We start from the raw sequence: 55,344 nt of genomic DNA on the forward strand, positions 1-55,344 counted from the left end.
AGTGGTCCAGACCGACCAATGTTTTGATCATCATCATAGACAACTAATAAAATTTCATCAGAATTTATAAGAATTGGATTTTCCATAATTTTTCCTCCCTAACGCCTCTTGGCGATTGTTTGTGCGTGGTTTATGGAATATATATAATACGCATAATGCATACTTGTCAACAATAAAATATGCGTTATGTGTATTTTATTTTTAACGGTATAAAAATCTTGTAAGAAGATTTTTTCTAAATGACGATTCTCATGAAAGGGGAAGGTGAATGGTTATGAAAACAATAAAAAGTGATATAGAATTAGATAATAAAATAATGCATCTGGTTTCTACATTTAGTAATGAAAGAAAAAAAGCTTTTATTTTTTTTCTTCTGCATGCAGGCGATTTAAAAGGTGAAGAATTGTTTCTTTATCTGGTTGAGTTGTTTTTTGCAGTAGATTAATAATTTGCTCATCAACAGTTTGTTTTGTGGCAGGAATTGGAAAGGAGGGGCCTTCTCCCTCTCCAGTTAATAACCATCCTTCACTAATTCTAAATGCTTTTGCATATTTCGCAGATGCCCGTGATATTCCTCTTAATCCTTGTTCGTGCTGTATATAGCTAGAGTAGTTCCAGCCAAAATATCTAGCTGCTTCTTTAGCACTTCTAAAACCACGCGCTAAACGCGCTTTTATTAATCTAGCAGATTGGTCTATCGTGTTACTAAGCATTTTTATCTCCTTAATATATTCATATTGCATATAATTGGTATGCATTTCGACTTGACTTTTAAGTACTCATAATGCATATTATTTTTTATGGGAAAAATAGCAGTAAAACAGTTACGTAAAAATCTGAATTTAACTCTGAAAGAAATGGCAGCACGGTTAGGCGTCAACAAGTCAACAGTATGGCGTTGGGAAAAATATGGTGTTCCTTCAAGAGGAGCCGTTGCATATCTTCTCGAAGCGTTATGGAATGAACAATCTCCTCCAACGCCTTCTTTTGTCAAGGGTTCCACTGTTTGCATGAAGCCATGTGAACAAAATGAAATGACGAAGCTTCAATATGAAGAAAAGAATGAACATCAACAGCATCATTCACACTCTTAAACAGGCAAAAATAAAGAGATCAAATAAATAGATTACGCGTCACCATGCGCACGCATAAATACGCAACAGCTTTAAGGGGGGGATTATGATCACTAATTTATATTTAATGAAAGAAGGGGGCGCGCATGTCTAATGGTATGCCATGGATAAGATTCCATTTGTATGACTGGATAAGTGGTACAAATGGAATGACATCTGAACAACGGGGGGTTTATATAACCCTTCTCGTTTGCATGTATGAAAAAAAAGAACCACTTAAAACAGATTTTCAAACGCTTGCACGGGTTTGTCATTGTTCGCAGAAAAAATTTGCAGCTATTGTCGAATACTTAATGAGGAATGATAAACTTGTTGAGACAGATAATGGATTGTGGAATACGCGTGTTGAAGAAGAGTTGAACGATTTTGCTGATAAAAAAGAGCACATATCGCAAGTTCGTAGTGAAGCTGGTAAAAAAGGTGCGCAAGCAAAAAATAATACAAAACAACATGTTAATAATTTTGCTGAAGCAAATGACAAGCAAAACGTTTTTTTTGCTGAAGCAAACGCTAAGCAAAATCAAGCTATAAAGAACCAGAATAAGAATATATATAAAAAAACTAAAACTAACGTTTTAGCAAAAAAAGAAATTGGTTCTGAAAGTTTAGAAACAAACGAACAGGTTGACGAGCCAACAGAGGTTGCTGCTGTTGAGACCACATCAGAGCAAATCACAACGGGTGTAGAAAACCAACCTCCCATTCACGAGCAAGAGAACGTTCCCAAAAAAGCAAAACGAGCGCAAGCTAATCGCGGTTGTCGATTGCCTACGGATTTTGAACCCGATTACGATTTTGCCATTGCAGAGGGCTTGCCTCCAGAGCGCGTGAAAGTCGAAATTGCAAAGTTTCGAGATTTTTGGAAAGCCTGTGCAGGAAAGAATGCTATCAAACGTGATTGGCAAGCAACATGGAGAAACTGGGTGCGAAAGGCTATCGAGGTTTTAGAAAAAACGAAAAACACGAACAACAATGGTGGAAACAATGGAAATTACACTCAAAAGCAAAAAAGCATTGGGGAACGTATCGCAGACAGTCTCCTTGATATCGGAAATCGAGGGTATTTTGAAACACATTCATGCGATGATACCTCCGAGCGGTCCGTTTGTTTTGAAGGATGGCAGCCAATTAACGAAACAGCAGGAATCGATTGCTTTAGAGGCTGGTGATCAATTGCAAGAGCTCTTCGCAGTGAAAGCAGGTAAAGAGGATATAGCAAAAGCAATTCGCATGCTGTCGTGTGGTTTGAAAATAGCACAACAATCAGACCATGAGGGAATGGCGTTGACCTATGGAATGGTTTTGGAAAATGTCTCTGCATGGTCACTGATGACAGTGGTCAAACGGATTTTATGTGATGAAATAAATTGTTTATCCGATACGTTTTTTCCGAGCACACGAGAACTTGTCAGGTTGTGTCGTGATTTGGAAAACGATCTTTTGAGAAAAGTCAATTTTGTACGCAATGCTGTTTTGAGATTCCGTGAAAAGGAGTTGAAAGAACAAGCAGCGAAAGAGCATTCAACGCCTATAACGCTTGTTCACAAGCAAGAGCTTGAAGAGACTTTAAATGGCATTGGTGGGATAATGAAACGCTTTGGTCCACAGCAAACTAGTGAAAAGTGCTGATCATTTTACGATTAGGTATGTGTTTAAATCGACAAAAAGGCACCGTACAAAGCGATTTAAAGATTTTATGATAGAATCAACATCTGCAATATAAAACGCTCTGTACGGTCAAATTTTAGGTAAATAGACCAATTGGTAAAATTATGGACTAAAAACATGAGAATATTAAAAGACCTGTTCTTAAAAAAGCGTAAACAACCCATGCAAAAAGAGTTTGTTGCAACAGCTGTTGGTTATGTTCCTTGGGGGGACGGAGCAGAGGAGTATTTTTACAACCTCTACGAATATGAAGATGGCACAAGAGAGTGTGAAAAGTTTGATGGCGGACAGTATTATACCACACCAGAAAATGCGGATTTTAGTACCAAAGCGCAAGTAAAAGCATGGGTTTACGGTGGGAATATTCCGAAAAGCGTTCTCAATTACGAACCTCTTATAGATGAGATCAATAAAGAGATCAAAAAATTATCGAAAACCGCAGGAAATAAATATGTTTACAGATAAGCAGCTAAGAGCCTTGTTTGGTATTATAATTTTTATATTTTTATGCTTTCTAGGAATTAAAAAAAATCCCTATTTTATCCAAGGTATTTTGATATTTGCATCTTTTGGTTTGATAATAATAACAAATATTTTTGTAATTTTATGCAATTCTCATATTCCTTTTGAGTTGCAGAACAATCCAAAATATAAAGATGATGATACAACAGGTTGGAAGATATTAACACGTGATTTACAACAGTATTTGCACAGACTTTTAAAGCTAATAAGTTTAGCACTTGTCGTTTTAATTTTTCCAAATAGTTATAAGGAAACTGTTTCTTTACCTTTCATTTCTAAGTACGTGGAGTACAAGCTTTCTTTTCCATTGGATACTGTACTTTGGTACTCAGATATTGCTCTTTGGTATTCCTTTTTAGTCTGTGTATTTTTCCTTATGTTACGTACACGCAGTTTAATAAACATATCTATTTACACACTACAGTGCTCAGTTAAAAAGCTATAGTAAAATTTCCGATTTTATAAAACTGTTTAGATTACGTTGTCTCTTCTCAACGTTCTATAAAATCAACAAGAGCATAAAAAACTATCATGGGCTGCTTGATTTTAAAGAACATGACCTCTAGGTGTGAAGAAAGATGGGCTAAGTCTTTCTAAAGATGCCCTACTTGCTCTAAAGGTGAAATATGTGGGATTGGGCTGTTATGCCGAGCTTGCCACAAATCATGCTTTTGTTGCAATTTAAGCCAGAATTCCGCATCATTTAAACCCGCTTTTTCTAACCGTAAAGCTAAGTTAATACTAATCGCCGCATGGCAGTTTAAGACGCGGGATAAAGTTAAACGTGCAACGCCAAGACGATTTGCAGCTTCTGTTACTGTTAACCCTAATTCATCAAGCAATTCTTCTTTCAAAATGCCGCCAGGGTGTGGAGGATTGTACATCATAATAACACCTCAAAACTCAATGGTAATCTTGATAATCAACCAGTTCAACGTCTGTCCCAATGAAACGAAAAGTAACACGCCAATTTCCATTGACACGCATTGACCAGTAACCTTTTAAATCGCCCGTAAGCGCATGTAGACGATACGATTTAAGAGTAACTTGTTCAGGCGCGGATATTGTATCTAAAATTACTAAAATGTTTGCTAATTTTTTAGCATGCGCGGGTTGTATGCCTTTGCAGACTCCTCTTTCAAAGAATAATTTCAACCCTTTATGCTTAAAACTAACGATTGCCATATATACCCTCTTGATACTTGATACTATACACCATGCATTTATGTCAATTGATTATTTATCAAAGAGCATATTAAACATAATTTTATATGTTAAAAAACAATAATATCCTTTTGAAATAATTGAAAAAATATGCAAATCATGCTAGGATTTTGTATGTATTAAAATACAAATTTAAGGTAAGAAAAAATATGCTAAATAAAGTGATGTTAATCGGGCGTTTAGGTGCTGATCCCGAAAGCAAAACAATGAATTCTGGAACAGAAGTAGTCAATTTTCGTATGGCAACTTCTGAGAGCTATACAGATAAAAATACTCATCAAAAAGTAGAGAAAACTGAATGGCATTCAGTTGTGATTTTTAATCCACATTTGGCAAAAATTGCACTTCAATATCTCAACAAAGGTTCAAAAGTTTACGTAGAAGGAAAATTACAGACACGCAAATGGCAAGATAAAAATGGGCATGACCGTTACACAACAGAGATTATTTTACCGCAATTCAAAGGCGAGTTAAAGCTCTTAGACGGAAAAAATAACGATAATCAAGAGCCATTATCTTCTTATGACAGAAGTTTCCAGCAACCTCTTGATACGCCTCATACTGTTATAAATGATGAGGTTCCTTTTTGATGTTAATGAGTCAATCCAATTCTTTGCAAATAATTATACAGAATAATATGCTTATGCAACAAGCGTTGTTAGGGAATAAGGGTAATGATGTACCTGCTACTGGTTTTGAAATAGCAATAATCATTGTATTTATGTTGACATTGGTTGTATTCGTTTGGGGGCTGGCTAATGATAAAATAAAGATAAGTGTATTAACTATAATTATAGGTCTCTCTTTATCCACGTGGTTATTTATTTTGGATAAAGAAACATGTTTAGCATCAGATGAAATTGGGCAAGATATTAGACAGACATTTGGGGGTATAAGTGAAAAAAAATAAAAAGAAAGATGCTTACATTTCACAAGTGAAAGTACGTCAAGATCCTGTTAATCAATTGGCAATTGAAATGCGTGCTAAACGCTTTGGTTTGACTATTGAAGAGGCTAAAAATCCGCTTGCTGGTACTTATGTTGGGCGGCTTTGTTTGCAAGGTGTGCTTACTCAAGACCAGTATGATGCTGCGCAAAAATATCTTGAAGTGAAAAATGACTATTTGTGTGCAAAAGGTTTACCAAGCGCTGTTTATGACGAAATACCATCATCTTCTGATGACAAAGCAAGAGAGAAATGGGTTGAATTTGCAACAGTACAGTTTTCTAATATGCAAGAGGCGATAAAAGAAACACAACATCTCTATAGACAGTATAATCTTTATGCAGCAATACAATATATTATTGTCGAAGACCAAACATTACCACATCTTGTGAATTCATTGCGGGTCGCTCTTAACGCGCTTCATAAATATTTTGACAGAAAAACTAAATGGTAAATGTTTTATTGTTCTTTTTCCATAAAAGCATGAAAACCTCTTGAAGAATATGCACTAGAATGTTATATTTTTATATAATATTAAAGGAAGTGTTTTATGCACACAACAAAATTACGTAAAGTTGGAGGGTCAGTTATGCTCTCTATACCGCCCGCATTGCTTGATGTTCTTCATCTTTCTGAAAACACGCAAGTGGGTTTGGCTATTGACAATGGACAATTGGTTGTAAAACCACAGGAATTTTCTAGCTATACTCTTGAAGAATTGTTAGCGCAATGTAATCCTTCGGACGATTTTGCAGATGATGATATGGAGTGGTTTGATGCCAAGCCTGTTGGCAGAGAGCTCTTGTAATGAAGCGGGGCGAAATTTGGTTTGTATCGCTTGACCCAACTTCTGGTTATGAGCAAAAAGGAACGCGTCCTGTATTGGTTGTGTCACCGGAGGCGTTTAATCGTGTCACAAAAACACCAATTGTCTTACCTATTACAAGTGGAGGAAATTTTGCGAGAACCGCAGGGTTTGCTGTTTCATTAGCAGGAACAGGATTACATACCACAGGTGTGATACGTTGTGATCAACCACGAGCTCTCGATATAGCAGCGCGTCAGGGAAGGAAAATGGAAACAGTTCCCCCCATGATTATGAATGAAGTGCTTGCCAAGCTATCAACATTTCTAACTTAGTTTTTTATGCATCTTTAAGAACGATGCTAAAGTAAGCAATGTGACGTGAAACGTTTCTCTGTATAACGCCTTGTAAAAGACTAAGGAAAATAATTCATTCTATTGTACGCAGAAGTGCCTCTTTTTGTTTCTAAAAATAAGAAAGATATGAAGTATTTGTTTTGTTTTATGATTTTTAGTATTTTTATTCTTCACTTATAGCTATTACAATCAACATCTTGAAATTTATCATAACCATAGTAATCTTTATGTTGCTGTTTTAACATTTTACATAAATTGTATCGATTAATATCAAATTTTTCGAGCACTTCGTTTGGAAGATCATATAAATTTCGAGGACCAACATCAAACATATCAACTGCATCAGCTAGGTTATTTGGAATGCGGTTCTCATCTGCATCTGATTTTTGTCCGCAGTTGGTAAGAAAAAGCACACTGATCACTACGACTAATAAGTAACTTATTTTTTTTGCTGATAAATAATTCATTATTTCTTTTATGGTTGGAGTTTAAGTATATATTAAAGATTAGGGAAAAAGACTTAATAAATATTTTGATTGTTAGACAATTTTCCAAATAAATTTGATCAACGCTATAAACGCTATAAGACAAATTAATATCAATGCTATAATTGCTACGATCGGTAGAATTTTATCTAAATTTTGTATTATAGCAATAAAAATTGACACTCCTAAAAATGCTAATATTATTACAGGATAAAACACAAAAACTGCCGACCCAGCCGCCCAAGCCGCTGTTTGGAATTGGAGGGACAAGAGCTCATAAAATGCGCTGTCAATATTTTCATCTTTTAAACTTAGCTTTTCTTCTCTTGCACATGCACTTAGTATCAAAAGATACGATACAAATGCTACAAATATTGGTACAATTAATTTATCTTGTTGTTGATTGTCTAATCCGAAGGGATTAAAAGCAAGTATCATAAGACTAATTATAGCAAAGAACGGTAAAAACAAAATTAGTGTAAATGTCTTTTTAATTCTGCATAAAGCAGCTTTTTTGAAAAATAACATTAATTCCCCCCCACTTTTTGCTAATCAATAATTTAGTGCTTCCGTATAATTGATTCGTTGAGATAATACAATTGTGAGTTATTGGGTGCTAAAGACACTAGATTTAGGTGAAAAAAATAAAAAATACACAATATCGTGATTTTTTTTGTTGACAGGATATGAAAAATAGTGTTTTATGGCGTTGCTGTACTAGTCGAATTGCGTCTAGAATTACGGTAAAGGTATAACCTTTCTTATAAGTTTATATGATTGTTCAGAACCCTGCTTTTGCGGGGTTTTTTTATTGTCTTGTTTACAAAAAGAAACACACATGAAAACCACTGAAAAACTTGCAAAAAGAACGCCCCCAAAGGCAGGTCAAGGGCGGGTAAAAGGTGTGCCAAATAAAACGACACGTATTTTGAAAGAAGCAGTGCTTAAGGCAGCAGAGCGCGCTGGTAAGAGATATGGTGATGATGGTTTGATCTCTTATCTTGAAAAACAGGCAATCAAATGCCCCGCTGCTTATTTGGCATTGTTGGGGAAGATTTTGCCTCTTCAAGTGACAGGGGAAGATGGCGGGGCGATTAAGATGATAACGCGTGTGGAAATCGCGCCTTTAGTTCATGACAACACGACAGATTAATATTGTTCCAAAGCTTATACCGATTTTTACAGATAAGGCTTTGGTGCGTGCGGCTTGGGGTGGACGAGGGTCTGGAAAGACAAGATCATTTGCCTTGATGGCTGCTTTAAAAGGCTATCAATTTGGTAGGGAAGGAATATCAGGCACTATTCTTTGTGCACGTCAGTTTCAGAATTCTTTGGCAGAAAGTTCATTGGAGGAGATTAAACGCGCCATTGAAGCGCACGACTTTTTAAAGGACTATTACAAGGTTGGGGAGTCGTCGATTAAGTCGATTGATGGTCGTATAGCCTTTCAGTTTTCTGGTCTGGACCGGAATATAGCTAGTATCAAGTCTATGGGGCGTATTTTGCTTTGTTGGGTTGATGAGGCAGAGCCCGTTACAGAGACGGCTTGGCAGACGCTTATACCGACGTTGCGAGAAGAAGGAGAGGGATGGCGGGCAGAATTATGGGTGACATGGAACCCGTTGCGAGAGAATGCCCCCGTTGAGAAGCGGTTTCGCTTTTCAGACAATGCGGCAATTAAGCGTGTTGAGATCAACTGGTCAGACAACCCGAAGTTTCCCAAGATTTTGAATGAAGCGCGATTGGATGATCTGAGAAACCGTCCAGAGACCTATAAGCATATCTGGGAAGGGGATTATCTGAAAGCGGTTCAAGGCGCTTATTATCAAAAGGAAATGTTGGCAGCCGAGCAGGAGGGGCGGATAGGGCGTGTTGCTCGTGACCCCTTGATGCAAATACGTGCTTTTTGGGACATTGGGGGTACGGGCGCCAAGGCAGATGCAACAGCGATATGGATAGCGCAATTTGTTGGTAGAGAGATCAGAGTGCTTAATTATTACGAAGCACAGGGGCAGCCTTTATCGGAGCATATCGGTTGGTTGCGTCAAAATGGTTATGAGAAGGCGTTGATGGTTCTCCCCCATGACGGTGCGACGAGAGACCGTGTGCACAATGTGAGTTTTGAGAGTGCTTTAAATGATGCGGGTTTTGAAACGCAAGTGATCCCTAATCAAGGGGCAGGGGCGGTTAAGATGCGTATAGAGGCGGTGCGTCGTATTTTGCCGTCTGTTTGGTTTAATGAAGAGATGACGGTAGCAGGGCGCAAAGCACTGAATTGGTATCATGAGAAATGGGATGAGAAGCGCGGCATTGGTTTGGGTGCAGAGCATGATTGGTCGAGCCATGGGGCGGATGCCTTTGGTTTAATGTGCATTGTCTATGAAGCACCCAGTGTCAAACCCAAGCAAGAGCGTTATTGCACTATGGAAAGAGAAGCGGCATCATGGATGGCATTCTAGATCAAGACTTTCAAAAAACGACAATCCTTGATGAATATGAACTCTATAAGCGTTTAAAGTCTTGGTACGCAGAAGATGTTGAACATGTTAATGAATGGCGTGAACAGGCGCGTGAAGATTTTGATTTTTATAATGGTCGTCAATGGGCAGAGGAAGATCTTGCGGTTTTAAAAGAGCAACGCCGTCCTGTCATGACTTTTAACCGCATTGCACCCCTTGTGAATGCTATTGTTGGGGCGGAGCGTAATAATAAGCGCGAAGTACAGTTTCAACCACGGCAAATGGGAGCGGCAATACCCAATGAATTGCTTACTGGAGCAGCAGAATGGTTTCGTGATGAGGCAGAGGCGGAATATGCCGATTCCGATGCTTTTCAGGATATGGTTATTTGCGGTATGGGCTGGACAGATACGCGGCTTGATTATGATACAGATCCCGAAGGGATACCTGCTGTTCAACGTTTAGATCCCTTAAAAATGGTTTGGGATGCTAATGCTGTAAGACCAAATCTCATTGACGCACAGCGTATGTGGTATGTTGATCGCAAATCCGTTGAGGATGCTAAAAGTCTTTTTCCTGATGTTGCTGTTGAAGATCTTAACGCCGATTGGGCTATCGATAGTACAACCGCTTCTGAGGATTCTCATGTGTCGCTTGATGCGTATCAAGATGACTCCAATGCGACTTCTCTCTCAGATCCGTATTCTGGGAAACGCTATGTTACGCTGGTTGAATGCCGTTGGTTTGAATATGAGACCACTTACAAGGCGCCTGATCTTCAAACCGGACAGATGCGCAACTATAGCAAACAGGAGTTTGAACAGCTTCAAAGGGTAATGCCACAATTACAAGGGGTGTGTTTTAATAAAAAAGTGGTGAGACGCGCTTTTCTGGGACGACGTCTTTTAGCAAAGCCCGATAAGCCATTAGCACCTGATGGGCAACTTGGGTGGGAGTGTATCACGGGCACGCTGGATAAGCTTAAAAACCAGTTTTACGGGATTGTTCGCCCCGCAAAAGATCCACAAAAATGGTCGAATAAATATTTTAGCCAAGTGATGTATATCCTTAATAGCCAGTCTAAGGGCGGCTTGATGGCAGAACGAGGCGCTTTCGATGATGATCGCCAAGCCATGGAAAGCTGGGCGCGAACGGATACGATTACTTGGGTTAAAAATGGCGCGCTTACAGGAGGGAAAATTCAACCAAAGCCAAGTGCACAATTTCCCAATGGATTTTTCCAGCTGTTTAATGAATCGCGTGAAGCGATAACGCATGTAACAGGGTTATCGGCTGAGTTTATCGGAACACGGGAGGTCAACCAAGCCAATGTGCTGGAAAATACACGCCGGCAATCAACGCTTAATTTGCTTGCGGGGCTGTTTGATAATCTCAAGCTTTATCGGTGTAGGCAGGGAAAGATTATCCTTTATCTTATCCAGAATTATCTCTCTGATGGGCGTTTGGTGCGTATTTCTGGACAAGAGAATGCGCAGTATGTTCCATTAACACGTGAAGCTGTCACAACGCTTGAATACGACATTATTGTTGATGATTCACCGACAAGCCCCAATGAAAAAGAGAAAACTTTTGCGACAATTACGCAGATGTTGCCATTGCTTGGTGGGTTCTTAACACCGGAGATGATTCCAGATCTTTTAAAGCTTTCCCCACTACCGGCAACATTGGTAGCAAATTTAACGGCAAAAGCACAGCAGGCACAACAAGAACAACAGCAACAGCAGATGATGCAACAAAGCCAAGGGGCGCAATTAACTCCAGAGCAACAAGCAAAGATTGCTGTTTTACAGCAAGAAGCGCAAGCAAAGAGCACACTCTATCAACTTGATGCGCAGCAGAAACAAGCGGCATTGCAGCAGAAAAATATCGAACTTTTCTTGAAACAAGAACAAGCGCGCATGCAGCTCGAACTTCAACAGGCAAAAAATGAGATAGCGCAGCGTGATTTAGAACGCAAAGCTTTACAGACACAGTTGGAACACTATCGAGTTTTGACAAAAAATATAATAGCACATTGAAGGGACAGAATATGGAAGAAGAGTTTACGCCTGAAGAACAAGCAATCTATGATGAACATTTTGCCAGTGATAATGCTGTTGAGTTGGTCGAGCCAGAACAAGTTGAGGAAGTTTTTGATGCAGAGGAAAGTTCTGAACAGCCAGCTGTAGAACCACTTCAAGAGCAGCCAAATTCTGATGTAATAGAATCTGATAAACTAGAGCAAGAGCGGCAAGCACGACAAAAGGCAGAACAAAGCGCCATTGAAGCGCGTGAATTGGCTATTGAACTTGCGCAAAAATATGCCGCAATGCAGGAAGAAATCACGCGCCGCCGTGAGGAAAATATTCCCTCCCTAGAAGACGACCCAAAAGCACATTTTGCATGGCTTAGTCATAAGGTACAAGAACAACAGAAATTGCTTGATGAGTTTTCTCATATGAGAGAGAGCCAAGAGCGCATGAGTCAAGAGGAATATGAACGCCAAAAGTTGGGGGATTATTTCGAGGAAGCTAAAGCGCAAGTACAAGATAAATATCCAGATTTAGACAGTATCACGGACTATCTCTATGAAAGAGCAGACAGTGTCTTACAAGCGCAAGCAAGCCTTTATCCGCAATGGAAAGACCCAGAGGCACGGCAACAACAAATTGGTGCTGAATTGCGCCAAATATGCCAGCAGTGTCAGAAAGCCGGTATAAATCCAATTGAGGTGCTGGTGCAAAAAGCGAAAGCTTTTGGCTATAGTGGAGCGCCAGTTAAGGACGAAGTGGGAGCCCTTCAAGAGCGCTCTCAAGCAGCGCGGACGCTTACAGCGCGCGGCGGGCAAGTTCCAACAGGCGGTATGGATGTGAGAACGCTCTTTTCCATGCCAGAAGCCGAATTTGCTGTATGGGTTGAGAAAAATCCCGAAAAATTTGAACAAATTATGAGCAGAGCGTGAGATGTGCGTGGTGACGCAACAGAGAGAACCAAGTGATTGTTATCGTTTGGGGGTGCCGCAAGGCGAGTTTTAAAACCAAGAAAGGCATTGATTGAAATGGCAGTAACACAGGTAAATCTTAATGACCCATTAGCCGTTGGCGTTTGGGCTAAGATGCTAAACACAGAAACTTCAAAAGCGTTGCCCATTGCACCGCTGATGGGAAAAGGAAAAAACAGCATTATTCAAGTATTGGATATGCTAGGAAAATCCGCTGGTGACTCTGTGACGAGCGGATTAAGAGTCCAACTTATGGGGGATGGCGTTAGCGAGGGACAAACGCTGGAAGGCAATGAAGAAGCACTCCAATTTATGAATGAAACGGTGCGTATTAACGAGCTTTCTCATGCTGTACGCGTAAAATATGAAGGCACCATTGATCAACAACGTGTTTTATTTAATTTACGAACAGAAGCAAAGGATGGGCTTGTTGATTGGTATGCAGATCGCTTAAGTTTGATGTTCTTCATTCAGGCAGCAGGTTATACAGCACCATGGATTCACTTCGAAGGACGCACCATAACCCTTAAACCCGTACATTATGGCTTTAATGCTCCATTAGAGCCAAGCAAATTGCGTATTATTCGCCCAGCTAAGAAAAAGACTGATGAAGAACTTACAAAAGACGATGTTTTTACATTAGATCTTATAGATCAGGCTGTTGAACGCGCTAAACTTGCTAATCCACGTTTGCGCCCTGTTCGTGTTGATGGAAAATCGGCATATGTGATGTATCTCCACCCAACACAGGTGACCCAATTGCGTACCAATACAAAGAGCGGGCAATGGTTAGACATTACCAAGGCAGCTTATGATGGCTCTGGAGCTAAGAACCCAATTTTTAATGGTTCTTTGGGGATGTATAACGGTGTCATTTTGCGTGAAGCTGAACATGTCCCCAATGGTATCAATTCAAAGACACAAGAGCCTGTAACATCTGTTCGCCGTGCTGTGTTGCTTGGTGCGCAAAGTGTTATCATGGCTTATGGGCGCGTTGGCAATGGAGCAACAGGAGGCGATGGGAAAGGGGGAACACGCTATAAACTTGTTGAAGAACTGTTTGATTATCAACGTGAATTTGGGGTTGCAGCTAAAACCATTATCGGCATGAAAAAATCACGCTATACCTTGCCGCATTCTGATCAAGGGGGGCAGGATTTTGGTACGATTGTTATCCCTTCTTTTGCCGAAGCAAGCTAATTATTAAAGGATGACAATTATGGCAGAAAAATCGCTAATTACACAGGAACCTGATGAAATCGTTGAAACCATTGAAACCGTTGGCATGATAGATGAGGGATTGCCACCTGTTTTGCAGGGACGTAACAACTCTACGCAGCAGGTTAGTTTTTTACGGGCGCGTGTTAAATGTACAGATCAAGGGTTGATAACAAAAATTGGCGTTCTACCCCGAGGGGCTTTTATAAAAAGTATTACAGCTTATACCATGGAGGATTTTGAAGATGTAACAGCTACATTTGGAAAAGAGCCTCATGGTAATGATTATGGAGATGTAGGGCTTCGGCAATCTACCGATGGCAATCTGTACCTCCCTATGGAGGAACGAGATGTTCCATTAGAGGCTGAAAATACGATTTACATGACACGAGACAAGAAAAGCACCAAAGGTGATGCTGAGGTGATTGTTGAGTTTTACACTAATCGTTAAAGGCAAGGGGGCGTTTATTGCTTGCGTCCCCCTCCTATACAAGATGCCCCAATACATTTGGAAGAGGCTGATATGACAATAATAGTACAGACAGGTGGTCCGATTGGAGACAAACAGACCATTGCTCCTTGGGATAAAAATTTTATCCAGATGTTAAACGATATTCAGGATGAAATAGATGATCAAACAGATGAGTATGTTGATCAAGTGCAAAGGGCGATATTTTCGGCTATTCGCTTTTGTGAACGATTGCCTTTTTATTTCAATGAAAGCCGCGAAGTTGTTTTTACCACTCTAAAGGGCAAAAGCCGTTATGGCGCAGAGGAAAATCCAGTTATTCCGGCTGCTGTTCGCATTGTTGATGCTTACGTTTATGAAGATAATCACAGCAAAGCAAAGCTTTTGCAGGTAGATCCTCTTGTTATTGAGAATCTTGAGGATGATTGTAGCCATGGCATGCCTACACGCTATGCTTATTTTGAACAAAAGCTTGTCTTGTATCCAACACCAGAGCGCGTTTATTCTATCAGGCTTATTCTTGACCCTGTAAGAATAAAAGATATTGAGAGTGCACAAGAAGCGTCCATATGGTTTTTAGAAGCCTATGAACTGATCAAAACGCGTGCAAAATATGAAATTTATACCAATATTATTAAAGAACCACAGATGGCAGCGGCAGCTTTTGCCATGTTTCAAGAGCAACTCGATGCGCTTCAAATTGAAACATCACGGCGCAAGAATTTGTTAAAAATTCAACACACGGATTTCTGATGACCTTTATTCCTATTGCTGAGTATAGACCAGATGTTGCATTTATTAATAGTGGTTATTCTAGTGAGATCGTGAACGTTTTACCTGCACCAAATTCGTATATTCCGTTTCCCATTGTGGCGCCGGTCTCAGATCCTTTTCCGGATGTGATTTTGGGGGTCTATGCGGTGCGCTCATTGGGTGGTGTGCGCATCATTGTGGGGGCACCAACAAAACTTTATGAATATGACAACAGCACGCGCGGCTGGAAAGACATTAGCAAACCTCACACACAATATCACGCCAATGAGACTGCACTTTGGTCTTTTGCCTCCTTTGGTGATCATATCATTGCTGTTAATAGCAATGACCCACCACAAATGCTTTCGTTAAAAACGGATGAAAGGTTTTGTGATTTGAGTGGTAATCCCCCGCGTGCTGGACTTGTGCGTGTGTGGGGTGATTTTGTTTGCCTGATGCAATTAACAGATAAGCCAAACCGTGTTCAGTGGTCCGGTTTGAATGATGCGACACATTGGACGGTTGGGGAGAAAAGTTGCGATTATCAAGATTTTCCCGATGGAGAATATGTTCAAGGGTCTACGGAATCAACAAATCCACTTATTTTCATGCGCTCCGCCATTTATCATGCAACCTTTGTACCAGGCTCTAAAATTATATTCAGTTTTGCAAAAATAAAAGACAAAATAGGGGCGAAAAGCAGCACAGCAATTGCAAGCCGTGGAGACTGTACTTTCTTTGTCTCTGATGATGGTTTTTATCAAATCAACAGTGCTGGTGAAATGCTCCCTATAGGCTTTGGTAAAGTCGATAAAACCATCTTCACACTTTACAATAATTTTGCCATTGATGAGATGAGAGCATGTATTGATCCGGTCTATTCTCGTGTTTATTTTTCTATCAATGATAACACTGAAGGGATGCATATTTATGTTTATGATTGGCTTTTGCAAATATGGAGTGTCATTAAGGGGCAAAACCTTCTCTTATTTCCCCTTTTTGCAGCCGGTTATACATTAGAAGGCTTAGACGAAGTACAAGAGAGCTTGAAAGATTTACCAGCTTCTCTTGATAGTAAGATGTGGCAAAATGGTGCGCCTGTTTTGGGAGCTTTTACGCCAGACAACACATTTGGTTTTTTTGCGGGTCCTCCAATGGAAGCAGTTATTGCTTCACAAATTGTGGGGGATACGGGCAGGCAAATCAACTTGATGAGTGAGGCTTTTGTTCAAGCGGATACAACAAAAGGTTTTTTAAGTGTTGGGGCGGCTTTTATCATTGATAACAAGAACCAATTAAATTGGGCTAAAGAGCGTTATGCCGGCTATAATATTGGGATGTATAATATCCGCTCACGGGCGCGTTATCACGCTTTGCGTCTGAGAATACCAGAAGGCACGCCATGGACACATATAACAGGCTTTGATGTAACGCTGAAACCCGCGGGCATAAGATGAGTTTTAAGATCTATAATACAGAAAAATGGAGCGCTGAACAAATGGCGCCCTATTTTGATAATGTCATAAAATCGATAGCTTACTTTAATCAAACATTCCCTGATGATTATAATACAGAGACCATTTTAAACGATATTTTGAAGGGAGAAAAAGTTCTTTGGATTATCGTTGATGCGCATGAAAACTTTATGGCGCATGTCACAACACAGTTACAAGAACTCGTCACTGGAGCATTAAGGGCGGTTGTTGTCACGCTTGGTGGAAAGGGAGGAGCACCCTTAACAAAGCTTATCACTCAGATTGAAGCTTATTACAAGGAAAAAGGGGCAAAAGAGCTTGTCATCATAGGCAGGCGAGGGTGGGAAAAATCTCTTAAAACGCATGGATATCTCGTTAATCTTTTAGAATATAGAAAGCAGCTTTAACATGGGAAAAAGTTCTAAACCAATCCAGAATACCCAAAACACGACGCAAACAAATGAACCCCCTGCATGGGCAAAAGGTATTTTTGAACACGCCGCTCAAGATGCCATGACTTTTTATAACCAAGGCAGCGGAAAAGCCGTTTATGACGGGCAGCGTGTTGCGGATTTAAGTGATCAAACAAAGAATGCGATTAATGGGCTTAGCAATAATACGCATAACTATGATAACAACACTTTAAATGGATTAGCCACAGGGCAAAATTCAACAAGCCAAAACTTAAAGAACATGGCTTCAGGGCAACAAATAGGCAATAACCCTTACTTTAATGAAGCACTTCAAAACGCATTAAATAAAGCAACAAGCTCTATTAATAGTTCATTGGCAGGTGCTGGACGTTATGGTTCGGGTGCACATACCGGCGTTTTGGCTGATGAATTGGGGGGCATAGCAACACAAGCTTTATCACAGCAATATAACCAAGATGTCAACAACATGATGAATGCCAATGGTCTCATTGACCAAGCAAACCAAAATCAGTTGGCGGGCGCCAATAACTTCTTTCAAGGTCAAGGTCAGGCAAATCTTAATGCGTTGACGGGAGGGAGTGTACTTGATGCCAATCATCAACGGCAATTAGATGAAGAGCGGCAAAAATGGGAGCAGCAGAACAATCTTGATTGGGACCAGTTAAGTAAGTTGCTTACAGCTGGTGGGGCTGTTGCTGGAAATTATGGAACGCGAACAGGACAAATGACGACATTGACTCCACAGCCAAAACCTAATCCGTGGGAGATTGTTGGAAATGTTGGAACTATCCTTGGTACTTTTGCTGGGCTTAGTGATATCAGAGCAAAAGAAAACATCAGAGAAGCTGGGCAGAGAAATGGCTATAAACTCTATGAATACAACTACAAGGGGCACCCAGAGCGCTATCGCGGGGTGATGGCACAGGATGTTTTGAAGTCAAAGCCAGAAGCTGTTTTCTTGCATAAGGCGACAGGCTTTTTGCATGTGGATTATAGCAAGCTTGGCTTTAAGATGGAAAGGGTGCAGTGATGGAACAAGAAAACACAAATTCTCTTTTAAAGTTGTTTGATCCAAAATTTTTGCGTCCCTTGATGTATCAGGTCATGCCTCAATTGCCAAAGCATTTGTTCGAACAGCTTTCTACGCCTCCAAGCACGCCGTTGGAAGGGCGATACAAGCCAAGTTTTTTAGAACGCGCTGCTTTTAGCACAGACCCTTTTGATGTGAGCAATGGGGATAATACTCCACAAAAATTGAGTCCTACAGAGCTTATTCGTGGTTCTCAAGCAGGGACAGAACAAGCTGGGAAAAAAACGCCAGCAGAATTGATTATGTCTACAGATGATTTAAAGCGCCAAATGCCTCCATTACCGGATGCTTCAAAGGATACTGTTAAGATACAAGAGGCGCCAGAGCAACAAAAGTATGACTTCTCAGATCAGGGAGGTGTTGCATCAATGATTCCTCAATCTCCACTTGTTGGGAACATTGATCAGTCTAGTGGGGATGAAGCTGGGCGACAGCAAAAAGATGTGATGGATTATATTGCTCAACTTAATGAGAAATCTATAGCGGAAAACTCTTTGAAAAACAATTCTGGAAATGATGAAGAAAAGCTTTTTGAGGCACCCATAGGAGAAGAAAAACATTTGAATGCACACTTACCAGAAGAGGAACATTTAAAAGCAAGTGGTGATCTTGAACAAAAAACAGATTATATCAAGTCACTTGATAACTTTGTTCAGACAGGAGCAAATCCAAGTAGCTTATGGGAGCGTTTTAGAAAATCAGAATTTTCCGAGCATTTAATGGATTTTTTTGCAGGGCTTGCGTTAGGAAAGACACCACAAGAAAGTTTTTCAAATGCATCTATCCTTATGCGGCAGGGCAACAAGGAACGCGCACAATATAAACAAACTTTGCAATTTTTACGCTCTAAAGGGTATAGCGATGAAGATGCGCAAGCACTCACGCAATATCCAGATCTTGCCATGAAAATCATAGGCAACACGTTAAGCCCTCAAGAAGGCTATAGAACATTGACATCAGAAGAAAAGGCAGAGCAGGGATTGCCTGAGGATATGACTTTCCAAGTCTCAACAAGCACAGGGAAAATTATACCTGTCCAAGGGGGACAGCGTTCCACTGCTTCTGGATTAGGGGGGAATACCGATGGCATGCTGTCAAAGCCTGAATCAGGTTATATGTATATTAAGGATAAAAAAGCACTTGGTGGCATACGTGCGATGCCAATTGCAGGCAGTGGTGCAGAACATAAATTAATTCAAGAACAGAAAGAGGAGGAGCGTAAAAACCAACAAATGCAAATGCGAATTCTGGAAACAGCAGACAGGTCAAATCGTATACTCTCAGCATCTAAAGAATTGCTAAAAATTGTTGAGGAACACCCGCATGTTGTTGGTTTCACGGGTCCTATAATGTCGTTCCTTCCTAATTCTAAGGCAAAAGATTTTGGGCATATGCTCGATTCATTGAAGGCAAGTATCGGGCTTGATTCCTTGAGAAAAGCAAAAGCATTTTCACCAAATGGCGCATCTGGCTTTGGGAATTTGTCTAATATGGAATTGCAAGCATTGCAAAACTCTGTAGCGGCGTTGTATCAAGATCTTTCTGCAGAGCAAATGAAGAAATCTTTAAAAACAGTTATTGACACTTTCAATAAATCCAATGCAGCAACGCGCGCAATTCTTTTTGGTGGTGCAGAAGCAACAAACGAGCTCGTTCGAGCCGCCTATGGGCAAGATGCTTATAAGGGAAATCATGCACAGTCAAATGATCCACTAGAAAAACAGATAGAAGCATTGCCGGAAGGCATGTTGTTCGTTGATAGTGACGGGCGTATTAAGGAGAAACAAACCAATGGCTGAAGTAATCCCCCCTCTTATTAATCGTAAAAACACAAGAGTCATTGGGCATATAAGTGACTATACACCAGAACAGCTTCAAGAGCTTTTCGCGAAGAATAAGGAAAGGCTAAGTGGTTCTGTTACAGGAAATAATGGTGCAACAGAGGAAGATGGTCCACATCCAAGTGTTGCTGGTGCTTTTGGATGGGGTGCTCTTCATGGGTTAACCATGGGGTATGATGATGAAATAGCTGGAATATTAGAAGCAGGACCTTGGGATTATTGGATGGGAGATAAAGAGGCAGTCAAAAAATATAATGAAGTGACAAAGCGATGGCGTGATTATCAAAGAGCGGCGAACCGAGATCATTTTTATGCATCTCTTGCGGGGAATTTAACGGGTGCTGTGGCACCCGTAATTGCTTCTGCCCTCTTTCCACCCGCGGCAGGGGCTACTGCTGCTGCTCGTGCGGCAATTGGGGCTGATGTTGTGCTGGGAGGTAGAGCTGGTGTTGCAGGAGCACAAATAACCAGTAAAGCTTTAGCAGCAGGAGAAAGGGCGGTGCAATCTGCTTTAGCAGAGGGTGCGGAACGGGCAGCGGCAAAAGCTGCAGGTGAAGCAGCAATGAAAGCAGTAGCAAGTAAAGAGGCGGCAAAATTTAGCTTGGGGCGTGCAGCAAAAACTGGAGCCATTTATGGTGGAATAGCAGGCAGTGGTGAGGGGGAAGGGCTTGCAGATACTCTAGTATCTGCTGGGTTAGGTGCAGGGCTAGGCGTTGCAACACCATTTGTTGCCAGTGGTGTATCAAAAGCAACATCTTTTGCGACAAGATCACTTAAAAAAACGCCTGCTATTGTGAAAAAAACACCTGCGGCTCTCAAAAACACAGTTGGAAAATTGTTTGGTAAAACTGAACCAATAACACAAGGTGTAGAAAAAGAAGCATTTCAGATAAGCGATAGAGCGCTTAGGGATGTAAGCCAAACTTTAGGGGATGAAGGTGTTGATAAACTTGAAAGAGCATTAAAACAGCGAGGTCCTGATTCAATGATTATTGATCTTCATGATGGGCTTGCTACAAGAGCTTTTAAGGCAGCAAAAAAAGACCATGATACATATTCGCTCTTAAGTAATCGTTTGAATGAAAGACAAGATGCGAGTGCACTGCGGGTAAAGGATGCGTTGACAGATGTGATGGGTCCAAAAGTAGATACGCTTGATTTAAAGCAAGAGATTATCAAACAAGCACAGAAAAAGGCTGAACCATTTTATGAGAGGGCGAAAGCTTCTCCCATTTCTAATGCTGTCAGTAAAGATTTATCGCGGTTGCAAGAAACTCCTGCCTTCCAAAAAGCCTATAAAAAAGCAATTGCGCAAATGCCAAATGAAGCGGATGCAACAGTTATAGGGAGCAATGGATATCCAAAGCTGAATATGCGAATTTTACATAAGATGAAAGAGGTTTTGGATGATCAAATTAATTCTGCGCGCATCAAAGGAAAATGGGGATATGCTCGAGATTTGACTGATTTCAAACAACGCATTCTGGACGTTTTGGATACGTCCTCTCCATATTATGCTAAAGCACGGAAAATTTATTATGACGAGCGTACTATTGGTGATGCCCTCGAGCAGGGAGAGCAAGCGCTGAAGAAGAGCGTTAATCTCGACACAATCAACAGTCAACTTTCGGATTTTGGGTTGATGGAAAAAGATGCGTTTCAAAAAGGTATACGGTCGCAACTAGAACATGCGGCAGGCAATGCACAGAATTTTGACCACAATCTTTTGAGTTTGTTTGACACAAAAAATGGTCAAGAAAAATTGCAGCGGAGTTATGGTGAGGATAAAGCAAAACAGCTTATGAAAGTGTTGCGACCAGAAGTGGAAAGAACAAAGCTTTTTGCACGCTTGCCAAACCATATAGGTGAAGTGGAAGAGAGGGGGGAACAACAGACTATGGGTATAGGAAAGATTGCTTTCATCAAGGCAGTTGTAAAAAATTTCGCAAGAGAATTTGGACGCAAATTCTCAAGCGTCCATAAAGATACTGAGAGAGATATTGCAGCGCTTATAACAGCGCGGGAAAAAGGAGATTTTGGGTTAGCAAGGGAAAAAGCTGTTGAATTAATTAAGAAGTTTCATGAAGCAGAAAAGAAACGCTTAATAACCAAAGAAGACCACACAAAATTCTTCAATTTTATTGGCATTCTTTTGAATAGCAGTGCTGATAGAACGGTTATAAACTAATGATCAATTTTCATCCCAATGTGAAGCGTGCTATCTCACAGGCAGCACAAAAATATGGTTTACCAGAAAGCTTTCTTGAACGTGTTGCTATGATAGAAAGTAATGGTAATCCAAATGCAAGAAATAAGAACAGCAGTGCAGGGGGGCTGTATCAATTTCTCGATTCAACAGCAAAACACTATCAACTCAATAACAAGTTTGATCCCTTTCAAGCAACCGATGCTATGGCACGGTTAACGAAGGATAATACACGTTATTTAGTCACAGCATTAGGCAGAGAGCCATCAGAGGCAGAGCTTTACCTCGCACACCAACAAGGACCAGCAGGGGCAGTAAAGCTTATCAAAAATCCACATATTCCAGCGAGCCAGCTTTTAGGTCGACAGGCAGTCACACTCAACGGTGGCAACATGGAAGCTACAGCAGGGGATTTTATGAATCATATTTATGGGCTTTATAATAAAACGGGAGATGCTTTGAAGAGAACGATACAGCAAAACCAAAGCAATGGACAAGCAGCACCAAACGAGGTGGGTCCTTTGCGTGGGTTTGAGAGGATTCAAAAGACACTTCAAGGTAATCAAGTGGGTCAAGGTAATCAAGGGGGCAACCAATTGATGGCATATGACACGCCATTTCCAAACAGAATGATGGCACCTGAAAGCAGAGACAATTTAACAGGACAGATTATGGAAACCACACCATTGCAAGCACAAGGTATTGATGCAGGTGCTCTTAAAAAGGGCTTTTCCGGTTTGCTTCATTTAATGAGAGAGAATGGAGAACGACAAAAACAGCAGGCACAGATGGTACAGCAACAAATGTTACAGCAACCAGTCATGGCGGGTTTCTCACAATCGACTGGGGGACCGACAGATTTAACACCTCTTATTGATCCCTCTAGGCGGCAATCTGTTGGTTCCTATGGGCGGCAAAAAGAAGAGCAATTGCGCGAAGAGCTATTAAGAAGAACGGGGGCTTATCATGTCTGATATTTATGACTGGTCACTCACAGCTGATCAAAATGCCAATTCCGATAGTATCATTAATTGGGCAGAAGGGCAGCCGCCTAGTTCTGTTAATGATAGTGCGCGGGTCATGATGCAGCGTATACGTGAATATCTTGCCGATAATGGTGGTTCTCTTGACTCAAAGTTTATTGTGAATGGAAAGGAACAAACAACATCAATTACGTTGACGACGGTTTCTCCAATAGCAAAATATAAAAACGATATCATTATCCGCTTTAAGGCGTGTGGTATAAATATTGGTACGACAACAATAAACATGAATAATATAGGAGCAAAGCCACTCTATAAAGCCACCAGCACGGGAATAGTATCATTGACAGGTGGCGAGTTACAAACAAATGGTATTTATGAAATAGTCTATAATGATGGCGTATCAACAAAAGGTCTTGATGGCTGGTATCTTTTAAACCCTACCCCCATTCCACCACCGAAGGTCGAAACCTTTCCTTGTGGTTTTATTGCGACCTTTGCTATGCAAGAAGTCCCAAACGGCTGGCTTTTATGTGATGGCGCTACTTATGAACGCAAGGATTATCCGCAATTATTCAAGGCGATAGAGGATAAATGGGGAAAAAACAGTGATACAACCTTTAAAGTTCCAGATTTTAGAGGAGTGTTTTTGCGCGGCTTTGATAATGGTCGCGGTTTAGACAGAAGTAGACAATTTGCCGATATACAGCAAGATTGCCTTAAATCGCATACACATATTTGTAGTGTTGAATCGGCGGGACAGCATACACACGAGTTTCAGTATAATGGAGTGGGATGGAGTGCCAATGATATTGGTAGAAGAAACCCCTCTTATCACTATCAAACCCTTTCAGGGATAACAGAACCTGCTGGAGTGCATACGCACAAGGTAACACTTTCTTCAACGGGTGAGGCAGAAACGCGCCCTATTAATGTACCGGTTGTTTATGCCATAAAATCATAAGGTTTTCAGATGATCAATAATCCGTCTGCTATTGATGATATTGCGGACGCGGAGCAAATCCGCGTCCTTTTTTATGCAAGCAATAGAATGGTTCACGCACCCTTAAATAAGGTGCTTGATCTTGTCAAAAACGATATACAGCATGATCTTTTAAGCGCTTTGGCAGAGTATCAAGAAGCAACAGATAAACGCATAGAGACCATGCAAAAACTTATTGATGAATTACAGTCTCTCATCCCCAAAAATCTCAAAAACAGACTTACTAAGGAATGAAACGCGATGCCATTACCCTATCATACGCACATATTTAAGCTTGAACCAGCAACAAAGAAAGAAGTCAAAGAAGGTATTTTAAATAGTAAGGCTCTTGCACCTGTTTCAGTAGGAAGTGCAGCAGCTTATCAGGTAGAATATTTTGCAACAGCTGCTCAAGGGAAAAAGGCTGATGATGCTGTTGCAAAGAGAGATATTGGAGCTCTTGCTTACAAAGATAAGGTCACAATCCACGATATTGAAGCAAGTGGTGAAGCTCGTGAGAATGCGATTTTATCAGGCGCTGGCTGGGTAAAAATATCGCCTTTAGGGATTGGCGATATGAAGGCTGCTACATATGATCCCGATAATGTGGGGGCAAATGTATTTTCTATGGAAAATATGAACGAGGGTCCTACCAAAAAGATCTTAACCACAGAGGAAAGATCAAAGCTACGATGGTTGAGTTCTACGCAGCCAACGATGGAAAAATGGCGGAGGGGAGATGAAGGTGTTTATTATCCCATATCTCCGGTAGATCTCAAAAATACCATTAGTTATTTTGTAGGATTAAAGTCTGTTGGTATGTCAAGATTAGTCTATGATCCAGATAAAATAGAAAAAGATGCCTTTGATATGGAGAATATGAAAGAGGGGAATACGCATTTTATTTTAACCCCTCAAGAACGTGCACAGGTTGCAAAAATTGATAAAATTGAAGATGTGGCACAACACGCACAGGAAAGCGCACAACAAGGGCTTTATGCAGCAAGTGAGGCAAGGAGTATAGGGAGTGCTGCATTCAATACAGCGAAAGATGCGCAAGATCACGCTGTAGATGCGAAAAATACCGCTGAGTCCGCACAAAAAACAGGAGACAGGGCACAAGCTGTGGCAAGTGTCGCACAAGAAACAGCGGATAGTGTACAGAAAAAAGTTGATCTCATTCAACCTCTTGCAAAAAAAGACTGGATTGATGGCATAAAGACAGTGGATGCACTTATCTCACCAGCCAAACTGATGGCTTCAATCAAAGCAAATAGTAGCAATAGCAGCGGCGCTGGTAGCGGCAACAATGGTGGCGGGGTTAGAAAACCTGTTGAAATTCTGATGACAGAAAGCGGAGATATTCCATTGCCTGATGGTATTACTGCTGACACCGATATCGAAGTATGGGCTTGGGGCGGTGGAGGTGGTGGCGTTAAGGATGGTGGCGGCGGCGGCGGTCAATGTGTGCATGTTAAAATGAAAGGTTCTGATTTAGATAAATTAAAAACAGCTTACATTGGTCGTGGTGGTAAAGGCAATGACAGTAACATTTTGTGCAATGGTGGTAGAACAATGATCAAAGGGCTTGTTACAGCAGAAGGAGGATATTCCGTTTCCATGACTCTCGTTAACTTTGGAGGGAAAGGTGGCGATGGAGGAGGAAACAGAGAGGGCATCAGTGGTGAGAGTTTTATTTTTTCTGGTGGGAATGGTGGAGGAAGTGGAGTCGACGGCAAGAGAGCTGGTACCGGTGGAAGTTCGTTTCTTGGCGGCGGCGGCGGCGGTGGTGGTCAATGCAAGGGTTCTATCATGGGGCAAGGTGGTGAGAGTTACAAAGGTGGTAACGGTGGTAGAGGTGGTAAAGAATGCGGCGGCGGCGGCGGTGGATATTTTGATGGGAAACACGGAAGCGACAAAATTGGCGGCGACGGCGGTGATGGAGCAGTACTCATAAAGGTATATTTATAAGGTGAATTGAACAATGGCACGGAAAATAAGTAAAGACTGTTTATACTGTTTAAAAAAGTGGGAAGGTTTGCGCTTGCAGGCTTATCAAGATACTTCTGGCATATGGACGATTGGTTATGGTCATACGAAAAAAGCCGGTCAACCAACAGTTGTTGAGGGTATGGTGATTACGGAAAAAAAAGCCGAAACCATGCTTTTAGCAGATTTGCAGCAATATGAGAGAGCGGTAGAAAAAGCAGTTTGTGTGAATTTAAGCGATGAACAGTTCGGCGCTCTTGTTTCCTTTTGTTATAATGTGGGTATTGCAGCTTTCCAAAACTCTACATTGCTTAAAAGGCTTAATCGGGGGGATTATGAAGCTGTACCAACCGAATTGCAGAAATGGACCAAAGCGGGAGGCAAGCGTTTACAAGGTCTTGTACACCGGCGTGTAGCAGAGGCAGGGTTGTGGGCGAAAGGGGCTTATGTTTCCTCCAATTATCAAACAGTAGAAACGCAAGCACCAACGGGGGTTTTCAAAGCAGAAGCATTGGCACCGATTATTGGTTCTTTCTCAGGTCTTGGTGGATTTTTAGCGGGCAATGGACCCATTCAATGGGCTTTGGCAACCATTATGGTTTTAGCCGCATGTACTGGCATTTTCTTTGTTGCTAAACGCTTTCAGGAGCACCGCCTATGATCTTATGGATGAAAAGAAACTTGATGGTAACAGGTGCGGCTTTAGCCGCTTTTTTTATGATTTTAGCAAGAGCTTTTACTCTTGGGAAAAAAGCAGAGCAACAAAAGCAAACAGAAAAAGCTTTAAAAGCAGCCACAACACGGCTGGAGGTGGAAAGTGAAGTTAATCAAAAAAGTGCTGCTGATGTGCGTGCTGCTCTCTTTGATTGATTGCGCGACAAATAAATATGCTTCTTCTTGTGTTGGTTGGTTACCTGTTTATTTAAGCCGGCAAGATCTGAACACCATCAGTTCCAATTTAGTAAGAGAGATCTTAAAGCACAATAATCTAGGTGAACGCTTGTGTGGGTGGAAACATGGTTAGAAAAAAATCCAAAAAACACACAGAGCTTACAGAATCAGAAAAAGAAATGCTTCAAGAAATGATCATCACCTATCAAAGCGTGAAAATGATGTCTCGCTTGATGAAGTGGATAGCATTTTTTCTTTTTTTGTTTATCCTTGATTTTGCACGCCTCATGGATGCGCTAGATAATGTCATTGCACATTTAAAGCAGTGGTTCTCAAAAAATTAAAAAAACCATTATAGTAAAAAAACAGTTAACGAAAGCCTGAGAATTTCTGCTAGAATCACGAGAGAGCTTCTTTTTTAATAGGATTTTTTAGATGCCAACACCATTTGGTAAAACCTTACGCAAACTTCGCATTGATCATTCAGAACGCCTTTTAGATATGGCTAAAAAATTAGATATATCTGTAGCATTTTTATCATCTATAGAAATTGGCAAAAAGTCTGTTCCTGTAGGACTGGAGGAAAAGCTAATTGAACTCTATGCTTTAGATCAAGAGGTAGCAGAAATTTTGAGAAGAGAATCAGATGCTTGTCGTAAAAGCTTCACTATAAAGCCTTCTGATACATTCAGATGTGAAGCTGTTGGTATGTTTTCTAGACTGATAAACATTATTTCACAAGAAGATTTAGAACTATTAAAAAAATTATTAGAGAAAGCTGGCAAAAAGAATGCGCTTTGTAAAGGAAAGTGTGAAAATCCTATTCCCGAACCTTTATTTATTTATCCCGAACCTTAAAAAAGATTATACAGAATCAAAAAGTTATAGCACCATAAAAGTGCTGTGGCGGAGGGGGTGGGATTCGAACCCACGGTACAGTCTCCTGCACGCCGGTTTTCAAGACCGGTGCCTTAAACCGCTCGGCCACCCCTCCAAACTAGATATGCTTTTTGACAAATTTCTTGTAAAAGGTCAATCATTTTAATACGCATTTTAAAGCGTTCTTTGTAAAACTATTTAAGTTTCAATTAAAATAATTTTTCATAAGTTAATTCTTTGAGTGTGTTATCTAAGAGTTTCATTTCTAAACATGATAGTTTTTTCTGAAAAAATGAAAGGTAATTATGATATTTATCATTTTTTTCCTGTTTAAAAGTTTTTTATAAAGCAATATTTTTTTAAAGTTCTAACAATCGTTTTCGTAATAATAAGAAATGTTTAGTTGAAAATGTTTGATAAATTATATTAAATTCCGGTCGTGTATTTTTGAATTATTTTACCTTTCCAGATATTTATTTTATTTAGATCGTTCATATTGGCGAAAAGAAAATGTTATTACTCTAACAGTTTATGAGAGATAAATTTGTAAGAATGACATATATATTCAAGGAAAGTTTTTATTGAGTTTAAATTAAGTATAATTCAATAAGAAAGCTCTTTAAAAGATTTTAATTTTTTAAATAAAAATATTCAGATATTTAGTGCGTCTAAAGAGTACCTTGGAGGGAATGGCTGATTTGCACTATTTGAATAAAATTTTATGTAAGATTTGCATCGATAGTTTAAAATTTCTTCTAGATATGACTGGAAATTAGGTATATTTATAATGTTTTTTCTGTGGGATAAGCAAAAAGTTAATTTGAATGGAAGAAAAAATTATTGAGCAATACACTTAGATCAATAGATAATTTGTTAAGGTATTACATAGTTTTTCAAGAATAGAACTTAAAAATGCTAAATTATGCAGAAGCAGAAAGCATAAACTTTAACAGACAAGGTTTTAAAAGCCGATTCATTTACAAACATGTGTAAAATAAAAAATGGTGCCCCCAGAGAGCGAATCAGGCTTTAGCAACAAGATTCAAAGTATATAAAGATGTGTAAGGGCGTATTGATGTTTGTAGCTTTTTATGATTCAATAAAAAAATTAAGTATTAAAGGAAAAATCTCAAATCAGAAATTAAAGGTGGTCTAAAAGGTGGACCAAAAAAGGTGGACGAGAGGGGACGTTAAGTGAGGGCGATTCATCGGTTATCAGCATTACTTGTAAAGTCCTCTCCACAAGGAAAATATTGTGATGGGGCAGGGCTATGGTTGAATGTTCGAAAAGACAATACACGCTCTTGGTTTTTTCGCTATACGCACCACAATAAGCGCCGTGAAATGGGACTTGGTCCTGTTACGAAATTCTCTTTAAAAGAAGCGCGTGAGCTTGCAAGATATTATAGTGATATTCTTAAAGAAGGCAATGATCCTATCGTCTTTCGAGAACAGACTATTTTAATACAGCAAAGCAATATCTTCCAAGAAATTGCAAAAGCGGCTTTTGAAAGCAAAAAAGCAGAGTTGAAAAATGAAGGTAAAAACGGCCGCTGGTTTTCTCCTCTAGAGTTGCACGTGATTCCACACATAGGCAAATTACCTATAGAAAAATTAACAGCCAATATCATTCGCAATGTTCTCGCACCCCTTTGGCATGAAAAAGCAGACACAGCGCGAAAAGCGCTTAACCGTATCAATATTTGCTTGAAATATGCTGCGGCTCTTGGTTTAGATGTTGATCTACAGGCTTGTATGAAGGCACGCGCGCTTTTAGGAAAACCACGTACGACATCAACAAATATTCCTGCTATGCCATGGCAAGAGGTTCCGGCTTTTTATCAAAACTTAAAGGATGATATCCTTTCAAATTTAGCACTGAAGTTACTCATTTTGACGGGAGTACGGTCATATCCATTGCGCTATTTGCGCCTTGAACAAATTGACAAAAATATATGGACGATACCAAAAGAAAACATGAAAGGTATTGTAGGGAAAGTTTCAGACTTTCGCGTGCCACTAAGTGATGAAGCTTTGAGAGTTATTGAAAAAACTCTCCCCTTTGAAAAGAATGGTTTTCTCTTTTCTGGTCTTAGAGGCAACCCCATTTCTGATGCCACCATGGCAAAGTATATGACAGTTTGTGGTTTGACTTATCGTCCCCATGGTTTTCGTTCAAGCTTACGGGATTGGATAGCAGAAACAACGTCAACACCATTTGAGATTGCCGAAACTGTTCTTGCCCATTCAGTTGGAAGTTCAGTGACAAAAGCTTATATGCGAACGGATTTTTTGGAACAACGACGTGTTCTCTTAGAACAATGGGCATCTTTTATATCAGGAACTACTTGACAGGATTATAACAATGTTTCTATTGTCGAATCAGATGCCTGAAAAACGCCTTAAATCGATAGCGGACAGATTGCCGACACAATCTCTTCTTCGCACATTAAAGGCTTTGACTCATTATATGTTACACGCATATAATGGCTTTGTCGGGTGTAGTTACGCTATACAATACCCTTTATGGGAAAAGCATAACCGACGGATTATCGACCGTGTTTTTCAGCACCAGGCACTCTTTTATTGAGTGTCAGTGAAAAACATCTAATCGATAGGAGTTCATCATGAACACTCTTATAAAAATATCAGAACAAGTCATTGATCAGCAAACCATTCAAACTGTTAATGCGCGTGAATTGCATACGTTTTTAGAAGTTAATATACGCTTCAACGATTGGATTTCACGACGGATTGAAGAATATTCTTTTCAAGAAAATCAGGACTTTGTGAGTTTTACTCAAAAAAGAGTAAAACCTAATCCCTTTCAGGAAAATCAAAGCTTTGTGAGTTTTGGTAAAAATTTACTGAAACCTAAAGGCGGGTCGTCCAAGTACAGAATATCATATCACTTTAGACATGGCGAAAGAGCTCTCAATGGTGGAACGTAATGAGAAAGGACGTCAAGCACGCCGTTACTTTATTGAGTGTGAAAAGAAACTAAGAAACCAATCTGTTGATTATGATAATGATACGCGCTTTGATTTGCCAAGCTATTGGGAAGGTATGAACGCTGGCGAAAAAAATTTATATCTTTTAGGTCCTATTCATATGCGTCTTCTTGATGCCTTCAGAGTAGATGAAGAGAACAGAAAATACAAAGCTCTCATTAAAGAAGCAAAACAGGTCTTAGAAAAATCTGTTACGAAAGCCGCTTAGTTTAAATCACAATCCATCTCCCCGTTTTAAAAGCGGGGAGGGGGTGAAGTTTTAATTTTTGAAATCTATTGTTTTAAATGGGCGAAGATATTGTCTATCGCCTCAAAAAATTAAACCTTTAATGTAGAAATAAATGCTTCATTCCTTAATTTTGCATCCTCTAATAAATCATACCACTCTATTATTTCAACGGTTCCTCGAAATTCTCCCTGTAGAGGAAAAGTTCTCCCTCGCCCATTAGCTGTTTTTTGCCATGTAGACGTTTGCGTTTTAAGTTCACCTTCTATATCAGCAATAATATAACAATAAAAAACACACTGCTCTGAAATCTTTATTTTCTTATTATCAAATGTCTTTATACGCTGTCCTTTAAGTTCATTGAGGTATTTGTTTATTTGATTCATGGGGGAGTAACCCGCTTTATATTTTTTCTGACCTGGTCTTTTAAACTCCACTAACATTAGCCTGTCCAGATCTGCATCAAGACGACCTTCAAGTCCTAGGGCATATAATTGATTATAACATAATAAATCAGGACGACTTTTTTCTGTACTATCCTGCATGATTTGATTGATAGGCACATCCGAAGCAAAGTATTTTGTAAATGTTAATCGCTCATCAATAATCCATAAATCATGTGTTAAATTTTCCTGAGATTCAGGATCATCCCCCCGAACACGCATTGGACAAATAAGTTTATGCAATGTTTTCTCTAGATGTGGTACTTCTTGACCATTAACATTTTTCTTAAGTTCTATTATTAATCCTTCTAAAATTTTAAGTATAACTTTACGACGGATAACATACTCTGCTAACTGTCTTGTTTCTTCATCTTTAACTTCTCTTGCAAGTTCAGAAACTTTTTGAGAAAAGCTGTCTGTATTGGCATTTCCTTCAGTAATTTCACGGTATATTTCTTCAATTCTCTTATTTTGTTTTTTCTCTCTCCTAAGTTTGTGAATAGCCAGTGTTTTAACAAACCCCTCTGTATTCTTTGCAGCTTTAGGAAGTGTTTCTAATAATTTTTCATAACTCTCAAAGCGATAGGAGGGATGGGTTTTACAAAACTTTTTTAATGTATTTAAACGTTTTCTTTCATACTCTTTATTTTCTGGAGCAAGAACACTCTGTGTAATGTTGTTGGCAACGGCACGTAAAATATCTTTTAATATACTATTTTTAAAAGAAAAATGCGTTCTTTCTTGATTAACTCTATCATCTAAATATTGGCCACTTATGCAACCATGATATACCAGCTTTTGGGTTCCAAATTTTCCAAAACCAATAAGGTTATCGATGCTTTCAGTAGTCACAGTACGATCATGTGCGAAAAGATGTAGATAGTGGTTCTTCCCTTTAAAGTTAAGGTTAGCATCCGCCATGCAAATAAAATTACGAATTTTTAATAAACCAAAATCTGCGGTTTCAAGTGTAATCTCTCCCCTATTTTCTACTAAATATTTTTTAACTTTCTGTGCTAAATTGACAGACATCTGATCATCACGAAAAGTTATTTGAGGAAGTTGTTCTAAAATTAAATCTGAAAAAAAATGTGCTCCAATATGATCGATAATTGCTTCAGTTTTGCGTGGAAAATATTTTTGGTACGCTACATCTCTTAAACCGGTAAAAATAATTTCTGTTCCGGTTACTTCTTGATTAATAAGAGGTATTTTTGAATGATCAAGAATCTGATTTTCCTCTTCCAAACAAAATGTAAAGCTTCTCTGGTAAAGCTGATCTTCTTCAAGGAATATACTTTTAACTCGTATTTTCTTAAAGGCATCCAACCATAGCAGCCGCCCAACTCCTTTTCCTCCTTTTTCTAATTTAAAATTAGTATCTACAGTGCGAAAAGCTTGAAAGTGCTCATCATCCAATCCTACACCATTGTCTTTAACTATAATTTCAAGTGTTTCATTTTTATCTATATCTTTGATTTCTATATCTATGTTACCCGCGCTTTTGTAATCTTCTTGCTTAGAATCTTCAAGCGCGTGAATAGCGTTGCTTACCGCTTCAAAAACAGGCTGCAAAGCTTCCATTTCAGTGGACGGTTTAGGAAAACGACAAACTCTTCCAGCAAGATTCTCTTTCATAGAAAACTTTTCAGTTTTATTCTTTTCTTGTTTTTGAACTGCGACGTTTTCCATAATTATTCCCACCTTTTTAGCCGATAATATTACGAAATATACCTATTAAACGCACGTATATTAACAATTTGTTATTATTATAGAACAAATTTTTAATTCTTTGAGAACCACTATTTTAAATGCGCAAAGACATTCTCTATCGCCTCCATGAGACGAGCAAAATTAAGAATTCATTTTCTAAAGATTTTCGCACATCTCAGAATGTATTTAGAGTCGGATATTTGGTTTTTGTGTAAAAATATTTCCTACAGCATCTATAAGGCGTGAAAAATCAAGCGCTAATAAGAGTATAATGAGTACAATCCATTTCGTATAACGTGACATCACTTTTATACTTTTGTAGGTCATAATAATTTCTTGAAGTATTTCTTTTTCTCCTTCTGTAAGTTCTATATCGTCTTTTGTTTTTTTCCTAGCCATGTTTCCACCCACACACACGTTCGCCCTGCTTGTTATGCTTTAAGATCTCTCTTGCTAAATTGGAACTGATGACGTTGATATCTTGCCTCTCTAAATAAATTGGCAACCAACCAACACAAGAAGAAGCATATTTATTTGTCGTGCAACCAGTCAGAGAGAGCAGCACGCACATCAGCATCACTTTTTTGATTAATTTCATTTTCTACCTCAAGCCGTGTTGTTGCTGCCTCTAAGGTTTTTTCTGTTTGCTTTTGCTGTTCTGCCTTTTTTCCAAGGGTGAAAGCTTTTGCCAAAGCCATAAAAAAAGCGGCTAGAGCCGCGCCTATTACCATCAGATTTCTTTTCATCCATAAGATCATAAACGGTGTTCCTGAAAGCGTTTAGCAACAAAGAAAATGCCAGCACATGCAGCTAAAATCATAATGGTGGCCAATGCCCATTGGATTGGTCCATTTCCTGCTAATAAGCCTCCAAGCCCAGAAAAAGAACCAATAATCGGTGCAAGGGCTTCTGCTTTGAAAAAACCTGTTGGTGCTTGTGTTTCGACTGTTTGGTAGTTAGAGGAAACAAAAGCACCTTTCGCCCATAAGCCTGTTTCTGCCGCACGCCGGTGAGCTAGACCTTCAAGACGCTTCCCGCCTGCTGTGGTCCATTTCTGTAGCTCGGCAGGGACAGCTTCATATTCACCTTGATTGAGCTTTTTTAACAGTGTCGAGTTACAAAAGGCTCCTGTTCCTACATTATAGCAAAAGGACACTAACGCCGCGAATTGTTCATCCGTTAATGAAACTGTAACAGCGCGTTCAACAGCATTTTCAAATTGTCTTAAGTCTTGGCAAAGAAGTTCTTCTGCTTGCTTTTCAGTGATTGTCATGCCTTCGTAAATAAAAGGCTTTCCAGCACTGTTTGTATGTCCATAACCTATTGTCCACACCCCAATGGCATCTTTATAGGCGTTCAAACGCAAACCTTCCCATTGTTTGATAAGTGCAAGTCCTTCTGATGATATTTTTCGCATATGATTCTCCATAAAAAAAGCTCCGCAAAAAGCAGAGCTGGATTAAAAAATTGACATCTTTCTCATTCGGAAAGATAGCTTGGTTAAGCTTTATGTCTCTTTTTCATTGGAACAAAAGAATGTATTTGACATTGTAATAATTGTATCTTATAAGTTACAAATGTTTACAGTATACAAAACAGAGCATTTTATAAAATGGCTAGATTCTTTAAAAGATTAGATTGCGCAAGCGCATATTGTTAAACGGATAGCAAGAATAGAAACGGGATTTCTTGGAAATGTAAAATTTTTCCGTGGAATTGGAGAGTTAAAGATACATCATGGTCCTGGCTATAGAATCTATTTTGTAAAACAAGGTAAACAAATCATTTTATTACTGAATGCTGGTGATAAATCTACACAACAAAAGGATATCAAAAAAGCTCTTCAATTAGTAAAGGAAATAAAACATGGAAATTACTAAATTTGACACAAGTGAATATTTCAAGACACCTGAGACACAAAGGATTCTTTTAGAAGATGCTCTTGAAAGCAAAGATAGTAAGTATCTTGCCCATGCTCTTGGTATAATAGCGAAAAACCAAGGAATGAGTAAAATCGCCCAAAATACAGGGCTATCAAGAGAGTCTCTTTATCGTTCTTTAAGTGATAAAGGCGACCCACGGCTTTCTACTTTTCTCAGTGTTTTGAGTGCTTTAAATTTGCAGATTAGTTTAGCGCCTATCCAAAATAATTGTAAGGAACAAGCGGCTTTAGAAGAAGCATCTTGACTACCTCCTCATTTTGAAATGGGGAGGGGAGGCATATTTTTTACTTAAGCGGCTTTCACGACAGATCTTTCTAAGACTTGTTTTGCTTCTTTGATTATGGCTTTGTAATGCTTGCTTTCTTCTACCAACGTACAGGCTTTGACAAGATGCATGTGGAGAGGTTCATAAATGTAAACAGCCTTTTTAGTCGGAGACATTTTATCCCAATCTTTTGGGAAAGCAAAACGTATATCATCATAATCAATAAATTGACTTTTTAGTTTCTTTTTACATTCAATAAAGTAACGACGAGCTTGGCGTCCTTCTCATTGCGTTCAACCATTGAGAGCTCTTTCGCCATATCTAAGGTAAGATGATATTCTTTACTTATAACATTTTTACGTTTCTCATTTTTGAGAAACGTAAAACCATAATCTTGATTTTCCAAAAATCCATATTCTTTAATACGGCGTACAATCCAATCTGCAAATTTAGAATTGACTTCTAAAAACGTATGTAATTTACGTGCGTTAACCGTTTGAACAGTTTATTGACCAATATTTTGTTCTTTAATTTCTATAAGAGTGTTCATAAGAATTCCTTACTATTTAGATGTTTATCAATGACACTTTTAAAAAGTGCCGGGTGCTAAGAAACACGGTAGTAAGTCCGTCGTTATGCTTTTCCCAAAAGGGTATTGTATAGCGTAACTACACCCGACAAGATCATTATATGCATGTCACATACAATGAGTCAAAGCCTTTAAACGTGCGGAGAAGAGATTGTTTCGTAACCAAATCCGCTTACTATTAAGGTGTTTCTTAGGCACCTAATTCGATTATTCATATTGTCGCCACATTGTCAAGTGGCTTCTGATAATTTTTTGATATTTTTGCTAATTGATATCCTCTTCATCCATATGGATAACGCCTTCGCCTTCGTCGCATGCGTTTGGTGGAGCGTTTGGATCAAGGGTATCATCCTTGTCTGGTGTGGTGTTTGCAACGTTTCCAGCCGCATCTTCTTGGGTTTCATCAAAAAGCTCGCAATCTATTTTTGTGGTATAACCACCTGTTTTATCAAGCTTGTGTTTAACGCTTTTGATGCGCCATTCTGCTGGAATATAGGGGCGGAAAGAGGGCTCCTGAACAAGCTTTGCTTCTGCTTGCACAAAGGGATCACCACCGATATCACATGAGAAAGAAGACTTACCGCGTGATGATTTATTGCGATAAGCAGCAATGGCTGCAACAGTCTCTGATTGGTTATGGTAGGTATATTTGAGTTCATGAAACGGTGCTTTGCCAACTTTGACTTCTTTTTTTTCACCACTGCGTAAGTCATGATAGGTTGCGAGAACACCGCCTTTCTTCTCTTTGTCTTCTTCTTGTTTTTCCGATTCTTTTTCTGCTTTTTCCGATTCAGATGATAATGGTGCTGCTCGATCACTGTCATCCATATGGATAAAGTTTTCATCATCATCAATCTCTTCTGGTTCTCGTGCATCAGCAGCGGCTTTTTGGTCGTCTCCTACATCCGTTTCTAAGCCATTTGCTGCACCTGCTTCATCCCGTGCGCTGTATTTAAAATCCCAAGAGGTACAATGTTTCTCATGAATAACAACAATAGGGAGTGTTTCACCGGTGATGGCTTTGCCTTCACCCCGTTTGGCGAGCACCAGTTTGCCATCAACGGGCTTTGCTACCGCATCATATTCTTCTGCAAGGCGTGCAGCAAAAGCCATATCGCTTTCAGCTGTTTGGTCAATGTGACGCACAACGATTTTTGCAAGAGAAGGATCAACCTTTGGCGTATAGCCATTACGCTGTGCTATCTCTTGAACAATACTGCCAAGGGTTTGCTGGTGATAGGATTGGCTTTTTGGGGTTCTGTAAGACGTGTTCATTGATGCGGCGCGCCCTGTCACGCTTAAGCTTTGTGGTGGGCTGCTTACAGAGATTTCGTCTATCAGATAGGCTCCCATATCGCGGTTTTTGCCCCCTTCATAGCCAAGTGTGACAGAAATGATTGTTCCGATGAGAGGAATATCAAGAAAGCCGTTATCACTGTCCCGGGCGCGGTCATCAATCTCTATAGTGATACGATCACTTTTGTTTTCTGCTTCATCGGTAATTTCAATTGATAAAACATAATCCATAAGAGTTTTTGTGATGTCTTCTCCATTTGCCAGAACCATGCAAAAAGGTTTCATGATTTGCTACCCCAAATTCTGATCACTGGTGTGGCTTTCGGATAGGGGAGGGTTGGCAAAACGATTGTGATGCCTGCTTTTAAGATGGGTCCATAGTCTGCAAGACCAAAATTTGCTGCATAAACGCGTTCAACAGCAAGGGCTTGTTGACCCTTTGCATAGTATCTCCAGCAAATGGCATCAACCATATCGCCTTCTTTTGTCACGTAAAGATCACTCATAGCTCTTCACCATATTCTCTCAACTTTATTGTAAATTCTTGTTTTTTGGGGGTGCCGTTATGATGAAAAACGCTTTGTTTTTCCTCTACAGAAAGAATGACAAACTTACCTAAGATTTTGCCTTGACCAGTCACAAGAATGTGAGGTCCTTCATGTGCCATTTGCCGTAAATATTCGAGCTGTCTGTGACCACCTTTGAAATCTGGATAAATCACACCAGTTAAAGAAAATTCCGCATTTGCAACAGCAGGCAATTGAAGAGCAGTCTTTCGCCCCAATCGCCCTTGCTCTACCCATGGAACCCCATAAGACATATCAAGTGTTTGATAAGTTGCTGTTTCAATGGAAAAAATAAAAACACCCAAAGCTAACATCATGGTATTTAATCCGAAAGGCTAGAGGCTATGGCTAAACGTTGCTGTTTTGCATAGCGTTCAAGTGCTTGATTGACAGCGTCTCTGATTTCGTCCTTAAGACCATTTGGTACTGAAATATTTAGATTTGTAATGGTTACACGGGCGTCTACTTCAACAGGTTTGTGAATCGTAATGGGTTCTGGAACTTCAAAGGAACCCACTTTTGTATTTGGAGTTTCTATGTATTCTGTTTCGACTGTCCCTGTATTAAAACCACTCTTGCGTTTTTCAGATGGAGCATTGGGTACAATTGCTGTATCAACCATTCTTTTTGCGCGTGCATTGGTTTCATCGGTAAAGGTTTTTAAAGTCTGGGTTGAAGTTTTGTTGATTGAAACATTAAAGCCTAGCTGTTCTTTCATCCAATTAGGCATCCAGCTGGTTAATGTGCTTATCATGCCGCTAAACCATTCAGACAGAGCACTCCATTGGTTTTTGATACCTTCCCAAAGCCCGTTAATCAGATTGATTCCTGCTTCCATGAGATTGACCCCAAACAGCCACTCAATCAATGCATTGATTTTTTTCGAAATCCAAGAGAGTGGTGAAAAGTTTTTAAAGAGCGTCAAGAGGTTATTGAAAACGTTACTACATAAGCTCGCAAAAGAATTCCACAAGTTGCTTATGAAGCTTACTACCGTATCCCAATTTTTGTAGAGCAGATATCCAACTCCAACAAGGGCTGCTATGCCGCCAGCGATCCAGCCGATAGGAGTGGTCATGATTGCGATACCAAGCGATATAAAAGCAGAACTAACGGCAGTTATTGCTGGAATAAGTGAAGCTATAAGAGTTACAGCAAGACCAGCAATTGCGGAAGCAGCTGGTGCTATTGCCGCAATGAATGCTCCGGTAAGAACTGCTCCAACCGCGGCTAAAGATGCAGCTACCCAGCCATTGAGTTCATCCCAATATTTATAGAGTAAAACAAGAGATGCGATGCCGCCAATTAGCCATCCTATGGGCGTTGTCATTATAGTATAACCAAGTGTGACAAACGCTGCTCCCGCTGCGGCTAATGCGGCAATGAGTGGACCAAAAATGAACGAACCAAGTGCCACAAGTCCTACCTTAAAGAGGGTTATTTCACCAATCAGAAGTTCTAGCCATTGGAACCAGCCTTTAATCCTCTCTGTAAGATCACTGATGCCTTTTCTTAAATCAGAGGTAGGATTAAGCAAATCATTAAGGACTTTTTTTAAGGTTTTTGCCCAGCTCGCAACGGTTGTTTGAATGAGGTCGCGGTTTTCATCAATCAACTTTGAAAAACCGTCAATCATATCATTAATCACGGGCATGAAACGCACGCCAATAAAGCTCGCGATACCGCCTATTTTTTTCTTAAAAGCACCAAGCTTATCACTCAAATCTGCTGCATAGCGTGCAACATCGGCACCTATCAGCCATTTTCCTTTTCGCGCCTTTGCAAATAGTTCTTTGATAGGCGCCATGCCTTGTGCAAGCATGGCGGCCATTTCTTTACCATCCCCACCAAACAGCAGAGAAGCAATATGCTCTCTTTGTGCTTGATTTTTCATCTTACTCATCTTGTCAGTAATTTCTTCTAACAAGACAGAAGTGGATTTGAGTTTTCCAGAAGTGTTTTTGACAGAAATGCCAAGCGCTTCAAAGCCCATCATGCCTCTTTTTTGTCCAGCATATGCTTGTGCTGAACGCCTATTTAAAACCGCTAAGGATTGTTGAAAAAGCTCGGCAGAAGTGCCTGAATTATCGGCTGCATCCCCCCATAATTGAAGTGATGCAACACTCATTCCCAAATGCTGTGATGCATGGTGAAGACTATCCCCAAGATGCATGGTTTGCATGGTAACGGAGATCAAGCTTGCCACAAGACCATCACCAGTAAGCCCTAAAGCACCGGTAAATACCGAAGCACGACTTGCCGCTGTACCAAGGGCTCTTTGAACGCCTTTAAGGCATGCTGTCATATTTTTTAGTGCAGCAGAAAAGTGGGGAATATTTAATGTATGCGACAAATTCTTAAAAGATTCTTGTACACGTTTGAGAGGTGCGGTGAGTTTGTCCTCAAGAGTCAATTTTACCTTTGCATCGGCACCCTTAGTTGTTTTACTCATTTTGTCTTATACCTTTCTGCTGCTTGTTTTCGCCAGAATATTAATTCTTGTGGTTCCATTTCCATCATGTCTGAAAGGGACCAATGGAACACAATGGTAATATCGGCTATGAGTTTAGCGGCGGTTTCCCAGTCGAGGTATCCCGCCGTTTGATAAAAGACTCTAAGATTTCTCCAATGCTCGATAAGTCATTGATGTCGAGTTCACCAACAGCTTCATGTGGCCATGCAGAAAGGCGAGAAACCATAGCGATTGTTTGTTCAACGCCTTCCTTCTTATCTATTGCTTGCACATCTTTTGTTTTGGGGCGCCGTAAAGTAATTTCGGTGTGATCTTTTCCTTCAAAGGTAACAGGTACAAGTAATTTATGTGTAATGCTTGTTTGGACTGTCATTTTATAATCCTATATTTTCTCTATGTTCTGCGAGTTGATTAACGCCATTGAATTTTCTCACCATGTTGAGGACGTCTATCTCAACGATTTCAACGTCCTTCTGGACATATTTGAAATACTGCAATGTGAAGGTAGTTGTGGATGTTGCTTTGCTGCCCGGTTGCCATTCTGCCATTTCAAAGCCTTTGCATAGTCCTCTCATGGTAATGACAACACCTTCTGCGGGTGTGCCTTGCGCTTGCATTGAACTTCGTAATGAGATATCGACATCTGTGCGCCCCAACAGTGCCATCAATTCTGGAGAGCAATCAGAAATGGTCATGCTAAGTGTGAGGGTTTCAAGACCAAGGTCAACTTCAATAGAGCTATCCATGCCTCCACCACGATAACTTTCAACAACCAAATTCAAATTCGGTAATGTTACGCTTTCACATTTTGCTTGATAGGGAATGCCGTCGACAAAAATGTTAAAATATTTCAAAACTCTTGGTAAAATAGGTATGGTCATTAAAAGATCTCCTCTAAGTAATCATTCACAATGCGTGAACGGAATGTGATGTGTTCTGCTGGTGTTGTTGGTGTGAATTCGACATTGAAATAGACTCTGCCGCCTTCAATGGCGCTTGCTGTATTCAACTCTGGATCAGGCGTACAACGCCCACCAAGAATGGCGCCTTGTGCTTTTAAATCACGCAAATAGGCATTGACGCTTTCACTGACATCATTCATGTAGGTTTTTTTGATATTGCGGTCGACAGCCCATAGATGCCCGCGCAAAATGGCATCATTGATCATATCTGCGGTGCGTACCACCGATAAGAAAGCAAATTTTGTATCACTTGAAAGGGTGCGATTACCCCAAAGGCGATAGCCGTTTTCTCGAATGATAGTTGTGATGTTTTGTTCATTGAGAAGGTTGGCACGGCTTGATCTATCACCAATGGAAAAATCAATGGGGCGCGTAATACCAACAATGCCATTGATCACTTTGTTGGAAGGAGAATGCCAAAAACCGTGTGTAAAATCAGTTTTGGCAATGACACCAGCAACTGCTGCACTTGCTGGCTGTTCTATGATCTTTCCATCACGATTTACCTTTACAAATGGGTCAACTATGATGGCGCGCTTTGAATCAAAATCCTTTGCTGTGCTAAGTGCTGCTTCATCTGTGCTGTTTGGTGCATCAAGCACCACAATAGCACGCAGACGCTCTGCAATGCCAATGAGTTCTGCCGCTACAGAATTAGAGGTTGTACTGATTTTGGCTTTGGCTGTCGCACCAGTGCCATCTCCTTCAATCGTCACATTTGGGGCGGTTTGATAATCAAAGCCACTGTCCTTAATGACAATAGAAGTTATTTTTCCATCTTTCAGGATTGCTTCTGCTTCTGCCCCGCCGGCAATTTTAACAGTTGCTTGAGTGTAACCGCTTCCTTGGTTTATCACATCAATCTTGCTAAGACTGATAGGGCGTTTGTGTGTAAAGCCTGGAGCGATGAGAATGCGTGGTGTTTGTCCCACAATGGATTGTGCTCCAATCAAAGCATGAACACCTTCATAAGCACCATTTGCGTTCACACCGCCTAGAACATTGGTGAGTGTTGCATTTCCATTGTCACCTTCGTTCACGCGCACTACAACAACAATAGCACCCACTTGCTTGAAAATGAGATCAAGGGCATTGGGTAGGGTGCCTTGACGCTTACCCGTTTTATCCAGTTTTGCAGCTTGTGAAAGAGAGCCTGCTACCAAAACCGGTGTGTTGAGAGGGAATGCTCGGTCATCGGCATCGGGTGCTGTGCCAACAATCCCGATAACTGCCGATTGAACCGCGCGAAGGGGGCGGGTGCCGTCGTCAACTTCAACGACTTCAACACCGTGTAGAAAACCTATTGCCATACTTTATGCTCCTTTAAATAAGTGGTGAATGAAAATGAATGGGAAAAATTAGAGGTGGAAGCCGTTCTGACGAGCGACTTGACAAAAACTTTAAAACCGTTAGATTCATACAAAGGTGCTTCAAAAACATCTTAAAACAACAAGCGGATTGGTTACCGAAACAGTCTTTTTCCGTGCATTGAATGCTTTGACTCGTTATATGCGCATAGCGTATAATAATGTTATCGGGTGTAGTTACGCTATAAAATACCCTTATGGGGAAAGCATAACGACGGACTTACTACCGTGTTTTCTAGCACCCGATACCCCTCTAGGGCGTCAATAGAAAACAACTAAATAGTAAGGAGTTCATTATGAACAATCTAGTAACAATCAACAATGATGGTATTGCTGTCACAACCTCTTTAAAAATTGCCGGTGGTATGGGAAATAGCCACGCTACAGTTATAAAGCTGGTACGTCAAAACATTGAAGACCTTGAAGAATTTGGAAGGGTTGGATTTGAAATCTCACCCTTTGGGACCAAAGGCGGAAGACAGAAAAGAGTAATTGCTATTCTCAACGAACCACAAGCCACTCTACTCATGACCTATATGCGTAACAATGATACGGTGCGTGCATTCAAAAAAGCCCTCGTCAAAGCTTTCTATGATTTAAAAAAACAATTAATTGATAATGATCGTGATACACGCTTTGATTTTCCAAGCAACTGGGATGAAATGGGATCTACTGAAAAAGCTGTTTATATTTATGGACCGCTTCACATGCATCTTGTTAAAGCCTTTACATTAGCAGAAGAGAGCAAACATTATAAAACGCTTGTTGAAGAAGCCAAGCGAGTTTTAGTAAGCTCTGTTGTAAAAGTAGCTTAAGTTAAAAACATGATTTTATCTCCTCGTCTTTGAGGCGGGGAGGTAGTTAATGCCGTAAAATATCTTTACATAATACATATTCTACGTATAATACGTATTATACATTAAAGATAGGATGTGCATATGAAAAAATATAGTTTTACAGATGTAAACCGCGGGGCAGGCGATATTTTAGACGAGGCTATGTCTACACCTGTAGCTTTAACAAAGCGAGGGCGTGAAAAAATCATTATGCTTCCTGTTGATTTATATAATGAATTAGTAAAATCTCGTTCTGGTGCACAATCTTTTGTTTATGCAGATGCACCGCAAAATATATTAGATGATTTAAATCGCGGTTTAGATGACATTTTGAATAGTGATGAACATGTTTAAAGCGGGGGATGTTGTTAGATATTATTATTTATCCAGTATTTCATAAAACATCGTCTCTTCAGAGTGAGGAAGAGATCAAACAGCGTGAAGTGTTGGAACTTTGCTAACATTTGTTTCGCGTTCAGCATGCCACGCATCATAATTGGCTTGCATACGTAACCATATAGCAGCTCCATCACCAAACATTTTGCCAAGACAAGCGGAAATAGCAGGAGAAACAGGCTTTTTTGCGTTCAGAATATCGTAGAGATGTTGGCGTGATATACCAAGCATCTGCGCAATTTCTGATTTTGTTTTGCCTGTCTCAGGAATAATTTCTGCTAAAACTTCTCCTGGATGAGTAGGACAACGGTTTTTATCTCTTTGTGCAGGAATGTCATTCATAACTGTATCCTTAGTGATATTGTTCAAGATCAACACGGTAAGCATTACATGAGTCAAATTCAAAGGTAATACACCATGGTCCGTTAACGTGGACAGTGTAACGGGTAGGTGAATATCCAATCAAAGAATGAAAGTTGAATCCTGGAAGATTCATATCTTCTGGTCTTTCAGAAATATCTAAACGATCAAGACGAACCATGATACGTTTTACAAGTTTCTTATCAATCTTGGATGAATTTCCCGTTTTGAATAATTCTGCCAATGTTTTGCTTTTAAACGCTTTAATCACTCTTTTATATAGCGTAAAATACTGTTAATGTCAACAAATAGCTTACATTGTAAGTGCTAAAATGGAAAAAACAGTAACATCCCATTAGAAAGCCTAATAGCTTAGACTTGTTTTTCTTTTCTCCACCTCATGCGTAAAGAGAAGAATAGGTGCATGGAGGGGATAAATTTGCACGTTAACATCAAGGATTTTACGACCATACCAACGGCTGTCTGATCAAATATTGCTAAAAACTTAGATCCCTTGCCATTCTTAATAAAGTGAATACAAAATTTAAATTCTATTGTCATTTTGCTCTCCAAATCAATGAAGAGACTATACCAACCATCACCATGCTCCATAAGTCTGACACTGTCAGTCAAAAAGCTCTTTAAAGGGCTTTGAAGGAGCTTTAAAGGGGACTTTATAAGAAGAAACTATACAGTTTACAAGCCATCAGACAATAATTGTCCGTTTAGAGCGTATCATTCGTTTTTTATACTTGCATAAACCATTCATTCTTTCCATAACCTTATAAGAATGGCACCATCAGCTCCAGCACCGCTTGGAGAGGAATCTCCATGAGAGCCAGCACCACCTCCACCAAAACCACCCCCTCCTTTTCCTGAAGCACGAGAACCTTTTCCTGTTCCTCCAGGACCACCTCGAGATGTATCACCCCCAGCATCACCACCACTTCCACTTATACCACCACGGTTACCATCTGTTCCAGGATGGCCATTCTCGCCCTTGAAAAGACCGGGGCGATCATTCGTCGCCAAGCCAAAATTTCCCCCCACTCCTCCAGCTCCACCATTTCCTGGAAAAGATGATGAATAAGCCCCTCCACCACCATGACCTCCTGTTGCTGTGATAAAATCCTTGCCAATGATTGTTGTTCCACCAGAATTCCCTGTCGCACCACGTGAGGCAACAGAAGCTCCTCCTTTACCAACGATGATAGCTTCATTCCCAGCTAAACTCGCTTTATAGCCATACCATACTGAACAACCACCACCACCACCTCCTCCTCCTAAACTTGGTGTATGAGATCCACCCCCACTACCGCCGCCGCCCCATGCTTGGATTTCTACTTTGGTTTTATCGGTTACCCAGTCTGGCCACTGAATTTTACCATCCTGCGTATACAGCAATTCAGCATCAGCAAGTTCTGGCCAATTAATGGGTTTATCAGTAAAAACTTTTTTAAGACTCTTTATTTCTGCCCATATTTCCTGCTTGAGGGCATCCACTTGCGCCTTGGTATAAACAACATCACCGTCCACTTTAAGCGGTCCTTTAAGCGAGCTTCCGGTTGTGCTTAGACTGCTAACGACTTTGTTGTTATGGATAAGGTTAAACGACGAATTGCCTAACAGTTCCAAATCACTACTCATGGTGACTTTGCTGGTAAATTTATTATAACTTTGCCATTCATTTGGGCTGGCTAAGCGACCATAGCTTGTGAGATCTTCATTGATCTTGGCTCTAAAATCATCAAGCCCCACAATATCTTCGGTTTTATGTTGATGCGCGCCTAACAATGATATTGCACTGCCAAAAGTGAAGTTATTATTGCTTGATTTATAGAGAACATAATTGTTGGCAGCATCTTTTGCGCCTTCGATATCGCTTAAATCAGCAAATGAGAAAGTTTTATCCGCTGCCATTTTGCCATTGAGAGCGCTTTCTAGATTTGTGATTTCGCTTATGGTATGCGTGTGTTGTAAAGGTGCTTTTTCGTTTATCTTTTCCTCAACAGCCAAAAGAGCTTGATCAATTTTGGTCAAGTTTTCCCGCAAGATTGGGAATTCAGAACTGATAAAGCGTCCTTCTTTCGGCAATTCCATGTCGAGTTTTTTGGTTTTTGTCATCTCTCATTTTCCCCTCATAATATGCCGGCGCCAAAATCACGCACCATTGACCGTGCCGCCGGTCCACCGGTAAGCGTGAGTTTCAAGCGCGCTTGTTTGGCGCCTTTATCACTACTGGTAAATTTTCGTTCTGTCCAAAGCGGTTCAGCGAGTTGTTCTGTTTCGTCAAGTTTCAAAGGGGTGAAAGCACCATCATCCAGTTGCATCTCCAGTGAAAAGGTTGCACCACCTGGTAAAAAGGTTTTGATATAGCTGGTCAATCTTGCTTTTTCCCCAAAGGCAAAAGCACGCGTGACATAGGTAGCTTCCTTATGGATCTTTCCCGCAATCAATTGAACAGGCGCAAACAAGACGGGTGAGAGTTTTTCGGTGCCTTTGAGAATAGCGCGAAGCTTTATCTTTTCACTGATATATTCAGTAAGACTGAGTAATTGAAAGGGAAGGAGTTGATAAACCGTGCCATTGTTTCTTTCAATTTCAAAGATGACAGAACAATCGCTTGAAGGCAATTCAATGGCTGCGCGTATTTGCAAATCAGAGCAGTCCACAAGGTCAAAAGTGCCAAGATCAATGGTTTTTTCTGTTTGTGTGTAGCGTGCCGCCAGCACCCTAAAAGCTAAAGCTTCATCTTGATGAGCGGTCCAGCTCCTAGCATTGACAGAAGAAAAGCGTGGACCGGTCACGTAAGGGTGGCTTGAAACGTATCTCTGGTGTTCTGCATCAAAATCCCCAAGCTTTGCTAAGGAGACGGCATGATCAGCATCATCGGTTTTAATGATAAAAGCAGTGAGACGGTCATTAGGGACTAACAAGGGGACATCATAGCGTGCCCCAGCCCAACCTAGCTTTGCGCCCTTTATAGAATAAAAGCTTTGTGCTTGAATATCGGCGGTCGGATAACCGTTTTCTGTAGTGACCAAATCAATCACCAAATCATGGTTCTCATTACCGATTTTGCAAAGATGAAAGTCAATACCGGTGATTTGCCGTGTTTCATCGGGGGTAAAAACTTGCGCTTGTGGGTCCACTTGCGTCCAGATCTTTACTGTTGTGGTGCGCCGCATCACTTTCACATCAATCACACCTTGACCGGTAAAAAGCCCTGTTGCAATTGTTCCACCTTTTCCCCGTGCTACAACGTTTTTTGTGCCAGCCGTAATATTTTGTGGAATCGTGAAAGTGCCTTCAAGGGTGCCTTGTCTATCGGCAATAAGGAGACTAATCTTTGGCAAGACATTCACGCCATCAAAGGTAAGGCTTTCTAAGATTTCCCTTTTGCCGAAACCTTCAATTTTAAAGGAAAGGGTAATTTGTCTTAAAAAGTCGATTTGTTCTTGGTGTGTGTTGATGAAATTATCGCTTACTTCTGTTCTACGTATGGTACTGCCGCGATGTTTTCCCATAATGATTTGATTGGTGACACCAGAAAGCCAATCGGTGCGCTGTTCATGCCAAAAGTCTGTCGCGGGTTCAAGGGTTACTGTACCAGGCAGGGGGGCAAAGTTTTGATAAGGGTTGATTTTTTTGCAAGCCGTTGTCAACTCTTGCGCAATGATCACTTCATTTGTCCAGTCAAGGGTGACAGGCGCTGTAAGATTAGCGGTGTAAAAGGTTGGATCAATGGCGAGCTGTAAAATGCCGTTGCCTACAGCCCCCGTTTGTTGAAAGCCTTCATCTCTGTAACTATCATCAAGAAAAGGGTCTGCAAACATGCCCTTTTTGGCAACAGGTTCTTTAGAGTCAACATTGCTTTTAATACGCTCTAATTGCATCAATCGATCAAGCGAAAGCACTCGTTGAAAATAGCGCCACATCTCATCATAGGGGGCAACCCGTGTGCCATCATTGACAACTACCGGCGTTTCAAGCCAATTATTGGTGATCGTTGCAAGGGACAACACATCATCAGGGACACTGGGTGCCATGGGGTGATCTGCCGAGATACCTTTGATGTAAACCACATTGCCTTGTGTGTTCAGTCCTATACGGTCAATGCGGGGCAATTTATAAGTGTAACTGACGATAATATCACCACCCTCCGCCCCACCTGAGACAGTAATTTCCTGCGCTGTTACTTTATCAGCCGTGATTTTTGCGCGATAGCGGTAAGTCACCTTATAGCTGCTCCCTGCTAAAGGTTCGTCTCCCACGGGTGCCCAATCAATGGTGTCTCCGGTTTTTTTAAAATCTGTGCCTTCTTTAAATTCCTTGCTTCCTTGAACGACTTTGATAAAAGAAATGATGCTTTTATCAGGAACACCATCACGCCCAGCGGCAACCGCACCGCGGGTGACGTTAACGGTTTTTTCTTTTGTCAACAAAAGAGACTGAATATCGGCAATAGGAAAATAATAGGGTTTAAAGGTAAAGCTTGTTTTCCCTTTTTGAGGCGCAAAAATATGCGTTTCTATGGGAGCAGCACGGCTGTGAGCAGAAGGAAAAAGGAGGGCGTTTTGAGCAGCAATGTTGGCGGTGATTGGATCATAATTATAGAGGCTGATGTCTCTAGCAGGAGCGATGAGAGCTCCATATTTAGAGCTTGTTTCCCCTTTTGGAGGCGCAAAAATATGCGTTTCGCTTGGAACAACGCTTGTCGAAAAATCTTGCATCTCTTCATGGCGCAAGGCGGCAAGGCGCTTGCGTTTAAAGCCATTGATATTGGCTTCTCCTTCTTGAATACTAAACACTTGGCAACCGTTATTGGCTCCCAATGCGCTTACACGGCAGCCACTCACGATATAATGCCCATGGGCGCGGTCGTACGTCGCAATAGCTTGCATGGCGGGTTCAAGCAATGAGGGCGATTTTTGATCAATCAAAACGCCATCTTGTAAAATATAAACCGGAAAGAAAGTGCCATTCTGCGCATCCTCTTTTAGTGCCCAAACAAGCTGTGCTGTTTCGCGTGCGGCACCAGGTTCTCCTTCTGCCAATGTGCCAGGGACTTGCCCCAATAGCTCTGGATCATCTTCGTGTGTTATCCATTTTTTTTGCAGCTTTACACCAATTTCCAAGCGCCCAATCATGGCAACATTGTTGAGTACAGCGGGTGCAACGGGGAAAATATCGCCTGCGATATAAATTTTGCCATCCGTTAAAGTGACGGTCCTTGTCTCTTTGTTGACAAAAGCATCAGCCCGTTCAACGCGGTCTCCTTCTTTTGCAACAAGGCGCCCCAAGCGGTCATGCCGCCCCCTGATGATGGTTTGAACCTCATTGAGTTCACCACTTTGAATAAAGGGACGCGTGCCATAAAAGACAACGCTTTGTTGTTCCTCTTTGCCGCGAGATCTGTCAATTGCAAAGGGTAAACCACTTTCATGCTTCATATTAAAACCTCAATAAAATCTTGAATTGTTCGCGAACATCGGCACGCAAAGGAATATTGATGGGTGTTTTGAGTATCTCTACACCACCATTCAGTTCATTGACGTCACACCAAAGCTTTCCAAGGGGGACATCTTGTTTGGGAATGCCGTGAACGAGAATGGAAACAAAAGCTGCTTGTTTCCCGTCAACATCATGAAAATCTGTGCGTGCTGCCAGAAAAAGCGCCGTGCTCATCGAGGAGGGCTGGAATCTGCCGCCACAATGGCTGTAAACACCATCCAAAGCTTGTTCGACAGGCGCTACAGCATAGCATCTGCGATACCCAATCACGCTATTTTGGCTGTCTCTTAACACGAGATAAAGCGTGCGGTTGCTAAACCACTCTGCCATGAGTATATCGCGTTCATGTTTTTTGACCGAACACCACGGAAAATTTGCCATGTCCCATGGATAATCGATTTGTTCCCAGCTTAACTCCTCGTCAAAGTCATCAATCCAGTTGCCAATAAGCTTGCCTTCTTCTTTTGTGAGGGTATGATTGATTTCTGTTGTGCGCCCAAAGGAAAACAAAGTGTCCCCAGCTGTTAAGCGAACACCGCTTTCATACTCCAACATGCTGTCATCAAGCCGTGACATATTGCATTCAACAGCTTGCACATCATAACCATAGGTCCCACGACGAAAATCAGAGCGCAAACTTTTGGAAAGGTCGGTAATCGCTTCAATGGCTTCAAGGCTTTTGCGTTCAGGCAACTGATCAAAATCAAGTTGAAAGGAGTTCCACCATGCGCGCCCCGTCCAGGCGGGTTGAAAGCGTGCTGTAATCTCTAGCCATTCAAGCCCTATCTCTATTGCCGCAAGGGAGCCACGTATCCTCTGCCATTGAAGCCCTTGATCAATCAAATCATAGAGGTTTGGAACATAAGGTGTCAGTTCACCAAGCCCGTATTCTTCAATGAGCCACGGCAAGAAACGGGGAGGGCGTGTGATCAGTTTTGCGCGTGAAATCCCCAAAACAGAACCATCAATATCTTGATGAAAATCGCAAGCATCGGCAAGGCGCTTTTCAAATTCTGTCGCGTTTGTGGGAAGGAGGGAACCAACCATTAGCGGGCATACCCCTTAAAGTTTAAGGTGATTTTTCCAATCGATAAAATTTCTTCATCACACACCATACTGTCTTGTGTTGGGGTAATGGCAATGACTTTTTGGACACCAGAAATCATTAGTTTTGAAATCCACCACGATAAACTTAATTCACGACCAATGGCTTGTTCTTGTTGCCATGCTGTTCTTAAATTTGTTTTCATTGTTGTAAGAATTTTCAAAGATGTTTCTGGTAACAGCCAAACATCTGCTTCTAAATCCAGCACTTTTTTGACAGCAGCGTGAACAATGATTGTATCATTGGTCATGATGATATTTTTTCTGTGAAGAGCTTCTGAGACTGTTTGTATGAGATCTTCAGATGCCGTTCCTTCTTCATTATTACCAAAAAGAGCAACATAGATGGTTGGGTCTTTGCCTTTACGGTAAACAATCGCATCCTTAACACGACTATCTGCTGTTAAGGCTATAAGCTTGTAATAGGGCTCTGTCCCGCTACCATTGCCACCACGGGCATGAAGCTCTATGCGTTCACGATATCTCTCGTCACTTTCCCCTTCCATGCGGGCAATACCATGCCAGTTTCCCAAAGCGTCAAGAGATTCACCGGTTGCAAAATCAAGAATGTTGTTGCGTGCCGCTTCGTTAATACGCTGTCTTAAAAGCAACTCTCGATAGCTAAAAGCCTCTATGACTTTTACGGCTGGATCACTTTCCAAAAATGTATATTCGGGTAAAAGTTCTTTTAAATGGGCAAGAGCAGCAGCGCGTATTTCTTCAAAAGAAAGTTCTGTGATGATTTCGGGTTTTGCAAGCACTCCATTCATTTTATCAATAATCCTTCCATGGTAATGGGCTTGCCGGATGGCAAATAAATGCCTTCAAAGGACAAAGAAACTTGTCCAGCATCAACCATTTTAAAATCGATTTTTTTCAATTTAAAACGCGGTTCCCATTTGTCTAAAGCCTCAGCAACAGCGGCATAAAGGGCAACAGCAAAAGCATTATTAACCGGTGCATCAATGAGTTCAGCAACACGTGAACCATAATCACGCCGCATTACACGCGAACCAATCCGTGTTGACAAAATATCAAGGATTGATTGGCGTAAATGATCAATGCCGGTTAATGGCTTTCCTGTTGTGCGGTCCATTCCACTGTTCAATTGGGACCTCCAGTCATCGCGCCACCAGAATAAACACCGCCATGAACATGGCTGTTTCCAATATTGGTGCCGTTATGCTTTAGTCCACTTGAATGAATGGAAACATTATTCCCAGAATGAAGAGAGAGACTATCATTCGAATTCAGTGAAATGCCACCACCTGCCTTCAAAGAGATGTTGCCTTTTGCGTTTAAATTTATATCGCTTTCTGAAACAATCTTTATGCCTTCCGGTGCGGTAAGCTCTAGCTTGCCCCCATCACCTTTTAGTGACACACCATCAGCGATTGTCAGGATAAATTTTCCGCCGGATTTGATGTGAATTCCATAAGTATTTTGTTCATCATCATATTCAAGGCTGGTTCCATCAGGGTATATCGTTCGGTGAATGCTGCCCTTATCGGCTGCTTGATTAGCATCTGTATGAATGGAACCCACAATCACCCCTTGTGATAAATCTCCGGATGACGAGACAACAATCACTTGCTCTCCGATATCACGCCCTTCATAAGAGCGTGTTTTACCGGCGCGGGCTTGTGTGTCTGGAATCCAGTCACTGACAAGATTGCCACTTTTTATCCGATAGCGTGCGTTTTTATGGTCGATATGGCTAATCTTACCCACCACAACCATATTTGCCACACGTCTCTTTAGATCTGTGATTTCTTTATCGCGCCGCTCTAACATGTCCACCTTCAATTTTATGGTATTTATCTTGGTTTTCTACGCCTGTTTCTGGTTCAAAACTTAAGAAAGGTTCAACGAGTTTTGCTGTTACACTGCCGTCTTCTTCATCCATGTTGGGGATATTTGTCACATAAATGACTTCAAAGGTTAGAATTGCACCATGGAGCGCTAAGGCGCCATTATCGCCAAAGGCAAAAGCAATATTTTGCAGGCGGCATGTCTCAACTGTGTTGTTGAGATTGGGATTAGCGTAGAAAACCTCCTCAACTTCCCATGCTAGTTGGTCTACAAAACGCGCTCCATCTTCACATGTCGCATAACATTCAACATCTAGCGTTAAAATACGCCGCCTTATTCCATAATCTTGCCCATCTTTAATCGTTTCACTTTGTGTGAAAATGTTAATTGCAGGCGTGTTCTCAGGGGAGAAGTTGAAATCACGCATATTGAAAACATTGTCACCAGCTGCCGTCTTTGCTGCTTTAATCAACGCAACAAAGCTTTCCCTTATCGTCTCTCTCGGATGCATGAGTGTTCCTGTTATTTAACATTTATCCTTTTCTTTATATTAGTATCGTGTTATGATACGTAAAAGAGTGAATAAAGGTGATTTGGTGATTGAATCTTTTGCTGATAAGCGGTGTAAAGATCTTTTAGAAGGCAATCCGCCCAGAGGCTTTCCCACCACTCTAGTGCGTATAGCCCAAAGAAAATTGTTTATGCTCGATAAAGCAGTTGATCTTAAAGATTTGCGTAGTCCTCCGGGAAATCGTCTAGAAGCATTGAAAGGAGAGCGTAAAGGTCAATATTCTATCCGTATTAATGACCAGTTTCGTATTTGTTTTGAATGGCGCTCTAATGGCGCCTATGAAGTTGAAATCGTAGATTATCATTGATCTGTAGGAGGTCGAGATGAAAAATTATATAGCGATTCATCCCGGAGAAATTTTACGAGAGGAATATTTAAAAGAATATGCCCTCTCTGCTTATGCTCTTGCAAAAGCATTAAATGTTCCACGCACGAGAATAGAACGTATTGTTGCTGAAAATAGTCCAGTGACTCCCGATACTGCTCTCAGATTAGCCTATTTTTTTGATACTACTGCTGAATTTTGGCTTAACATGCAAGCTGCTTATGACGTTAGTATATTACAAACTGAAAAAGCAGACGAATTTGCCAAAATCAATAAATTTGAATGTAGGGTTTAACTACTCCCCATTTTAAGAACAGGGAGGGGAGTTGTGTTTTTAAGTTAAGCAGCTTTTACAACAGGACTTTCCAAAGTAGGAGCATAAGCTTGCAATAACGGATTCATGCTATGCGGTAGTTCTGAAGTTCCAAAACCTGTAAGAACTGCAAGAATCTTTGTAATATTCGGCACCTCATCTTGAAGTTTTAAAATCAAAGCTTTTTCTATTGCATCCATGGTCTCAATGAGAGCATTAAAAGCTTTATCTTCGACATCATCACGATCAGAAAATTAAAACAATGCCATCCATAAATCGCACAAAAAATCGATACTGGTATTCATTGCCCCCCCCAAAAGATTTGCTCTCTTAAACATGCTAATCCTCTGGATGTGATTTTCGTTGAAGGCAGCACCTTTACTGTACCATCCGGTCTTTGAATAGTAATAGCAGGACAATCCATAAATCCTTTCTTGATCTTGTCCTGATAAGGTAACAGTGGCGCCCCTGGAGCCCGTCGATACACCCAATCATGTTTATGCAAGTAATCAGTTAAGTCCTTAGGTCGTACCTCTAACATCTTTTCTGCTTCAATAAGACCAAACAAACCATCAGAGCGTTTTAAACCATCAAGTGCTTCTGCTTTTGGTGCTAATTCAGCAATAACATGATCTTTCTGCTCTATTTGATTTTGTAGGTGATTCAAGACACCAAGTAATGCTTCAGGTTTGGAGTAGTCAACTTGTGGTGTCACTACTTGTTTCAAAAGCCGTTCGCATTTGAAACAAGTATTGGCGTGCCTCATGCCCTTTATCATTACGCTCTATCATCGAAAGATGTTTAGCCATGTCTAATGTAATGTGGTATTCTTTTACCTTTCCACCGTTTTCTAAATTTTTAGAAAGCGTTATAAAGTTTATATTTTCCAGAAATTTACATTCTTTAATGCGATTTTTAATCCAGTCTGCAAACTTTGATGTAATTCCTAAAAATGCGTGCAACTCACGCGCATTCACAGTTTGAACAGTCTCTTGATCAATAATCTGTTCTGATATTTCTATAAGTGTGTTCATAAAGAACTCCTTGGTAATAGAGGTTTCTTAATGACACTCAAAAAGAGTGCCGGGTGCTAAGAAACACGGTACCAAGTCCGTCGTTATGCTTTTCCTCAAAGGGTATTTTATGGCATAACCACACCCGACAAGATCATTATATGCGTGTAACATACAATGAGTCAAAGCCTTTAATGTGCGGAAAATAAACTATCTCGGTAGTTTGTCCGCTTGGTATTTTCTAAGGTGTTTCTTAGGCACCTGATTCGATTATTCATACTCCTGTCACAATGTCAAGCAGTAAAATTACATTTTTCTAACTTATATTAAGTACGTCTTTACTTTATTTGTCGACTCACTTTAAATTTCCACTTTACTTTTTTATTTATAGCGGAGGGGGAGGTAATGCTGGATACCCTTAATATAATTGCAATGAT

At 40.5% G+C, this 55,344-nt stretch carries 65 protein-coding genes, 1 tRNA gene and 4 pseudogenes (1 of these 70 only partly in view); 39 read left to right on the plus strand and 31 right to left on the minus strand.

Annotation, left to right across the window (positions count from 1 at the left end; all coding sequences use genetic code 11):
* Nucleotides 1-359 precede the first annotated feature (359 nt).
* Nucleotides 360-713 (minus strand): helix-turn-helix domain-containing protein, encoded by a 354-nt coding sequence (locus ACFIK3_RS07005; protein ID WP_004859838.1) that lies wholly within the window; start codon nt 711-713, stop codon nt 360-362.
* 87 nt (nt 714-800) lie between these two features.
* Here ACFIK3_RS07005 and ACFIK3_RS07010 point away from each other — a divergent pair, with 87 nt between their 5' ends.
* The 5 genes from ACFIK3_RS07010 to ACFIK3_RS07030 all read left to right on the plus strand — a co-directional run bounded on the left by ACFIK3_RS07010 (nt 801) and on the right by ACFIK3_RS07030 (nt 3,768).
* Nucleotides 801-1,094, plus strand: a complete 294-nt coding sequence (locus tag ACFIK3_RS07010) for a helix-turn-helix domain-containing protein (RefSeq protein WP_375630689.1) — start codon at nt 801-803, stop codon at nt 1,092-1,094.
* 125 nt (nt 1,095-1,219) lie between these two features.
* Nucleotides 1,220-2,302, plus strand: coding sequence for a YdaU family protein (locus tag ACFIK3_RS07015; RefSeq protein ID WP_375676448.1), 1,083 nt, complete (start codon nt 1,220-1,222; stop codon nt 2,300-2,302).
* On the plus strand, nt 2,244-2,762 hold the full coding sequence (locus ACFIK3_RS07020) for a hypothetical protein (RefSeq protein ID WP_375658065.1): 519 nt from the start codon (nt 2,244-2,246) through the stop codon (nt 2,760-2,762). The genes ACFIK3_RS07015 and ACFIK3_RS07020 overlap by 59 nt, the downstream gene beginning before the upstream one ends.
* Nucleotides 2,763-2,918: 156 nt before the next feature.
* Nucleotides 2,919-3,266, plus strand: a complete 348-nt coding sequence (locus tag ACFIK3_RS07025; RefSeq protein WP_375624113.1) for a hypothetical protein — start codon at nt 2,919-2,921, stop codon at nt 3,264-3,266.
* Nucleotides 3,253-3,768: a hypothetical protein gene (locus tag ACFIK3_RS07030; protein WP_375676449.1), complete on the plus strand. Its 516-nt coding sequence runs from the start codon at nt 3,253-3,255 to the stop codon at nt 3,766-3,768. The genes ACFIK3_RS07025 and ACFIK3_RS07030 overlap by 14 nt, the downstream gene beginning before the upstream one ends.
* Before the next feature lie 148 nt (nt 3,769-3,916).
* Here the strand turns inward: ACFIK3_RS07030 and ACFIK3_RS07035 are convergent, their stop codons facing one another.
* Together ACFIK3_RS07035 and ACFIK3_RS07040 are read right to left on the minus strand one after the other, a co-directional pair.
* Nucleotides 3,917-4,210: a HigA family addiction module antitoxin gene (locus ACFIK3_RS07035; RefSeq protein WP_004856691.1), complete on the minus strand. Its 294-nt coding sequence runs from the start codon at nt 4,208-4,210 to the stop codon at nt 3,917-3,919.
* Nucleotides 4,211-4,226: 16 nt separating this feature from the next.
* Nucleotides 4,227-4,508 (minus strand): type II toxin-antitoxin system RelE/ParE family toxin, encoded by a 282-nt coding sequence (locus ACFIK3_RS07040; protein ID WP_252619286.1) that lies wholly within the window; start codon nt 4,506-4,508, stop codon nt 4,227-4,229.
* Between the two features lie 188 nt (nt 4,509-4,696).
* On the opposite strand from ACFIK3_RS07040, the gene ssb reads away from it, so the two are divergent.
* From ssb to ACFIK3_RS07065, 5 genes are all read left to right on the plus strand, one after another.
* Nucleotides 4,697-5,137 carry a single-stranded DNA-binding protein gene (ssb, locus tag ACFIK3_RS07045; protein WP_375630890.1) on the plus strand — a complete coding sequence of 147 codons (441 nt, stop codon included), beginning with the start codon at nt 4,697-4,699 and terminating at the stop codon, nt 5,135-5,137.
* Nucleotides 5,137-5,457 (plus strand): hypothetical protein, encoded by a 321-nt coding sequence (locus tag ACFIK3_RS07050; protein WP_375654634.1) that lies wholly within the window; start codon nt 5,137-5,139, stop codon nt 5,455-5,457. Before ssb ends, ACFIK3_RS07050 begins: the two co-directional genes overlap by 1 nt.
* Nucleotides 5,444-5,947: a hypothetical protein gene (locus ACFIK3_RS07055; protein ID WP_375676450.1), complete on the plus strand. Its 504-nt coding sequence runs from the start codon at nt 5,444-5,446 to the stop codon at nt 5,945-5,947. Before ACFIK3_RS07050 ends, ACFIK3_RS07055 begins: the two co-directional genes overlap by 14 nt.
* A 96-nt stretch (nt 5,948-6,043) precedes the next feature.
* The gene (locus ACFIK3_RS07060) at nt 6,044-6,301 is read left to right on the plus strand and encodes an AbrB/MazE/SpoVT family DNA-binding domain-containing protein (RefSeq protein WP_375676451.1); all 258 of its coding nucleotides are present in this window, start codon (nt 6,044-6,046) and stop codon (nt 6,299-6,301) included.
* The gene (locus ACFIK3_RS07065; RefSeq protein ID WP_375636703.1) at nt 6,301-6,633 is read left to right on the plus strand and encodes a type II toxin-antitoxin system PemK/MazF family toxin; all 333 of its coding nucleotides are present in this window, start codon (nt 6,301-6,303) and stop codon (nt 6,631-6,633) included. Before ACFIK3_RS07060 ends, ACFIK3_RS07065 begins: the two co-directional genes overlap by 1 nt.
* A gap of 191 nt (nt 6,634-6,824) precedes the next feature.
* Here ACFIK3_RS07065 and ACFIK3_RS07070 read toward each other — a convergent pair whose 3' ends face one another.
* Both ACFIK3_RS07070 and ACFIK3_RS07075 read right to left on the minus strand, forming a co-directional pair.
* A complete protein-coding gene (locus ACFIK3_RS07070; RefSeq protein ID WP_375676452.1) occupies nt 6,825-7,121 on the minus strand; it encodes a hypothetical protein in 297 nt (98 codons plus the stop codon).
* A gap of 72 nt (nt 7,122-7,193) precedes the next feature.
* The gene (locus ACFIK3_RS07075; protein ID WP_375676453.1) at nt 7,194-7,667 is read right to left on the minus strand and encodes a hypothetical protein; all 474 of its coding nucleotides are present in this window, start codon (nt 7,665-7,667) and stop codon (nt 7,194-7,196) included.
* 310 nt (nt 7,668-7,977) lie between these two features.
* Here ACFIK3_RS07075 and ACFIK3_RS07080 point away from each other — a divergent pair, with 310 nt between their 5' ends.
* The 20 genes from ACFIK3_RS07080 (at nt 7,978) to ACFIK3_RS07175 (ending at nt 27,788) form a co-directional block, all read left to right on the plus strand.
* Nucleotides 7,978-8,292, plus strand: coding sequence for a hypothetical protein (locus ACFIK3_RS07080; RefSeq protein ID WP_375676454.1), 315 nt, complete (start codon nt 7,978-7,980; stop codon nt 8,290-8,292).
* A complete protein-coding gene (locus tag ACFIK3_RS07085) occupies nt 8,273-9,598 on the plus strand; it encodes a PBSX family phage terminase large subunit (RefSeq protein WP_375676455.1) in 1,326 nt (441 codons plus the stop codon). The genes ACFIK3_RS07080 and ACFIK3_RS07085 overlap by 20 nt, the downstream gene beginning before the upstream one ends.
* On the plus strand, nt 9,583-11,637 hold the full coding sequence (locus tag ACFIK3_RS07090) for a portal protein (RefSeq protein WP_375613684.1): 2,055 nt from the start codon (nt 9,583-9,585) through the stop codon (nt 11,635-11,637). The genes ACFIK3_RS07085 and ACFIK3_RS07090 overlap by 16 nt, the downstream gene beginning before the upstream one ends.
* A gap of 11 nt (nt 11,638-11,648) precedes the next feature.
* On the plus strand, nt 11,649-12,560 hold the full coding sequence (locus tag ACFIK3_RS07095; protein WP_375612491.1) for a hypothetical protein: 912 nt from the start codon (nt 11,649-11,651) through the stop codon (nt 12,558-12,560).
* 96 nt (nt 12,561-12,656) lie between these two features.
* Nucleotides 12,657-13,799 (plus strand): N4-gp56 family major capsid protein, encoded by a 1,143-nt coding sequence (locus tag ACFIK3_RS07100; protein ID WP_375630882.1) that lies wholly within the window; start codon nt 12,657-12,659, stop codon nt 13,797-13,799.
* Nucleotides 13,800-13,818: 19 nt separating this feature from the next.
* The gene (locus ACFIK3_RS07105) at nt 13,819-14,268 is read left to right on the plus strand and encodes a hypothetical protein (protein ID WP_375676456.1); all 450 of its coding nucleotides are present in this window, start codon (nt 13,819-13,821) and stop codon (nt 14,266-14,268) included.
* Between the two features lie 72 nt (nt 14,269-14,340).
* Nucleotides 14,341-15,039, plus strand: coding sequence for a hypothetical protein (locus tag ACFIK3_RS07110; RefSeq protein WP_375612494.1), 699 nt, complete (start codon nt 14,341-14,343; stop codon nt 15,037-15,039).
* Nucleotides 15,039-16,496, plus strand: a complete 1,458-nt coding sequence (locus ACFIK3_RS07115) for a hypothetical protein (protein WP_375627859.1) — start codon at nt 15,039-15,041, stop codon at nt 16,494-16,496. The genes ACFIK3_RS07110 and ACFIK3_RS07115 overlap by 1 nt, the downstream gene beginning before the upstream one ends.
* 41 nt (nt 16,497-16,537) lie before the next feature.
* Complete coding sequence (locus ACFIK3_RS07120; protein ID WP_375676485.1) at nt 16,538-16,921, plus strand: hypothetical protein; 384 nt, start codon at nt 16,538-16,540, stop codon at nt 16,919-16,921.
* Between the two features lies 1 nt (nt 16,922).
* Nucleotides 16,923-17,978, plus strand: coding sequence for a tail fiber domain-containing protein (locus tag ACFIK3_RS07125; RefSeq protein WP_375664856.1), 1,056 nt, complete (start codon nt 16,923-16,925; stop codon nt 17,976-17,978).
* On the plus strand, nt 17,978-19,837 hold the full coding sequence (locus ACFIK3_RS07130) for a hypothetical protein (protein ID WP_375676457.1): 1,860 nt from the start codon (nt 17,978-17,980) through the stop codon (nt 19,835-19,837). Before ACFIK3_RS07125 ends, ACFIK3_RS07130 begins: the two co-directional genes overlap by 1 nt.
* Entirely contained in the window at nt 19,830-22,067 is a 2,238-nt protein-coding gene (locus ACFIK3_RS07135; protein ID WP_375676458.1) for a hypothetical protein, read from the plus strand. Before ACFIK3_RS07130 ends, ACFIK3_RS07135 begins: the two co-directional genes overlap by 8 nt.
* Nucleotides 22,067-23,059 carry a transglycosylase SLT domain-containing protein gene (locus ACFIK3_RS07140; RefSeq protein WP_375654414.1) on the plus strand — a complete coding sequence of 331 codons (993 nt, stop codon included), beginning with the start codon at nt 22,067-22,069 and terminating at the stop codon, nt 23,057-23,059. Before ACFIK3_RS07135 ends, ACFIK3_RS07140 begins: the two co-directional genes overlap by 1 nt.
* Nucleotides 23,052-24,032 carry a tail fiber protein gene (locus tag ACFIK3_RS07145; protein WP_375676459.1) on the plus strand — a complete coding sequence of 327 codons (981 nt, stop codon included), beginning with the start codon at nt 23,052-23,054 and terminating at the stop codon, nt 24,030-24,032. Before ACFIK3_RS07140 ends, ACFIK3_RS07145 begins: the two co-directional genes overlap by 8 nt.
* A gap of 9 nt (nt 24,033-24,041) precedes the next feature.
* On the plus strand, nt 24,042-24,305 hold the full coding sequence (locus tag ACFIK3_RS07150; RefSeq protein WP_375654412.1) for a hypothetical protein: 264 nt from the start codon (nt 24,042-24,044) through the stop codon (nt 24,303-24,305).
* A gap of 6 nt (nt 24,306-24,311) precedes the next feature.
* Complete coding sequence (locus ACFIK3_RS07155) at nt 24,312-26,021, plus strand: hypothetical protein (protein WP_375657939.1); 1,710 nt, start codon at nt 24,312-24,314, stop codon at nt 26,019-26,021.
* 13 nt (nt 26,022-26,034) lie between these two features.
* Nucleotides 26,035-26,700 (plus strand): lysozyme, encoded by a 666-nt coding sequence (locus ACFIK3_RS07160; protein WP_375625825.1) that lies wholly within the window; start codon nt 26,035-26,037, stop codon nt 26,698-26,700.
* A complete protein-coding gene (locus ACFIK3_RS07165) occupies nt 26,697-26,909 on the plus strand; it encodes a hypothetical protein (RefSeq protein ID WP_375676460.1) in 213 nt (70 codons plus the stop codon). Before ACFIK3_RS07160 ends, ACFIK3_RS07165 begins: the two co-directional genes overlap by 4 nt.
* 146 nt (nt 26,910-27,055) lie before the next feature.
* Complete coding sequence (locus ACFIK3_RS07170; RefSeq protein ID WP_375630869.1) at nt 27,056-27,274, plus strand: hypothetical protein; 219 nt, start codon at nt 27,056-27,058, stop codon at nt 27,272-27,274.
* A gap of 91 nt (nt 27,275-27,365) precedes the next feature.
* Nucleotides 27,366-27,788 carry a helix-turn-helix domain-containing protein gene (locus ACFIK3_RS07175; RefSeq protein ID WP_375657796.1) on the plus strand — a complete coding sequence of 141 codons (423 nt, stop codon included), beginning with the start codon at nt 27,366-27,368 and terminating at the stop codon, nt 27,786-27,788.
* A 46-nt stretch (nt 27,789-27,834) separates the two neighbouring features.
* Here the strand turns inward: ACFIK3_RS07175 and ACFIK3_RS07180 are convergent.
* A tRNA-Ser gene (locus ACFIK3_RS07180) sits at nt 27,835-27,924 on the minus strand.
* 1,079 nt (nt 27,925-29,003) lie between these two features.
* On the opposite strand from ACFIK3_RS07180, the gene ACFIK3_RS07185 reads away from it, so the two are divergent.
* Together ACFIK3_RS07185 and ACFIK3_RS07190 are read left to right on the plus strand one after the other, a co-directional pair.
* Nucleotides 29,004-30,161 carry a tyrosine-type recombinase/integrase gene (locus tag ACFIK3_RS07185; RefSeq protein WP_375676461.1) on the plus strand — a complete coding sequence of 386 codons (1,158 nt, stop codon included), beginning with the start codon at nt 29,004-29,006 and terminating at the stop codon, nt 30,159-30,161.
* Between the two features lie 275 nt (nt 30,162-30,436).
* Nucleotides 30,437-31,028, plus strand: a pseudogene (locus tag ACFIK3_RS07190) (antA/AntB antirepressor family protein).
* A 110-nt stretch (nt 31,029-31,138) separates the two neighbouring features.
* Here the strand turns inward: ACFIK3_RS07190 and ACFIK3_RS07195 are convergent.
* The 5 genes from ACFIK3_RS07195 to ACFIK3_RS07215 all read right to left on the minus strand — a co-directional run bounded on the left by ACFIK3_RS07195 (nt 31,139) and on the right by ACFIK3_RS07215 (nt 34,619).
* Nucleotides 31,139-33,181 carry an ATP-binding protein gene (locus tag ACFIK3_RS07195; RefSeq protein WP_375637888.1) on the minus strand — a complete coding sequence of 681 codons (2,043 nt, stop codon included), beginning with the start codon at nt 33,179-33,181 and terminating at the stop codon, nt 31,139-31,141.
* 207 nt (nt 33,182-33,388) lie between these two features.
* Nucleotides 33,389-33,601 (minus strand): hypothetical protein, encoded by a 213-nt coding sequence (locus tag ACFIK3_RS07200; RefSeq protein WP_273791681.1) that lies wholly within the window; start codon nt 33,599-33,601, stop codon nt 33,389-33,391.
* Nucleotides 33,594-33,800, minus strand: coding sequence for a hypothetical protein (locus tag ACFIK3_RS07205; protein WP_273791682.1), 207 nt, complete (start codon nt 33,798-33,800; stop codon nt 33,594-33,596). Before ACFIK3_RS07205 ends, ACFIK3_RS07200 begins: the two co-directional genes overlap by 8 nt.
* Nucleotides 33,733-33,960, minus strand: a complete 228-nt coding sequence (locus ACFIK3_RS07210; RefSeq protein WP_273791683.1) for a hypothetical protein — start codon at nt 33,958-33,960, stop codon at nt 33,733-33,735. The genes ACFIK3_RS07205 and ACFIK3_RS07210 overlap by 68 nt, the downstream gene beginning before the upstream one ends.
* Complete coding sequence (locus tag ACFIK3_RS07215) at nt 33,957-34,619, minus strand: lysozyme (RefSeq protein ID WP_375676462.1); 663 nt, start codon at nt 34,617-34,619, stop codon at nt 33,957-33,959. Before ACFIK3_RS07215 ends, ACFIK3_RS07210 begins: the two co-directional genes overlap by 4 nt.
* A gap of 220 nt (nt 34,620-34,839) precedes the next feature.
* Between ACFIK3_RS07215 and ACFIK3_RS07220 the strand changes: the two genes are divergently transcribed.
* Nucleotides 34,840-35,082, plus strand: a complete 243-nt coding sequence (locus ACFIK3_RS07220; RefSeq protein WP_375637885.1) for a type II toxin-antitoxin system RelE/ParE family toxin — start codon at nt 34,840-34,842, stop codon at nt 35,080-35,082.
* Nucleotides 35,069-35,389 (plus strand): addiction module antidote protein, encoded by a 321-nt coding sequence (locus ACFIK3_RS07225; protein WP_010705378.1) that lies wholly within the window; start codon nt 35,069-35,071, stop codon nt 35,387-35,389. Before ACFIK3_RS07220 ends, ACFIK3_RS07225 begins: the two co-directional genes overlap by 14 nt.
* 44 nt (nt 35,390-35,433) lie before the next feature.
* Here ACFIK3_RS07225 and ACFIK3_RS07230 read toward each other — a convergent pair.
* From ACFIK3_RS07230 to ACFIK3_RS07270, 9 genes and pseudogenes are all read right to left on the minus strand, one after another.
* Nucleotides 35,434-35,960: pseudogene (locus tag ACFIK3_RS07230) on the minus strand (antA/AntB antirepressor family protein).
* Nucleotides 35,961-36,263: 303 nt separating this feature from the next.
* Nucleotides 36,264-37,580 (minus strand): contractile injection system protein, VgrG/Pvc8 family, encoded by a 1,317-nt coding sequence (locus ACFIK3_RS07235; protein ID WP_375676463.1) that lies wholly within the window; start codon nt 37,578-37,580, stop codon nt 36,264-36,266.
* Entirely contained in the window at nt 37,577-37,801 is a 225-nt protein-coding gene (locus ACFIK3_RS07240; protein ID WP_375637136.1) for a tail protein X, read from the minus strand. The genes ACFIK3_RS07235 and ACFIK3_RS07240 overlap by 4 nt, the downstream gene beginning before the upstream one ends.
* Complete coding sequence (locus ACFIK3_RS07245; protein WP_375676464.1) at nt 37,798-38,178, minus strand: phage tail protein; 381 nt, start codon at nt 38,176-38,178, stop codon at nt 37,798-37,800. The genes ACFIK3_RS07240 and ACFIK3_RS07245 overlap by 4 nt, the downstream gene beginning before the upstream one ends.
* Before the next feature lie 5 nt (nt 38,179-38,183).
* Nucleotides 38,184-40,313: a phage tail tape measure protein gene (locus ACFIK3_RS07250; RefSeq protein WP_375676465.1), complete on the minus strand. Its 2,130-nt coding sequence runs from the start codon at nt 40,311-40,313 to the stop codon at nt 38,184-38,186.
* Complete coding sequence (locus ACFIK3_RS07255) at nt 40,310-40,381, minus strand: GpE family phage tail protein (protein WP_081485993.1); 72 nt, start codon at nt 40,379-40,381, stop codon at nt 40,310-40,312. Before ACFIK3_RS07255 ends, ACFIK3_RS07250 begins: the two co-directional genes overlap by 4 nt.
* Nucleotides 40,382-40,419: 38 nt before the next feature.
* Entirely contained in the window at nt 40,420-40,707 is a 288-nt protein-coding gene (locus ACFIK3_RS07260; RefSeq protein ID WP_375654658.1) for a phage tail assembly protein, read from the minus strand.
* Between the two features lies 1 nt (nt 40,708).
* A complete protein-coding gene (locus tag ACFIK3_RS07265; protein WP_375676466.1) occupies nt 40,709-41,215 on the minus strand; it encodes a phage major tail tube protein in 507 nt (168 codons plus the stop codon).
* Nucleotides 41,215-42,606 (minus strand): phage tail sheath subtilisin-like domain-containing protein, encoded by a 1,392-nt coding sequence (locus ACFIK3_RS07270; protein ID WP_375676467.1) that lies wholly within the window; start codon nt 42,604-42,606, stop codon nt 41,215-41,217. The genes ACFIK3_RS07265 and ACFIK3_RS07270 overlap by 1 nt, the downstream gene beginning before the upstream one ends.
* Before the next feature lie 353 nt (nt 42,607-42,959).
* Between ACFIK3_RS07270 and ACFIK3_RS07275 the strand changes: the two genes are divergently transcribed.
* Nucleotides 42,960-43,478, plus strand: coding sequence for a Rha family transcriptional regulator (locus ACFIK3_RS07275; protein WP_375676468.1), 519 nt, complete (start codon nt 42,960-42,962; stop codon nt 43,476-43,478).
* Between the two features lie 123 nt (nt 43,479-43,601).
* Nucleotides 43,602-43,853: a type II toxin-antitoxin system prevent-host-death family antitoxin gene (locus ACFIK3_RS07280; protein ID WP_375637928.1), complete on the plus strand. Its 252-nt coding sequence runs from the start codon at nt 43,602-43,604 to the stop codon at nt 43,851-43,853.
* A 75-nt stretch (nt 43,854-43,928) separates the two neighbouring features.
* Here the strand turns inward: ACFIK3_RS07280 and ACFIK3_RS07285 are convergent, their stop codons facing one another.
* The 9 genes from ACFIK3_RS07285 to ACFIK3_RS07325 form a co-directional block, all read right to left on the minus strand.
* On the minus strand, nt 43,929-44,237 hold the full coding sequence (locus tag ACFIK3_RS07285) for a HigA family addiction module antitoxin (RefSeq protein WP_273721170.1): 309 nt from the start codon (nt 44,235-44,237) through the stop codon (nt 43,929-43,931).
* A 10-nt stretch (nt 44,238-44,247) separates the two neighbouring features.
* Nucleotides 44,248-44,526: a type II toxin-antitoxin system RelE/ParE family toxin gene (locus ACFIK3_RS07290; RefSeq protein WP_375676469.1), complete on the minus strand. Its 279-nt coding sequence runs from the start codon at nt 44,524-44,526 to the stop codon at nt 44,248-44,250.
* 494 nt (nt 44,527-45,020) lie between these two features.
* Complete coding sequence (locus ACFIK3_RS07295; protein WP_375676470.1) at nt 45,021-46,379, minus strand: Bgr_08870 family protein; 1,359 nt, start codon at nt 46,377-46,379, stop codon at nt 45,021-45,023.
* A 14-nt stretch (nt 46,380-46,393) separates the two neighbouring features.
* Nucleotides 46,394-49,708, minus strand: a complete 3,315-nt coding sequence (locus ACFIK3_RS07300; RefSeq protein ID WP_375676471.1) for a DUF4815 domain-containing protein — start codon at nt 49,706-49,708, stop codon at nt 46,394-46,396.
* A gap of 1 nt (nt 49,709) precedes the next feature.
* Entirely contained in the window at nt 49,710-50,816 is a 1,107-nt protein-coding gene (locus tag ACFIK3_RS07305; protein WP_375676472.1) for a phage tail protein, read from the minus strand.
* Nucleotides 50,816-51,643 (minus strand): baseplate J/gp47 family protein, encoded by an 828-nt coding sequence (locus tag ACFIK3_RS07310; protein WP_375676473.1) that lies wholly within the window; start codon nt 51,641-51,643, stop codon nt 50,816-50,818. The genes ACFIK3_RS07305 and ACFIK3_RS07310 overlap by 1 nt, the downstream gene beginning before the upstream one ends.
* On the minus strand, nt 51,640-51,981 hold the full coding sequence (locus ACFIK3_RS07315; protein WP_004856773.1) for a GPW/gp25 family protein: 342 nt from the start codon (nt 51,979-51,981) through the stop codon (nt 51,640-51,642). Before ACFIK3_RS07315 ends, ACFIK3_RS07310 begins: the two co-directional genes overlap by 4 nt.
* Nucleotides 51,978-52,667 carry a phage baseplate assembly protein V gene (locus ACFIK3_RS07320; protein WP_375676474.1) on the minus strand — a complete coding sequence of 230 codons (690 nt, stop codon included), beginning with the start codon at nt 52,665-52,667 and terminating at the stop codon, nt 51,978-51,980. Before ACFIK3_RS07320 ends, ACFIK3_RS07315 begins: the two co-directional genes overlap by 4 nt.
* Complete coding sequence (locus tag ACFIK3_RS07325; protein WP_375676475.1) at nt 52,648-53,196, minus strand: hypothetical protein; 549 nt, start codon at nt 53,194-53,196, stop codon at nt 52,648-52,650. The genes ACFIK3_RS07320 and ACFIK3_RS07325 overlap by 20 nt, the downstream gene beginning before the upstream one ends.
* Nucleotides 53,197-53,248: 52 nt before the next feature.
* Between ACFIK3_RS07325 and ACFIK3_RS07330 the strand changes: the two genes are divergently transcribed.
* Together ACFIK3_RS07330 and ACFIK3_RS07335 are read left to right on the plus strand one after the other, a co-directional pair.
* The gene (locus tag ACFIK3_RS07330) at nt 53,249-53,563 is read left to right on the plus strand and encodes a type II toxin-antitoxin system RelE/ParE family toxin (RefSeq protein WP_375676476.1); all 315 of its coding nucleotides are present in this window, start codon (nt 53,249-53,251) and stop codon (nt 53,561-53,563) included.
* Between the two features lie 16 nt (nt 53,564-53,579).
* Nucleotides 53,580-53,876 carry a HigA family addiction module antitoxin gene (locus ACFIK3_RS07335; protein ID WP_004861504.1) on the plus strand — a complete coding sequence of 99 codons (297 nt, stop codon included), beginning with the start codon at nt 53,580-53,582 and terminating at the stop codon, nt 53,874-53,876.
* A 44-nt stretch (nt 53,877-53,920) separates the two neighbouring features.
* Here the strand turns inward: ACFIK3_RS07335 and ACFIK3_RS07340 are convergent.
* Together ACFIK3_RS07340 and ACFIK3_RS07345 are read right to left on the minus strand one after the other, a co-directional pair.
* Nucleotides 53,921-54,199, minus strand: a pseudogene (locus ACFIK3_RS07340) (hypothetical protein).
* Nucleotides 54,196-54,928, minus strand: a pseudogene (locus ACFIK3_RS07345) (antA/AntB antirepressor family protein). The pseudogenes ACFIK3_RS07340 and ACFIK3_RS07345 overlap by 4 nt, the downstream one beginning before the upstream one ends.
* Nucleotides 54,929-55,312: 384 nt before the next feature.
* Between ACFIK3_RS07345 and ACFIK3_RS07350 the strand changes: the two are divergent.
* Nucleotides 55,313-55,344, plus strand: partial view of a hypothetical protein gene (locus ACFIK3_RS07350; protein WP_375676477.1) — the start only. The gene runs 1,051 nt beyond the window's last position; only the first 32 of its 1,083 coding nucleotides appear in the window; it begins with the start codon at nt 55,313-55,315; its stop codon lies off the right edge, out of view.

The sequence above is a fragment of the Bartonella sp. CB10SXKL genome (assembly GCF_042195515.1).
In the GTDB taxonomy this organism is placed as follows: Bacteria; Pseudomonadota; Alphaproteobacteria; order Rhizobiales; family Rhizobiaceae; genus Bartonella.

Coding starts and splice junctions, on each gene's coding strand:
- ssb (WP_375630890.1), top strand. CDS start 4,697: ATGCTAAATAAAGTGATGTTAATCGGGCGTTTAGGTGCTGATCCCGAA.
- ACFIK3_RS07060 (WP_375676451.1), top strand. CDS start 6,044: ATGCACACAACAAAATTACGTAAAGTTGGAGGGTCAGTTATGCTCTCT.
- ACFIK3_RS07275 (WP_375676468.1), top strand. CDS start 42,960: ATGAACAATCTAGTAACAATCAACAATGATGGTATTGCTGTCACAACC.
- ACFIK3_RS07160 (WP_375625825.1), top strand. CDS start 26,035: ATGGCACGGAAAATAAGTAAAGACTGTTTATACTGTTTAAAAAAGTGG.
- ACFIK3_RS07080 (WP_375676454.1), top strand. CDS start 7,978: ATGAAAACCACTGAAAAACTTGCAAAAAGAACGCCCCCAAAGGCAGGT.
- ACFIK3_RS07120 (WP_375676485.1), top strand. CDS start 16,538: ATGGCGCCCTATTTTGATAATGTCATAAAATCGATAGCTTACTTTAAT.
- ACFIK3_RS07125 (WP_375664856.1), top strand. CDS start 16,923: ATGGGAAAAAGTTCTAAACCAATCCAGAATACCCAAAACACGACGCAA.
- ACFIK3_RS07150 (WP_375654412.1), top strand. CDS start 24,042: ATGATCAATAATCCGTCTGCTATTGATGATATTGCGGACGCGGAGCAA.
- ACFIK3_RS07100 (WP_375630882.1), top strand. CDS start 12,657: ATGGCAGTAACACAGGTAAATCTTAATGACCCATTAGCCGTTGGCGTT.
- ACFIK3_RS07195 (WP_375637888.1), bottom strand. CDS start 33,181: ATGGAAAACGTCGCAGTTCAAAAACAAGAAAAGAATAAAACTGAAAAG.
- ACFIK3_RS07335 (WP_004861504.1), top strand. CDS start 53,580: ATGAAAAATTATATAGCGATTCATCCCGGAGAAATTTTACGAGAGGAA.
- ACFIK3_RS07215 (WP_375676462.1), bottom strand. CDS start 34,619: ATGCGAAAAATATCATCAGAAGGACTTGCACTTATCAAACAATGGGAA.
- ACFIK3_RS07330 (WP_375676476.1), top strand. CDS start 53,249: ATGATACGTAAAAGAGTGAATAAAGGTGATTTGGTGATTGAATCTTTT.
- ACFIK3_RS07085 (WP_375676455.1), top strand. CDS start 8,273: ATGACAACACGACAGATTAATATTGTTCCAAAGCTTATACCGATTTTT.
- ACFIK3_RS07245 (WP_375676464.1), bottom strand. CDS start 38,178: ATGATGTTAGCTTTGGGTGTTTTTATTTTTTCCATTGAAACAGCAACT.
- ACFIK3_RS07140 (WP_375654414.1), top strand. CDS start 22,067: ATGATCAATTTTCATCCCAATGTGAAGCGTGCTATCTCACAGGCAGCA.
- ACFIK3_RS07205 (WP_273791682.1), bottom strand. CDS start 33,800: ATGAAATTAATCAAAAAAGTGATGCTGATGTGCGTGCTGCTCTCTCTG.
- ACFIK3_RS07210 (WP_273791683.1), bottom strand. CDS start 33,960: ATGATCTTATGGATGAAAAGAAATCTGATGGTAATAGGCGCGGCTCTA.
- ACFIK3_RS07270 (WP_375676467.1), bottom strand. CDS start 42,606: ATGGCAATAGGTTTTCTACACGGTGTTGAAGTCGTTGAAGTTGACGAC.
- ACFIK3_RS07030 (WP_375676449.1), top strand. CDS start 3,253: ATGTTTACAGATAAGCAGCTAAGAGCCTTGTTTGGTATTATAATTTTT.
- ACFIK3_RS07025 (WP_375624113.1), top strand. CDS start 2,919: ATGAGAATATTAAAAGACCTGTTCTTAAAAAAGCGTAAACAACCCATG.
- ACFIK3_RS07170 (WP_375630869.1), top strand. CDS start 27,056: ATGGTTAGAAAAAAATCCAAAAAACACACAGAGCTTACAGAATCAGAA.
- ACFIK3_RS07035 (WP_004856691.1), bottom strand. CDS start 4,210: ATGATGTACAATCCTCCACACCCTGGCGGCATTTTGAAAGAAGAATTG.
- ACFIK3_RS07090 (WP_375613684.1), top strand. CDS start 9,583: ATGGATGGCATTCTAGATCAAGACTTTCAAAAAACGACAATCCTTGAT.
- ACFIK3_RS07225 (WP_010705378.1), top strand. CDS start 35,069: ATGGAAATTACTAAATTTGACACAAGTGAATATTTCAAGACACCTGAG.
- ACFIK3_RS07130 (WP_375676457.1), top strand. CDS start 17,978: ATGGAACAAGAAAACACAAATTCTCTTTTAAAGTTGTTTGATCCAAAA.
- ACFIK3_RS07240 (WP_375637136.1), bottom strand. CDS start 37,801: ATGAGTGATCTTTACGTGACAAAAGAAGGCGATATGGTTGATGCCATT.
- ACFIK3_RS07305 (WP_375676472.1), bottom strand. CDS start 50,816: ATGGTTGGTTCCCTCCTTCCCACAAACGCGACAGAATTTGAAAAGCGC.
- ACFIK3_RS07005 (WP_004859838.1), bottom strand. CDS start 713: ATGCTTAGTAACACGATAGACCAATCTGCTAGATTAATAAAAGCGCGT.
- ACFIK3_RS07260 (WP_375654658.1), bottom strand. CDS start 40,707: ATGACAGTCCAAACAAGCATTACACATAAATTACTTGTACCTGTTACC.
- ACFIK3_RS07310 (WP_375676473.1), bottom strand. CDS start 51,643: ATGAATGGAGTGCTTGCAAAACCCGAAATCATCACAGAACTTTCTTTT.
- ACFIK3_RS07285 (WP_273721170.1), bottom strand. CDS start 44,237: ATGAATGACATTCCTGCACAAAGAGATAAAAACCGTTGTCCTACTCAT.
- ACFIK3_RS07015 (WP_375676448.1), top strand. CDS start 1,220: ATGTCTAATGGTATGCCATGGATAAGATTCCATTTGTATGACTGGATA.
- ACFIK3_RS07295 (WP_375676470.1), bottom strand. CDS start 46,379: ATGACAAAAACCAAAAAACTCGACATGGAATTGCCGAAAGAAGGACGC.
- ACFIK3_RS07200 (WP_273791681.1), bottom strand. CDS start 33,601: ATGGCTAGGAAAAAAACAAAAGACGATATAGAACTTACAGAAGGAGAA.
- ACFIK3_RS07175 (WP_375657796.1), top strand. CDS start 27,366: ATGCCAACACCATTTGGTAAAACCTTACGCAAACTTCGCATTGATCAT.
- ACFIK3_RS07075 (WP_375676453.1), bottom strand. CDS start 7,667: ATGTTATTTTTCAAAAAAGCTGCTTTATGCAGAATTAAAAAGACATTT.
- ACFIK3_RS07040 (WP_252619286.1), bottom strand. CDS start 4,508: ATGGCAATCGTTAGTTTTAAGCATAAAGGGTTGAAATTATTCTTTGAA.
- ACFIK3_RS07300 (WP_375676471.1), bottom strand. CDS start 49,708: ATGAAGCATGAAAGTGGTTTACCCTTTGCAATTGACAGATCTCGCGGC.
- ACFIK3_RS07010 (WP_375630689.1), top strand. CDS start 801: ATGGGAAAAATAGCAGTAAAACAGTTACGTAAAAATCTGAATTTAACT.
- ACFIK3_RS07115 (WP_375627859.1), top strand. CDS start 15,039: ATGACCTTTATTCCTATTGCTGAGTATAGACCAGATGTTGCATTTATT.
- ACFIK3_RS07135 (WP_375676458.1), top strand. CDS start 19,830: ATGGCTGAAGTAATCCCCCCTCTTATTAATCGTAAAAACACAAGAGTC.
- ACFIK3_RS07265 (WP_375676466.1), bottom strand. CDS start 41,215: ATGACCATACCTATTTTACCAAGAGTTTTGAAATATTTTAACATTTTT.
- ACFIK3_RS07165 (WP_375676460.1), top strand. CDS start 26,697: ATGATCTTATGGATGAAAAGAAACTTGATGGTAACAGGTGCGGCTTTA.
- ACFIK3_RS07095 (WP_375612491.1), top strand. CDS start 11,649: ATGGAAGAAGAGTTTACGCCTGAAGAACAAGCAATCTATGATGAACAT.
- ACFIK3_RS07145 (WP_375676459.1), top strand. CDS start 23,052: ATGTCTGATATTTATGACTGGTCACTCACAGCTGATCAAAATGCCAAT.
- ACFIK3_RS07250 (WP_375676465.1), bottom strand. CDS start 40,313: ATGAGTAAAACAACTAAGGGTGCCGATGCAAAGGTAAAATTGACTCTT.
- ACFIK3_RS07065 (WP_375636703.1), top strand. CDS start 6,301: ATGAAGCGGGGCGAAATTTGGTTTGTATCGCTTGACCCAACTTCTGGT.
- ACFIK3_RS07105 (WP_375676456.1), top strand. CDS start 13,819: ATGGCAGAAAAATCGCTAATTACACAGGAACCTGATGAAATCGTTGAA.
- ACFIK3_RS07320 (WP_375676474.1), bottom strand. CDS start 52,667: ATGTTAGAGCGGCGCGATAAAGAAATCACAGATCTAAAGAGACGTGTG.
- ACFIK3_RS07155 (WP_375657939.1), top strand. CDS start 24,312: ATGCCATTACCCTATCATACGCACATATTTAAGCTTGAACCAGCAACA.
- ACFIK3_RS07110 (WP_375612494.1), top strand. CDS start 14,341: ATGACAATAATAGTACAGACAGGTGGTCCGATTGGAGACAAACAGACC.
- ACFIK3_RS07325 (WP_375676475.1), bottom strand. CDS start 53,196: ATGCATCCGAGAGAGACGATAAGGGAAAGCTTTGTTGCGTTGATTAAA.
- ACFIK3_RS07070 (WP_375676452.1), bottom strand. CDS start 7,121: ATGAATTATTTATCAGCAAAAAAAATAAGTTACTTATTAGTCGTAGTG.
- ACFIK3_RS07050 (WP_375654634.1), top strand. CDS start 5,137: ATGTTAATGAGTCAATCCAATTCTTTGCAAATAATTATACAGAATAAT.
- ACFIK3_RS07280 (WP_375637928.1), top strand. CDS start 43,602: ATGAAAAAATATAGTTTTACAGATGTAAACCGCGGGGCAGGCGATATT.
- ACFIK3_RS07235 (WP_375676463.1), bottom strand. CDS start 37,580: ATGAAACCTTTTTGCATGGTTCTGGCAAATGGAGAAGACATCACAAAA.